This window comes from Butyricicoccus sp. (assembly GCF_977037065.1).
In genome coordinates this window covers 1-44,923 of sequence record NZ_CDRQNY010000021.1, presented here as the reverse complement: position 1 = coordinate 44,923, position 44,923 = coordinate 1, and the positions used below count along the sequence as shown (strand labels likewise).

Here is a 44,923-nt window from a genome sequence, read left to right as displayed (position 1 = left end):
ATCGGTGAATACAAGAAAAGGCGTAGTTGTGAACTACGCCCCCTGTGATGTCGCTATTTAGCAAATAAAAAAATGACGAATGTTCTTTGACAGCTAAATGCTGTAAGAACATTCGTCATGGTCCGAGTGACAGGACTTGAACCTGCGGCCTCTTGACCCCCAGTCAAGCACGCTACCAGCTGCGCTACACCCGGATTTACAACGGTCTATCAAACCTTGCCTAAATAGGATACCAAATCCGGAGGGAAAAGTCAAGTGTTTTGTGAAAATTCTTGCAGTAAATTTGCTTTGCAGCGCTTGCTTTCGATGCAGTCGAAATAACCATCGCATACGCTGCACCGTATGCGATACATCGCACTTTTCCCATCATAGCACCTGCTTTCTCTCGATACAAAAAAGAAGCCCGCAAAAGCAGGCTCCTTTTCTCATATTTGATTACTGAACTTCTGCTGCCTCAACCTCACGCTTTTCCTCCGCGATATGATGCTTATTCGCGTAGCCGGTCAGAATAAGCGTCAGCGCGCCGTCACCGGTGACGTTGCAGGCGGTGCCGAAGCTGTCCTGCAGGGCAAAGATGGTCAGCATAAGCGCGGTGCCGGTGCCGTCAAACAGCAGGATGCCGGTGATCAGACCGAGCGAAGCCATAACCGTACCGCCCGGCACGCCGGGTGCGCCGATGGCAAAAATGCCGAGCAGCACGCAGAACAGGATCATGGTTCCGACAGACGGAATCTTGCCGTACAGAATCTGCGAGACTGTCATGACGAAGAAAACCTCGGTCAGCACCGAGCCGCACAGATGGATGTTGGCGAACAGCGGGATACCGAAATCGACCATGTCCTTACGCAGTACCGATGATTTCTTTGCGCAGCGCAGAGCAACTGCCAATGTCGCCGCGGAGGACATTGTGCCGACTGCGGTGATGTACGCCGGACCGTAGTGCTTCACTACTTCGATCGGGTTCTTGCCCGAGTACGCACCCGCAACCGCATAGAGCAGCGCCATCCAGATATAATGACCGATCATAACGATGATGATGACCTTGATGAACACCGGAAACTGCTTGGTGATCGTGCCCTCATACGCCAGACCGCAGAAGGTGGACGCGATAAAGAACGGCAGAATCGGGATGATGATCTTGGTGACGATGGCGAGGACAATGTTCTGCACCTCGTCAAGCAGGGACTCCATCATCTTGGATTTGGTCCAGGTGATGGCCAGACCGACCATCAGCGACAGCGCCAGTGCGCTCATCACGTTCATGATCGCCGGGATCTCCAGCTGGAACAGTACCTCGGGCAGCTCACGCAGGCCGTCAACCTGCGATACGATCGACAGGTGCGGAATGAGTGCGTAACCGGCTGCCGTGCTCATCAGCGCCGCGCCGACCGACGACACATACGCGATAATGAGCGCAATGCCCAGCATACGGGATGCGTTGTGGCCCAGCTTGGTGATGGACGGCGCAATAAAGCCGATAACGATCAGCGGCACACAGAACGTGATGATCTGACCGAGCACCTGCTTGATCGTCACGACCACGTTCATCACGGCCTCGTTCGCCACCAGACCGAGCACGATGCCCACCGCAACGCCAAGCAGCAGCTTGAACGGCAGGCTGTTTACGATTTTTTTCATACCTACATACTCCCTTTGTTTGCGTTGCATCTGGATGACATCGGCGGATTTCCCCTCAGCCGGTCACGCTGCCGCCAAGTTGCCATGTGGACACAATGATATACCTATATGATACAATTTACAGCGCGTTTCGTCAAGGCAAATACGGGAAATGGCTGCGCCAAATAAAAACAGAGCGGTTTTTTCCTGCAATTTATGGTATACTTAAGGCAATACCACAATCGCTTCTGTTCAATTATGCGGTATTGCCGTAATACAGAAACACCGACAAGGGAGGCAAAACCATGTCACAAACCTTAACCGTAACGGCGGAGCAGGTGCTTGCGTCGGCAGAGCGCATCCGCGAGGATATTGTCCGCGACCGGCGGACGCTGCACGCTGCACCCGAGGTCGGCACCGACCTGCCGAACACCGTAGCCTGCGTCAAAAAACGCCTGCTTGAGATGGGTTATCAGCCGCGCGAGCTGGCAGGCGGCGTCGTCGCGGAGATAACCGGCACCGAGACCGGCCGCTGTCTGCTCCTGCGCGCCGACATGGACGCGCTGCGCGTGACCGAGCAGACCGGACTGGATTTCGCATCCGCGAACGGCTGCATGCACGCCTGCGGCCACGACATGCACGCGGCGATGCTGCTCGGTGCGGCAAAGCTGCTGCGCGAGTACCAAGGTGAGCTGAACGGCACGGTCAAGCTGGTGTTCCAGCCGGACGAGGAAGGCTTTACCGGCGCAAAGGCCATGCTCTCGGCGGGCGTACTGGAGAATCCGGCACCGCAGGCAGGCTTTGCGCTGCACGTCAATTCGGGTACGCCGTCCGGACTGGTTCTGTGCGGACGCGGCACGTTTATGGCGGGCTGCACGCTGTTCCGCATCACGGTAAACGGCATCGGCTGCCACGGCGCAATGCCGGAAAAGGGCGTGGACCCGCTCAATATCGCAAGCCACATTTACCTGTCGCTGCAGGAGATCATCAGCCGCGAGATCGGCGCAAAAACGCCTGCTGTCGTGACCATCGGCCGCATGACCGGCGGTGAGGCGCCCAATATCATCCCGCAGACCGCGGTGCTCGAGGGCACCATCCGCAGCTTTGACCGCGACCTGTCTGCGCAGATCTTCACCCGCATCGGGGAAATCGCGCAGTGTACCGCACAGGCGTTCCGCGGCACAGCCGTCACGGAAGAGATCGCGTCCGCGCCGCCGCTCAGGAATGACGCTGCGCTGACCAATCGTATGGCAGATCTTGCCGGGGCACTGTTCGGCGAAAAGCTGGTCTATCGGCTGGACGAGGGCGGCATGGGCTCGGAGGATTTTGCGTCCTACACCTACGATTTACCGTGCGCGTACCTGCTCATCGGCGCGGGCACAAAGCAGGAAAATCCGGTGTTCGGCGCACCGATGCACAACGAAAGGGTCGTGTTCAACGAGGATATCCTGCCGCGCGGCGCAGCACTGCACACATGGTGCGCGCTGAACTGGCTGGCAGGAGAGGATAACGTATGAAAACCGAACAATTCTTCATCGAAAACACACCGGCGGTGCTGTATGGCGAGCCGTCGGACACGCTGTGGCTGTTCGTTCACGGGCAATTCGGCCGCAAGGAAGAAGCCTTGCCGTTTGCCGAAATCGTGTCTCCGGGCGCACAGGTTTTGTCCATCGATCTGCCGAATCACGGCACACGCCAAAACCGGAATGAGGAATTTGCACCATGGACAGCCGCACCCGAACTCACCCGCGTGATGGCTTACGCAAGCGCACACTGGCGCACGATAAACGTGCGCGCGACCAGCATCGGCGCGTATTTTGCGCGGCTGGCGTTTGCCGCACCGGAAAAAACGCTGTTCGTGTCGCCCATCGTGGATATGGAGCGCTTAATCTGCGACAGGATATGCGCGGCAGGCATTACCGAGCAAATCCTGTGCGAGCGCGGCATGTATCCCGCAAGGGAAGGGGATATGCTCTCGTGGGATTATCTTTGCTGGGTGCGTGCGCATCCGGCAAAGGACTGGCACTGCCCGCAGTACATTCTCTACGGCGAAAATGACAGCATGACCGACTTGACGACTATCCGCACTTACACGGCAAAATCCGGTGCGGAGCTGACCATCGTGCCGCACGGCGAGCACTGGTTCCACACACCGGAGCAGCTGGCCGTCATGGCCGACTGGGAACGCAAACATAAATAAGGAGCACAATATGATTCAGGAAATCTGCAAAGACGAGAAATTTTTAGCGCAGAAGGCCGAGCAGGCCACGCCGGACGATATCCAGACCGCAACCGACCTGCTGGAAACGCTCGAAGCGCACAAGGACGGCTGTGTCGGCATGGCGGCGAACATGATCGGCGTGAACAAGCGCATCATCGCGTTTGATAACGAGGGAGCATACATGGTGATGTTCAACCCGCAAATCGTCAAGCAGTCCGGCGGCTATGAGGCTGAGGAGGGCTGTCTGTCGCTGACCGGCACGCGCAAAACGCGCCGCTGGCAATCCATCAAGGTGCAGTACCAGAACGAAAAGTTCCAGACGAGACTGAAAACCTTCACCGGCTGGACCGCACAGATTATTCAGCATGAGATCGACCATTGCGAGGGCATTATCATCTAAGGAAAAGGGAATAGGCAAAAGAGGAACTCACCCAAGCCACCCATTACATACAGAAAGGCACACCCGATGGGTGTGCCTTTCTGCCGTCCGCAACGCGCAGGCAGCGGCGTACCGCAGTACGCCGATTCAATTCCCTGAAAAAGTCCGGCTCTGCCGGACTTTTTCTCTACTGCCCGTGCTCCGTTGCACGGTCTCGTCTGCCGTGCAGACGAGAGGGGGATATCCCCGGAAGTTTCTCCGGAACTTCCGGGGTATCTAAGGGGGACGGAGTCCCCCTTAGAGTCCGCAAGGGCATCAGCCCGGCGGCCAGGTCATATCCCGTCCGGAAAGGACGTGGAAATGCAGATGGAACACGCTTTGACCCGCCTGCTCTCCGATGTTGGAGACCACGCGGAAGCTGTCCATGCCGCGCTCCTTCGCAATCTTCGCAATGACCTCAAAGCAGTGGGCCACAACCGCGCTGTTGGACGCATCAACGGCGGCAACAGACTGGATGTGCTGCTTCGGGATCACGAGAAAATGCGTGGGAGCCTGCGGGTCAATGTCGTTGAAGGCGTAGCAGAGGTCATCCTCGTACACCTTGCTTGACGGGATATCGCCCGCGATGATTTTACAGAACAGACAATCTTCCATGGAATGATCGCTCCTTTCTGAAAGGGGAGTGCCGCGAGAGCGTTCCCGCGGCTTCCCTCTAAAGTTTATTACAGCATTGCTTCAACGATGTTGTTGACAGCTTCGAGTGCTTCCTCCAGCTTTGCCGGATTCTTGCCGCCTGCGGTTGCGCTGTCCGGACGGCCGCCGCCGCCGCCGCCAACGATCTTGGCAACTTCCTTGATGATCTTGCCGGCGTGTGCGCCCTTCTTGACAGCTTCGGCGCCGCAGACACAAAGCAGGCTTACCTTGTCGCCGTTGACTGCGGAGAGAACAGCAACCATGTTCTCCTTCTTGCTCTTGATGTCATCGCCCATGGTGCGGAGCATGTCGGCAGATGCGTCATCCAGCTTGGTGGCAACCACGTCTACGCCCTTGATGTTGCGGGATACGTTGAACAGGTCAACCATCTGCATTGCAGCGACCTTTGCGCCCATCTTCTCGAGCTTCTTGTTGAGGGCACGCATATCGTTTACCTGCTGCTCAATCTTGGCAGACAGCTCGTTCGGGTTGGTCTTGAGTACGGCAGCAGCCTCGTTCAGAACCGCCTGACGGTCGTTCATCAGCTTGAGGACAGCCTTGCCGGTAACGGCCTCGATACGACGCACGCCTGCTGCAACAGAAGCCTCGCCGATGATCTTGAGCGAACCGGCCTTCGCGGTGTTGTCCAGATGCGTACCGCCGCACAGCTCGATGGAGTCACCGGCCTGTACCACGCGGACGGTCTGACCGTACTTCTCGCCGAACAGCGCCATAGCGCCCTTCTTCTTGGCATCGTCGATGCTCATTTCCTCGGTGATAACCGGGCTGCCTGCCAGAATCGCATCGTTTACCATGTCCTCGACCTTAGCCAGCTCCTCGGCGGTCAGCGCTGCAAAGTGGGTGAAGTCGAAGCGGATATGATCGTTTGCGGTGTAGGAGCCTGCCTGCTCAACGTGGTCGCCCAGTACGGCGCGGAGCGCCTTCTGCAGCAGGTGGGTGGAGGTGTGTGCACGGCAGATAGCCTGGCGGTAAGCCGCATCAACGGAAGCGGTTACCTCGTCCTCAACGGACAGCTCACCCTCGGTGACAACGCCGATGTGCATGTACTTGCCGTCCTTGGTCTTCTGCACGTCGGAAACGGTCATAGTGCCGTTCTTGCCGGTGATAACGCCGTGGTCACCGATCTGGCCGCCCATTTCAGCGTAGAACGGCGTGCGGTCGAGTACAACGGTGATCTTCTCGCCCTTGGCAGCGGCGCCGGAAACCTCGCCCTCGTTTACGATAGCCAGGATCTTTGCAGACTCCTCAAGGGTGGTGTAGCCGTCAAATGCGGTCTTAATGGACTTGTCCAGACCCAGATCCTCGCTCTGCCAGCCGAGGTCACCCATCTTCTTGCGGTCCTCACGGGCACGCTCGCGCTGCTCGTTCATCAGGCGGTCGAACTCCTCACGACTGGTGGTCATGCCCTGCTCCTCGAGTACCTCAAGGGTCAGGTCAATCGGGAAGCCGTAGGTGTCATACAGCTGGAATGCATCCGCAGCGGGCAGCTCCTTGCCGTCGGAAGCGGCGATCTTGTCATTCAGGATAGCCAGACCGCTGTCGATGGTCTTGTTGAAGCTGGCTTCCTCGTTCTCGATAACCTTGTGGATATATTTCTGCTTCTCAACCAGCTCCGGATATGCGCCGCCGGACTCGTTGATAACGGTGGAAGCAACATCGGACATAAACGGCTTGTCAATGCCGAGCAGCTTGCCGTGACGAACAGCGCGGCGCAGCAGGCGGCGCAGAACGTAGCCGCGGCCCTCGTTGGACGGGATAACGCCGTCGCAGATCATCATAACGGTGGAGCGGATGTGGTCGGTGATAACGCGCAGGGAAACATCGGTCTTGTCGCTGTCGCCGTAGTGCTTGCCGGCGATCTCGGAAACCTTGTTGGTGATGTTGCGCACGGTGTCAACGTCGAACAGGGAGCCAACGCCCTGTACCACGCACGCCAGACGCTCCAGACCCATGCCGGTGTCGATGTTCTTCTGCTTCAGCTCAGAGTAGTTGCCGTGGCCGTCGTTGTCGAACTGGGAGAATACGTTGTTCCATACCTCCATGTAGCGGTCACAGTCGCAGCCGACGGTGCAGCCGGGCTTGCCGCAGCCGTACTCGGGGCCGCGGTCGTAGTAGATCTCAGAGCACGGGCCGCACGGACCGGAGCCATGCTCCCAGAAGTTGTCCTCCTTGCTGAAGCGGAAGATACGCTCCGGTGCAATGCCGAGCTCCTTGTTCCAGATCTCGAATGCCTCGTCATCATCCACATAGATGGACGGATACAGGCGATCCGGGTCAATGCCGACCCACTCCGGACTGGTCAGGAATTCCCAGCTCCAGTGAATAGCCTCGCGCTTGAAGTAGTCACCGAAGGAGAAGTTGCCCAGCATCTCGAAGAAGGTGCCGTGACGGGCGGTCTTGCCAACGTTCTCGATATCGCCGGTGCGGATGCACTTCTGGCAGGTGGTAACGCGGTGGCGCGGCGGCTCCTGCTCGCCGGTGAAGAACGGCTTCATCGGCGCCATGCCGGAGTTGATGAGCAGAAGCGACGGGTCGTTCTGCGGGATGAGCGAAAAGCTCGGCAGGCGGAGATGACCCTTGGTTTCAAAGAAACTGAGGTACATCTCGCGCAGCTCGTTGAGTCCTCTGTACTGCATATAAATTGATTCCTCCAAAAAAGAATTTACGGAAATAAAACAGAAAATGAAAAAAGCCTCCGCCCGGACTTCAAGGGCGAAAGCATGCTTCCACGGTACCACCTTGATTTGAATATGGGCATGCCATATCCATCTCGGTAATCCGGTATCGGGGATCAGACGGTCTGTTTCAGTTGCAGACTGCTTGGAAGTGGCTGTTTTCCGCACCGGACAAGGACTTGCAGCGAATGTCCTCTCTCTGAAGAACGGCGGATGGAAAACTCGTTTCCTCATCGCATTTTCTGTGTTGCGTATCTATTATGCCACTTTTGCGGGCAGTTGTCAACTGAAATCGCGGAAAGTTGCGCTCTGCGGGGTAACGCTGTACCCACGGCAGGGGCAAAAAGGAAGGGACACCTGCGGTTTCCCTTCCTCTTTGAACTCCTACCTTTCCCTTATTAGATAGTCTGGCGCAGATTACCGACATGTGACCGCTTCGAAAAGGAGTACGGCAGAGGATTCTTTCGACCGTATCTTTCGCAACCTGTTCGCAGTGTCAGATACCGTTCTGCTACACATGTGATTTCATCTGCGCAGGCGCGACATAACCGTGTCGCGCAACTCGTTTGCACGTTGTTACGCCCGGCCCCTGCGAATGTAGGCGTTCGGCAGCATTTATTCTCGCAGGCCCTATCTATCATAACGCGCTCACGAATTGCGCGGCACGGGTATGCCGCGCTCTGCTGGAAGTAAACCGTCTGTGTAGCAGTACGCTATCTGTGAACTGCGAATAGGTTGCGAAAGACACGCTGCGGTAACCCGACTGCCGTTCCCTTATTTCGCAGCGGTCGCCGCTCTCCGATTTTCGCCATGCTAATAGGGAAAGGGGAGTTTCACAAGAGGGTGGAAACCGCAGGTGTCTACCCTCTTGTGCGCCCGCGCGGCGTCAGCGCAGTTCCGTTCGCTTCGCAAGCGAAAATCCCCCGCCCGGACAGGGCGAACCGCCTGTGCGGTTCGTATCCCCCGGAAGCCCGGTGCAGAAAAAAGGAGCCCGCCTTGCAGCGAGCCCCAAAGAGAGAGGATAAATTCGATTTTAACCTTCTGCGGTATCCGGCCGAGTCACCTTCTTGACCCACTTCCAGCTGTGCAGGCGGATAGCCACAGGAATGATCTTATACAGCTGATCCCACTTGAGCAGGAAGAACACGACAACCGGCGGGAACTTCCACCAGAAAGCCGCCATTGCCGAGAACGGCACGACGATAAGCCACATGCTGATGATATTCATCTTGGCGCTGAACTTGGTGTCGCCGCCGCCGCGGATGATGCCGTTATCGCACGCCATCTGGTACGAAGTGCCGACCGTTGTGATGGCGAGCACCAGCATGAACTGCAGGGAATACTTGTACGCCGTTTCGGTGAGCGTACCGCCGAGCAGCGCAAGAATCGGTACGCGCAGAAGGAAGATCAAAAGACCCGAACACAGTCCGATGGAGACGAACAGGACCTGCAGCGTATGTACGAGCGGACGCAGCCGCTGCTGGTTGCCCTCGCCGATGGTGCGGCCGACCACAATGCCGGATGCGGACGCGGCGCCATAGCAGACAACCGACAGAACCTGATATACCTGCACCGCGATCGCGTTGGCAGCCGTGGCATCGCCGCCGAGATGACCGAGGATACCGGTCTGTACCATCTGCGCGATGCCCCAGAGTGCCTGATTGATGAGCACCGGCAGGGAAACGTGCATGTAATCCTGCACATAGCTGGTGTCGATGTGAACCAGCTTGCGCAGGCTCAGGTTCAGCTTGTGCTCCTTAAACTTCAGGTAGTAGATAACGATGAGCAGCTCCACACAGCGGGAAACCAGCGTTGCGATAGCCGCACCGCGCACGCCCAGCTCCGGACAGCCGAAGTGGCCGTAGATCAGGCAGTAGTTCAGGCACACGTTGATGATGAGCGTCGAACCCGAGATCATGTAACCGATCTTTACTACACCGATCGAGCGGAGGGATGCGACCAGAATATTGGTTATTGTAAAGATAATATAGGTAAAGCAGATGATCTGGAAATACTTTTCACCTTCCGCGATGACCGTTGGCGAGTTGGATAGCAGCGACAGCAGTTGGTGCGGGAAGAACAGCACAATGCCGAACATCAGCACCGCCAGTGAACCGCCGAAGCGCAAAGCCACACCGATGATGTGCGGGATCGGCTCCAGCTTGTTTTTGCCCCAGTACTGCGAGCCCATAACGACCGCGCCCTCGCCTGCACCGACGACCAGCATCTGCAGCAGAAACTGCACCTGATTGCACAGGCTTACGCCGCCCATGGCATCCTGACTGTATCGTCCGAGCATCATGGTGTCCATCAGGTTTACGCCGTAGGTGAGCAGGTTCTGCAGCGCCAGCGACAGTGCCAGCACCATAAAGGATTTATAAAACGTCTTTTCCTTTATCATTACAACAACCCCTTGTCTTCAAAGCTGATCGGACGGAACGAACCGCAATATCTATCGTTCCGGTTCAGCTTTTTATTTTCTTTAAACAGCATACCGAATTTTCTTTGATTTGGCAATAACAAAATACTGCAATCTATTCATATTTTGTGCTATCATAGAAAGCAGAGGAGGGAGTGCCGTGAAGGTTTTCAGTGAGCCGGGTGTGCTGTCGCGCTCGGAACGATTTTTCTCAACGCCGTCTGCGACCGCTCGGCGGCTGTTTTACTATGTCACCCGCGTGGGACATTATTACTACGATGCGCGGTATAATTTTCTCGACAGCTGCGACATTGCCCATCTGGAAAGCCATAAGAATCTCTTTCTGACCTACGTTCGCTCGGGTACGATGTACTTCGAGACCGACCAGCTCTACTGCGCCGAGCGCGGACAGATCGGACTGGTGGACTGCCGCAGACCGCATCATTTTTATACCAAGGGCGACGCGGAAGCGCTCTGGATTCACTTTGACGGCGCAAATGCGGCGGCATTTTTCGAGCAGATACTCGCGTTCCGCGGCGGCAGGCAGGTGCTTACGCCGCCGGCGGATTTACGCATCGAGCAGGAGCTGGCACAGATCATTTCCGGCTTGCGCACCGGCGACATGACCGAGCTGGACCGCTCGCAGCGTATCTACCGAATCCTGTGCGCGCTGCTGTTTCCGGCGCAGGCGGGACCCGACCGGAAAAACGATGCCATTGCACAGGCGGTCAAGTATATCGGAGAACACCTGTTTGAATCGTTGTCCGTGGAGAAGGTGGCGGACGCGGTCAGCCTGAGTCCGTCGCATTTCTCGCGGCTGTTCCGCAGCACGACCGGATTTTCCCCGCACGAGTACATTATGCTGCACCGGATCGACGAGGCCAAGGCCCTGCTGCAGTCCACGTCGCTTTCGGTCAAGGAAATTGCGTTCCGCGTTGGCTACCGCAGTGAGGTCAACTTTATTACAGCCTTCACCGAGAAAACCGGCGCAACACCGACCCAGTTCCGCAGAAGTACGCTGTAAGGCGGTCTGCGGTTGCGGCGCGTTCCGGTCTTTGCTATAATAGTAGAAAAGGCAAGGGAGTGACCCCGTATGCGAGAACGCCCTCTGGTTTATCTGGTGCCGCCGATGGCTGCCGCGCTGTACGCAGCAGTCTGTCTGGAGCTGCCGGTGCAGCTGCATATCATTGCACCGATCGCGCTTCTTCTGGTGCTTGCGGCTGTGTTTCTGCGCCGCCGCAAGTGTCTGCTGAATGTGTTTGCTGTGCTGGCGGCTGCCGCTCTTGCGCTGACCGGCTTTGCCGTGTTCCGGGATTTGCGGGTCGTGCCCATTCGTGCTTTAGCCGGCGAAACGCAGGAGATCACCGCAGCCGCCCTGCGGGATGCCGAGGTGTACGACACCGACCAGCGCGTGCTGCTCTCGGCGGAGACTGCAGACGGCAGGCGGTTTCGCCTGCGGTGCTACTTGCCGGAAACCGAACCGCCATTGCTGGCAGGAGACAGGGTACGCGTCATGGCCACACTTTATGTGCCGGACACGCTCGGCGGCTTTGACCGTGCGGCGTATCAGGCGTCCGAGGGCTGCTATATCGCGGGCGCGTATGCGACCGACGAGGAGCACAACGCGGTGCAGTTCGAGGTCTTGGACTCTAAACGGGACAGCCTGCGCTTTGCGCCGCAGAGGATCGCACGGTTCTGCCGAAATGCGGTGCAGCGTGCCCTTCCGGAACGCGAAGCCGGACTGCTGACCGGACTGCTGGTCGGCGGCAGCAAAAATCTGAGCGACACCGACCAGACCGCGTTCCGCATTGCGGGTCTCAGCCATCTGGTGGCCGTTTCCGGACTGCACATCGGCTTTCTCGTCGGGTTCTGCACGCTGCTGTTCGGCAAACGGTGGGGAACGGTTGTGTCCATCCCACTGGTGCTGCTGTTTGTGCCGGTCGCGGGAGCCACGCCGTCCGTGCTGCGCGCGGCACTGATGTACCTGACGGCCGCAGGCGGATTTCTTCTGCGGCGCCGGTCGGGCGGATTGAACGCGTTGCTGATGGCACTGGCTGTTCTGCTGCTTGTCAATCCGTACGCGATCGCAAGCGTGGGCCTGCAGCTTTCATTCGCGTCCACGCTCGGTCTTATCCTGTTCGCAGGGAAGCTGCAGCATGCACTCGAAAAGCCGTTTGCCGGTGCGCCGAAACTCGTGCGCAAGGCGCTTGCGGTCATCACGAGCGCACTCAGCTGCACGGTTTGCGCTACGATATTTACAGTACCGATTCTGCTGACCTCGTTCGGCGCGGTGTCTGTGCTGTCGCCCATCAGCAACCTGATGACGGTCGGCGTGACCTCGCTCTGCTTTGTGGGCGGGTTCGTGCTGTGTGTTGCAGCAGCCGTCTGTCCGGCGCTTGTGCCGATGCTTGCCGGACTGGTGCGTCCGCTCATAAACTATCTGCTCTGGTCAGCGAATACCATCGCGGACCTCGGCTTCGGCACGCTGCACCCGAACAACACCTTCGGTCTGGCGGCGCTCGGCATCGTGTTCGCGGCGCTGCTCGTGTGGCTGACTGCCGGAAAGCACGTCAAATGGAAAGCCGTGCTGCCGTGTCTGGCAGTGGTGCTGACCGGCCTGTGTATTGCCGAGGTGCAGCACCAGAACGGCTGGTATACGGTGACGTATCTGCCGTGCGGCAGCGGTCAGGCCATTCTGCTGAGCGACACCGAACACGCGATGCTCATAGACTGCGGCAGCTACCGGAACGCTGCGCGTCAGGTGCGCGAGTGGCTGCGCTGGAATGGTCTGAAGCGGCTGGATACGGTCGTGCTGACCGCGGTCGATCAGGGACATGCGCGCAACCTGCCGGAGCTGATGGAAACGGTCGAGGTTGGGAAACTGCTCATGCCCGCAGGCTGTCAGGAGCGCAGGACCAACGCCGATCTGCTTTCCTTCGTACACGAGCGTGAGGCGCAGGAGGTAAGCGAGTCGGTGACGCTCACGAACCCGATCGCGCCGGTGGAGCTTTTCCCGATCACCGAGGGAAAACTGGCCGTAAGCATAGCGGACGAGGTGCTCATCCTGCACAGTCCGACCGAGAAGCAGCTTTCAGCCTATTTGGAACAAAACACGCTGCCTGCCGCAGCGGAGCTGGTGCTCAGCGCGAACCATCTGAGCAGCAGCGAAAGCATGGCACAGTACGCCGAAGCGGCAGGCGCACAGCATATCATCATTGCGGCGAGTTCGGAGAAGGGACTGCGGTCGCACAGGGGACTGGATGTGCAGAGCACCTATAAGGAAGGTGAGATCGCACGGCAGTTCAAAAAGGAGTAACACATGGCGGCAAGAGAAACCAAACCAAACGGAAAATCACAGCTGATCCGCGACCTGAAAAACGGCGAATTTTCCACGCTGTATATCATTTCGGGCGAGGAAAGCTACATGAAGGAATACTATCTGCGGCAGCTGCGGCAGAAGGTGGTGGACGAGACCTTTGCGGATTTCAATCTTATTGAGTTTGAAGGCAAGGGCCTGACACCGGAAATGCTGACCGAAGCCATTGACAGCTATCCCGCGATGGCGGATAAAAAGCTGATCATCGTCAAGGACTTTGACCTGTTCAAGCCGCCTGCCGGCTTCGCAGACGTGCTGCCGGGCGTACTCGGTGACCTGCCGGAGTACGTCTGCCTCGTGTTCTACTACGACGTGCTGGACGGCAAGCCGGACAAGCGCACCAAGCTGTACAAGACACTCGAGAAGCGCGCCTGCTTTGCCGAGTTCGCACACGCGGAGGAGCAGGAGCTGGTGGCGTGGATCGAGCGGCGTGCCAAGGCGCTCGGCTGCATGATCGAACCGGGAGATGCGTCGTACATGATCTTCCTGTGCGGCAATTCCATGACCAACCTCGCCGGTGAGATGGAAAAGGCAGCCGCGCACACCACGACCGGCGTTATCAAGCGCTATAACATCGATGCGGTATGCTCGCCGGTGCTGGATGCCGTCGTGTTCGACCTGACCGACGCGGTAACCGCAGGCAGGTTCGATCGGGCGGTCGCACTCGTCGGGGAGCTGCTCGCGCAGAAGAACAACGAGGTCATGATCTTCACTGCCATCACACGTCACATCCAGCGTCTGTATGGTGCCAAGCTGTGCGTGGAGAACCGCGGCGGCGAAAAACAGCTGATGGAGATGATTGGCTCGAAATCGCCGTACTACGCAAGGCAGATTCAGAATGCAGCACGGCGTGTGCCGCTCAGCTGGCTGCGAAAGGCGGCCTCGCTGTGCGCGGAGACCGATGCCGCGCTCAAGGGCGGCGCGGCAGACCGGCAGAAGCAGATCGAGCTGATGCTGCTCACCATGGCGGCAGAGCTGAAAGGGGAAAAGAAATGACGCGCATCAGGGAAGCGATTCTGGTAGAGGGCCGGTATGATGTGAACACCGTCCGGCAGGTGGTGGACACCGTGGTGCTCGAAAGCGGCGGATTCCGCATTTTTAACAATAAAGACCAGCTCAAGCTGCTGCGCCGTATCGCGGAAACGCGCGGTCTCATCGTGCTGACCGACAGTGACGGTGCGGGCTTTGTCATCCGCAACTACCTCAAGGGCGCACTGCCGAAGGGCTGCGTCAAGCAGGCGTATGTGCCCGATATCGCGGGCAAGGAACGCCGCAAGCGGCATGGCTCCAAGGAGGGCAAGCTGGGCGTGGAGGGCATGCGTCCGCAGGTGATTCTGGACGCGCTCCGCCGAGCGGGTGCAACCTTTGCACAGCAGGACGAAATCGAAACACCTGTGCATCCGGTCATCACCAAGGCGGATTTTTACGAGTGGGGACTGTCCGGCAGATCGGACAGCACGGCGCGCCGCGCTGCCGTTCTGCACGCGCTGGATTTGCCTGCGCACATGACGGCAAATGCGCTGCTGGAGTTTATCAACGCCGTTGGCACGCATGAGCAGGTTGCGGAAATCATTCAGCAGTATGCGGAGAAAATTGAGGAATAATTTCCGCACGAATGATTGAAAAACCTGTCGAAGTATAGTACAATGGTAAAATACCAAGTGCAGCTATTGCAGAGCTGATGAAAATAAAGCAAAAAACAGGGAGTGGCAGCATGAACTTTTTAGAGGAACGAATTGTCAAGGATGGCGTTGTTAAGGAAGGCAATATTCTGAAGGTAGACAGCTTTCTGAACCATCAGATGGATATTAACCTGTTTGATCAGATGGGTGAGGAGTTCAAGCGCCGTTTCGCGGACAAGCCGATCAACAAGATCGTTACCATTGAGGCATCCGGCATCGGCATTGCCTGCATCGTGGCTCGTCATTTCGGCGTTCCGGTCGTGTTTGCGAAGAAGACCCAGAGTGTCAACATCGACGGCGAGGTTTATGTTGCCGAGGTTGAATCTTTTACACATAAGTGTAAGAATCAGGTTATCGTTTCTAAAAAGTTCCTCGGTCCGGACGACCATGTGCTTGTTATCGACGATTTCCTGGCAAACGGCTGTGCGCTGCAGGGCCTGATCTCCATCGTGGCACAGGCCGGCGGTACGGTCGAGGGCATCGGCATTGCCGTGGAGAAGGGTTTCCAGCAGGGCGGCCGTATTATCCGCAATCTGGGCTATCAGCTCGAGTCGCTCGCTATCGTGGACGGCATGGACGCTGAGACCGGCGAAGTGCATTTCCGGGAGCAGTAAAATATATGGAATTAAAAAGAGGGAGACGTGTAGTCTCCCTCTTTTTTGTGGATTGGTTAATTTTTCTGTCAAGTCTTGCAGAGTAATCATGAAGATGGTATACTAAACACAAGGAAAACAGAAAATGCGGCAGTCATAGGGTGCGCCAACACCCTATGACCTATGCAGGTGCTATACCCACCATACACAACGGCAACATTACCGTACCACAATTATGTATTATAGCGGAAGTGCGTGCAAATTACAAGATTTGCATTGCAGTTTCATAATACATTGGCTGATGTTGCTGCGCATTCACATATACTTCTTGTGTGAAGATCCGTGTGTGGACGGCCGTTGCGGCCGCGCTTGCACGGATTTTTTGTTTTCCCAAACCGTGGGCAGGGCGGTTTTACCGCCCTTTGTCCCCCGGTGGGGAAAATTTCACATCAAGAGAGGTAAAATCATGGCAAAGGACAAAATGAAGAACTGCGCAACTTGTGGACAACTGATTGCCGCAAATTGCAAAGCATGTCCGCATTGCGGAGCAAAGAATAAGAAACCGTTTTATAAAAAATGGTGGCTATGGGTGATTGTTGCAATCGTGATTGTGGCGATTGCAGGCGGTTCCGGAGATACAACCGCTGATGCCAATACCAAACAGCCGGAAACCACAGTTCAAAATGAAGAACAGGGTACGGAACAAAAGACAGCAAAGGATACAGAAGAACCGAAAACCGAGGAGCCGAAAACAGAAGAACCCCAAGTGCCGCAGGAATATAAAAACGCTCTGGCAAAAGCTGAGTCGTACAGTTCGATGATGCATATGTCGAAACAAGGGATTTACGATCAATTGACTTCGGAATACGGAGAAAAATTCCCAGCTGATGCGGCACAGTATGCAATTGACCATCTTGATGCTGATTACAAGGAAAATGCATTAGAAAAAGCGAAATCTTATTATGAAGATATGAATATGTCTAAAGATGCCGTTCGAAATCAGCTGATTTCGGAATATGGAGAAAAATTCACAGCAGAAGAAGCAGATTATGCAATTGCAAATCTGAAATAATCGAAAACTGTAACACAGAAGTAACTTTACAAACCTCCTTTACCATGGTATTATATTATATACCACGGTAAGGGAGGTTTCGCCATGGCTGTTGACAAAAAGGGCACAAAGCAGATTGCGGCCAACAAAAAGGCATGGCATGACTACTTTGTCGAGGAAAAGTATGAAGCGGGCATCGAGCTTGCGGGTACCGAGGTAAAGTCTATCCGTTTGGGACAGATCAATCTCAAGGATTCCTACTGTTCGTTCAAGGACGGTGAGATTTTTGTGCGTGGTATGCATATTTCGCCGTACGAAAAGGGCAATATCTTCAATAAGGACCCGTTGCGCGTGCGTAAGCTGCTTATGCACAAACGTGAGATCGTCAACCTGTTCAGCAAGACCAAGCAGGACGGCTATTCGGTCATTCCGCTGGCGGTTTATTTCAAAAGCTCACGCGTGAAGGTTGAAATCGGTTTGTGCAAGGGCAAAAAGCTGCACGATAAGCGTGACAGTATCGCCGCACGCGACGCAAAACGCGAGATGGACCGCGCGATGAAAGAGCGTAATCGTTAATTAAAAAATGGAAAAGCTGAGAGCAGAATATTCTCCATTCTCAATTTTCCATTCTCCATTTCAAAATGGGGCCGTAACGGGTTCGACGGGGGTGTTGAAGCCGGGATAGCGGGCCGCAGTGGGGATCTGCGATAAAAGCTCCAACTGTTTATAAATTAAACAACAACAATTATACTCTTCAGGCTGCCTAATTAGGCTTAGCCCGTCGGCTCAGAGAGGACCACGGCTCAGAGACCCGGCGTCGATTAGTGGTGAACGTGTACGAGGTAAGAGTTGCCCTCGTCATGTAAAATGACTCTACCAAAACGGTAAGCCTGTTTGCCGGCGTGCCGCGGCGGGAATTTTAATCGACAAACTGCGCCCGGAGAAGTCCTTGTGGATGCACTTTCGGACAGGGGTTCAACTCCCCTCGGCTCCACCATAAGTCCACCGTAATTTTGATAGAATTACGGTGGACTTTTTCTATGCTCGAAAACCGCATGAAATCAAGGCTTTTTCCGTTTCAGCTACATAAAAAACAACCGCTGCGGAGCATTTTCACAGCGGTTTTTCTGCATTTTGCGGGCGTTACGGTGTTCTGCAGCTGTGAAAACACAGAAAACAGGAAAATCCCGCTGGTTTTAGGTCAGCGGGATTTTTCTGCGATATCAGGTGCAGTGGCGGAACATCTTATCCATCATAATGCGGGCGAAGATGAGTCCGAGCGGCAGCGCAGGAATGATGCCGCTCGAGACCCGACCGCATATCCGACTTGACCATGGCGATGCCGCAGGTCATTTCGGCAATCTTGAGAGAGCCTGCGTACACCGGACAGGCCGCCGCGACCGAAACGGTTGTGCAGAGCACAAGAGTCCGGTAGTGCTTGGACCGCTTACAGTGCACGGCGTTGCCGATACCTGCACCGAAGAACGCGAGTATCATCTCGACCCAGGCGCCGCCGAGTAGAAATGTAAAGGCACAGCAGGCGAGTGCGGCAGCCAGACCGAGCATCAGCAACGAATTGCTCAAGTCGGTTGAGTTTTTAGGTGCTGACACCTGTACTGGTCAGCGTAAGCATCTGCGAAAACGCCTGCTCCGATGTTCCATCTGATCACACTGGGGCAGGCGATTAAAAGGGGGAGTCAGCGGGTAGCCTTCAGGCGTGCCATAGCACGGGCCAGAGCTGCTTTGGAGAGATGATATTCACGAATACTCTGCTTCTGGCGCAGCCGTTCTTCCGCACGCTCTTTGGCGCGTTCGGCACGCGCGCGGTCGATCTCGTCAGGCCGTTCGGCGCTGGATACCAGAAGAATGCAGTAGTCCGGCATAATTTCCGCGAAGCCGTCACTGACAACGACCTTGTGCGGTGTGCCGTCCGCCTGAAACCGCACCGTACCCGGACGGAGTGCGGTAACGACCGGCTCATGTCCCGGCTGCACGCCGTATTCACCGTCGAGTGCAGGCATAGTCAAATTGGTTGCCGGTCCGGTGTAAAACTGCCGGTCCGGCGTGATGATCTCCAGATAGAAGGTGTTCTCCATCAGAGTGCCCCCATATCCTTGGCCTTTTTATGGACCTCGTCTACCGTGCCGACCATGGAGAAGGCAGCCTCCGGATACTGGTCGAGTTCACCGCCGAGCAGCGCTTCAAAGCCGCTGATGGTGTCCTCAAGCGTTACATAGCGCCCTTCCAGACCGGTAAACTGCTCGGCAACCGAGAACGGCTGCGAGAAATACTGCTGCATGCGGCGGGCACGATCGACAATGCGGCGGTCATCCGCGCCAAGCTCCTCCATACCGAGGATGGCGATGATGTCCTGCAGTTCGCGGTAACGCTGCAGCAGCTCCTGTGCGCCGCGTGCAACCTTGTAATGCCGCTCACCGACAATATCCGGCTCGAGGATACGCGAGGTGGAATCCAGCGGGTCAACGGCAGGGTAGATGCCCTGCTCGACAATCTTACGGGAGAGGACGGTCTTGGCGTCCAGGTGGGTAAACGTGGTCGCCGGAGCCGGGTCGGTCAGGTCATCCGCCGGAACATAGACCGCCTGCACGGACGTGATTGCGCCGTCCTTGGTGGAAGCGATACGCTCCTGCAGTGCACCGACCTCATCAGCCAGCGTCGGCTGGTAGCCAACCGCCGATGGCATACGGCCCATCAGCGCGGAAATCTCCGAGCCTGCCTGCACATAACGGAAAATATTGTCGATAAAAAGCAGCACGTTCTGCTTTTTCACATCGCGGAAGTATTCCGCCATGGTCAGACCGGTCAGCGCAACGCGCATACGCGCTCCGGGCGGTTCGTTCATCTGTCCGAACACGAGCGCGGTCTTGCTCAGTACGCCGGATTCCGCCATCTCGCGCCACAGGTCGTTGCCTTCTCGCGTGCGTTCGCCGACACCGGTGAAGATGGAGTAGCCGCCGTGCTCGGTGGCGATGTTGTGAATCAGCTCCTGAATGAGCACGGTCTTGCCGACACCGGCGCCGCCGAACAGACCGATCTTGCCGCCCTTGGCATACGGCGCGAGCAGGTCGATGACCTTGATGCCGGTCTCGAGAATCTCGGTCGTCGGGTTCTGCTGTGCAAAATCCGGCGGCGCACGGTGGATGGACCACTTTTCCGGTGCGTTTACATCGCCCTTTTCGTCGATCGGCTGACCGAGCACGTTGAACATGCGTCCAAGGGTCGCTTCACCGACCGGCGCCTCAATGGTGTGGCCGGTGGACAGCACCTCGTCGCCGCGGCCGATGCCCTCACTCGGGGAGAGCATGATGCAGCGCACGGTGTCGCCGCCGACGTGCTGTGCGACCTCCATCATGCGCGGCTGTCCGTCCGGTGCAACGGTAAGCGCTTCATTTATCTCAGGCAGGCTGCCGCCGTCAAAAGCAACGTCCACAACCGGACCTGTTACCTGTACCACGGTACCTTTGCGTTTCATAGTAATTTCCTCACTTTCTATGCGCGTCTGCCGTCTGCGAGAAAGCGGACGGTCCGCGTTGGAATCGGACGGCGGGGCTGCGGTGTTTCCGCGGCGCTGCCCTGTGTGCCGCCGACGATCTCGGTGATCTCCTGCGTGATGGCGGACTGCCGTGCGCGGTTGTAGTGCAGTGACAGCGATTTGAGCATATCGCGTGCGTTGTCGGTCGCGGAGTCCATTGCCGTCATGCGGGCATTCTGCTCGGCACAGAAGGACTCGACCAGCGCACCGAACAGCTCACCCTTGACATAGCCGGGTACCAGATGCTCGAGTACACGGTCTGCCGAGGGCACATACTGCACCATTTGATGATAGGGGCCGTGTTCACTCGGGCGCGGCTCCCATGGGAATGCATCAAGGTCGAGCGGCAGCAGCTTCTGCACGCGCGGCTCAAGCCGCATAGGCGTTACCATTTCGGTGTAAACAACGTACACGTCGTCCAGCTGACCTTCGCGGAACAGACGGATGAAAATATCCGCAATGTCCCGCGCACGGGCAATCGTCGGGTCCTGCACGGTGAACATGAACTCGCCGTCTACGCGAATGTCGCGTTCGGCGAAGTACGCGCGGCCCATCTGACCGATGAGGAACAGCGTTGGATCGTCCTCCTGCGCAAGATGCTTTTCGGCCAGACGCAGCACGTTGTGATTGTACGCACCGGCCAGTCCCTTGTCGCCCGTGATAACGATGTAGCCGGACTTGCGGCGCTTGACCTCGGGCCGCTTGTCGAAATAAATATGCTCGATTTCAGGGGAATGGTGCAGAATATCGGCAATCGTGGAGCTGATCTTGAGAAAATACGGCTGTACATTGTTCAGCTGCTGCCTTGCCTTGCGCAGCTTGGAGGACGAGATCAGGTACATCGCGTTTGTGATTTTGAGCGTTTGCTGTACACTGTCAATGCGGGTGCGGATCTCCTTTATGCCTGCCATGCTGCACTCACCTGATCTTTATAGGTTTTCAGGGCTTCACGGATCTGCTCGGCAGCCGTGCCGGTCAGGGTGCCGGTGGACTGAATCTCTGTCAGCAGGGAATCGGGCAGACTGTCGGCAAATTTCTGCACAAAATCGCGTACCCGGTCGAGCGGAACATCGCTCAGCAGACCGTTGGTCGCAGCATACAGGATAACCGCCTGCCGCCATACCGGCATCGGGTGACACAGCGGCTGCTTGAGGATTTCCATCAGGCGTTTGCCGTGCTCGAGGGCCTGCTGAGTGTCCTTGTCCAGATCCGAGCTGAACTGGGTGAATACCTCCAGCTCGCGGAAGCGGGCAAGATCGATACGCAGCGTACCGGCGGTTTTCTTGATGGCCTTGGTCTGTGCCGCACCGCCGACACGCGATACCGACAGGCCAACGTTGATCGCCGGACGCTGACCGGCAAAGAACAGGTCGTTTTCCAGATAAATTTGACCGTCCGTGATGGAAATGACGTTGGTCGGAATGTAGGCGGAAACATCGCCTGCCAGCGTTTCGATAATGGGAAGAGCGGTCATCGAGCCGCCGCCGTACTCCGGCGTCAGGCGGCAGGCACGCTCGAGCAGACGGGAATGCAGGTAGAATACGTCGCCCGGATACGCCTCACGGCCGGGCGAGCGGCGCAGCAGCAGCGACAGCGTGCGGTAAGCGACTGCGTGCTTGGACAGATCGTCGTAGACGATGAGCACATCGCGGCCCTGACTCATGAAATACTCGCCGATAGCGGCGCCGGCATACGGCGCGATATACTGCTGCGGCGCACCGTCTGCTGCGGTGGCGGAAACAATGATGCTGTAATCGAGTGCGCCGTATTTCTCGAGCGTGCCGCGCAGGCGCGCCACTGTGGATGCCTTCTGGCCGATGGCAACGTAAATGCAGATCATATCCTGCCCCTTCTGGTTCAGGATGGTGTCGATGGCGATGGAGGTCTTGCCGGTCTGGCGGTCGCCGATGATCAGCTCGCGCTGACCGCGTCCGATCGGCACCATTGCGTCAATGGCAAGAATGCCGGTCTGCATTGGTTGGTTTACCGGCTCACGCGATACCACACCCGAAGCCTCTCGCTCGATCGGACGGCGCTCGGTCGTTTCAATCGGTCCAAGGCCGTCAATCGGTTCACCGAGGGCGTTGACCGTGCGGCCAATCATCGCATCGCCGACCGGAACGTCAGCCGCGCGTCCGGTGCGGCTGACCGCCGAGCCTTCGTGCAGGCCGTCCTCGCTGCCGAGCAGTACCACGCCGACGCTGTCGCGTTTGAGGTCAAGCACGATGCCGTGCACACCGGTGTCAAACTGCACCAGTTCGCCGTATACAGCGCGGTTTAGACCGTAAACGGTGGCGATACCGTCGCCGACCTCGATGACCGTGCCGGTTTCGTCGCAGCGCGTGCGGTTGTCATATTGTTCAATCTCCTCGCGGAGAATAGATAAAATCTCATCTGAATGATTCAATGGTTTTCACCCCTTTACAGGTCATGCGCCAGTGCGCGAAGCTGTCCGCGCACGCTTTTATCGTAGGTTACGCCGTCAATTTCGGCAGTAAAGCCGCCGAGCAGCGTGTCGTCCTGCACGATTTCAAACGTAACCGCACAATAACTGTGTCGTGCGCACAGCAGTTTGGCAAGCGAACGCAGCGATTCATCATCCGGTTCGCGGGCACAGCGGAATACGCACAGGCCCTCACCGCGGTCGCGCAGCTCAAGCAGGCGGAACTGCCGGACGATCTCCGGCAGGAGCGCAAAGCGGTTTTTGTCCGCCAGCAGCAGATAGAAGTGCTTCAGCTCGCCCATCGCGTCAAAATCGGGCAGGCGGGACAGCACAGCCTTTTTCTCCCGCGCGGAAACGGCAGGAGAGCACAGTGCATCCCATAACGGCGCACAATCGGTCAGATAATCGGCGGCGTGCTGCAGATCGCTCAGCGTGCAGCCGGTATGGCGCAGTGCACCGGCATACTGTACGGCGGTCGAGCTCATCGTGCGGCCTCCGTTTCTTCACGCAGAAAATCGTCGATCATAGCGCGGTCGGTGTCGCTGTTCAGCTTCTGCTGGGATACCTTGGCGGTGGTCAGCAGAACGAGAGCGGCAATCTCCTTTTTCGCCTCACGGAGCATCTGCGTCCGCTCGGACTCCCGACGGCGGGCAGCCTGCTCGTCCAGCCGCTGCACAGCGGTCTGCGCTTCTGCAACCAGCCGGTCGTACTCCTGCTGACCGCGCGTGCGGGCCTCCTCGATGATTTGCGCGGCCTCCTGCTTTGCGGAAGCAAGCTGTGCGGCGTGCGCGTTCTGCTGCTGCTCAGCCTCGGCGAGACGCTTGTCCGCCTGATCGAGCGTGTCCGACACCTGCTGCGCACGGTCATCGAGCATTTTTGTGATGGGTCCGAACAGGAATTTCTTCATCAGCACGAACAGGATGAGCAGATCAACAAACACCCAGATAATCTGCGAATTTAGATTGAGGATCATTCGATCTCACCCCGATCAATTCATGAAGATAAGCAAGATACCGATCAGAAAACCGTAGATGGCGGTTGCCTCGGCCAGTGCACAGCCGAGGATCAGGTTTTTGCTGATCTGGCCGGAGGCCTCCGGCTGACGTGCAATGGCTTCCGAGGATTTCGCGGTTGCATAGCCGATACCGAGACCGGCGCCGATGCCGGTCATAACTGCGATAGCTGCACCAATAGCAATACTCATTTTTGTGGTCCTTTCTCAGATAAAACAGTGGTTACTCAAGCGATTCCGACAGAAAAAGTGTTGTCAGGAATACAAATACGATTGCCTGTATCATACCGTCGAATACATCGAAATACAGGCTCAGCGGGATGGGCACAACGACCGGAACGGCCATTTTGACCAGCTCCATGATGACGAATCCGGCGAAAATGTTGCCGAACAGTCGCATGCAGAGCGACAAAGGCCGAATGCCGATCTCCATAATGTTGAGCGGCGTGACGACCGAAACCGGTTCGCTGAACTTTTTCAGTCCGCCGCGCAGACCGTGGAAACGGAACTGCGCGCCGTAGATCAGCAGTGCGCTCATGATCGCCAGACCGGCGGTGACGTTCAGGTCTTTGGTCGGCGGCGTTACGCCGAACAGACCGGCCATGTTCGCCAGCGCAAGATACAGACCTACCGTGCCGAGGTACGGGGCGAAGGTGCGCCAGTATCGGTCGCCCAGTGTGTCGCGGCAGAAGCTGTTGATGAAGCCCACCAGCATTTCTGCGGCGATCTGCCGCCGCCCGGGGCGCTTGCGCAGTCCGTGCGTCAGCCAGATGGCAAGCAGGGTCAGCACAACTATGATTGCCCAGCTTACCACAGCGGATTCCGGAACCGGTATTCCGCCGAACAGCGGAATCTCGAACGCAATATGGGTTTGCAGTTCGGCATTCAATTCCGCTTTGATTTCACCCAAAGGGCATCACCTCGAGTTTCGTTTTTGTTTTGCGGTGCCTATTGTAAAAAACTGTCGAGGTTTGCGCAAGCTTACGAAACTAAAAAAAATAAACCCGCGCAAATTGACGGGTTTGCAGAAAAATTGCCGATGGGATTTGATGAATGTTGACCAGTGTGCTATGATATAAAGTATCTTCTTAAAAGGAGTGGATGAATTTGACAAATGCGCGTTCCTCCGGCTCGCTGCACCGGCAGGTGCGTCGGATGCTGGTGCAGTGCATCACGATTGTGCTGCTGCTTGCAATGTCGGTCTGTCTGGGGATTGAGCTGTATCAGGAGGTCCGGACGCGTGACCAGCTGCTGTCCAATGCGGCGCAGATGGCGGCAGACGCGCCGCTGCTGACCGATGACATTCAGGCGGACGGCGTACAGCAATATCTGGCGCGTACGGTGCAGCACGTATCCGAGGTGGATATGCTCGGTGTGTATGATATGGAGGGCAAGCCGACCGCATTTTACGACCTTGCCTCCGGTGCGGGAGACGTATCCGTGCTGCCGGCCTTGCGGGCAGATACCGTCAGCCGACTGTGCAGCGAGGAAAAAACGGTGTTCACGAGCGACGAGATGCCGAACGGTGCCGACCGCTGTGCGTATGCCGTCGTGCGCGATGAAAACGGACAGGCAGTCGGCATCGTCATGGCAGGGCTGTATCTGCGCTCCTACCATCGGACGGTGCTGCGCGTGCTGCTGTCCTATCTGCTCATCACGCTGTTTGCGCTCGGCATCGGCAGCCTGCTCAGCGTGCGGTTTTCTGAGCGGGTCAAGCGGGAGCTTCTCGGCTATGAGCCGGACGCGTTCCGTCAGCTGTTCCTACAGCGCATGGATATTCTGGATGCATTGGATGAGGGTCTGATGGCGATTGACGAACACAGCATGATTACTTATATGAACCGTGCTGCAGCGGATATTCTCAAGATCAAGGTGAAAGATGCACTCGGTCAGCCGTTACAGACGGTCTATCCGCGCTCGACGATGGCGCGCGTGCTGCAGACCGGAAAAAGCGAGTACAACATTAGTCTGGAGTCCATCAAGCACGTTTCGGTCATTTCCGACCGTATGCCGCTCTGGCGGGACGGCAAGGTGGAGGGTGTTATCGCTATTTTCCGCAACCGGACCGAGGTCACGCGGCTGGCGCAGGATTTGACCGGCGTGCAGCACATAGTCGGTGCGCTGCGGGCGTATACGCATGAGTTTACCAACAAGCTGCATGTGATCCTCGGTCTGCTGCAGCTGGGCGAGGACAAGCAGGCGGAGGAGTATGTGCTGCATTTGACGCAGACGCGTGCGCACTCGATCAGCTATATTTCCGAGCGTATTCGGGAGCCGTCGGTTGCGGCGCTGCTGATCGGCAAGGCATATCGTGCGGCGGAGCTGGGTATCCGGTTTGTGCTCGACCCGGCGAGTGAGCTGCATGGAGACGGACAGTATCTTCCGGCGAGCAGTCTGATCACCATTCTTGGAAACCTGACTGAGAATGCGTTTGACGCACTGCGGGATGCACCGGAAAACGCACAGAAGGAAGTGACGGTCAGCATTCGCGAGGGAGAGCACGGCATGCTCATCAGCGTGGACGACAGCGGTGCAGGCATTGCCGCCGATAAGCTGGACCGCATTTTCGAGCGCGGCTTTTCCACCAAGGGCGAGGGCAGAGGCACCGGTCTGTCACTCGTCAAGGAAACCGTGAACGCGTTCCACGGAACGATTCGCGTCGAATCCGAGCCGGGAATCGGCAGCTCGTTCATCATTACGGTTGCGGAATCCGCAAACGGACAGCAGTAAGGAGGAAATCCGATGTACACAACGGTTATTATTGAGGACGATCCGATGATTACACGGCTCAACCGCCGGTGTATCGAGCAGGACAGCCGGTTTGCCGTCGTGCAGACGTTTTCAGCGGCGCATCCGGCGCTGTTTTGGCTGCAGCGCAACCCGATCGACCTGATTATTTTAGACGTTTACATGCCGCAGATGAGCGGCACCGAGCTGCTGCTGCAGCTTCGCGCGGAAGGTGTGGACGCGGATGTCATCATGGTCACTTCGGCGAATGACGCAAAAACGGTCAACGATGCCGCGCGACTGGGTGCAGTGGATTATCTGGTCAAACCATTCGCATATGAGCGGTTCCGGCAGGCGCTGGACGTGTTCTGCCGCCGGAGAGAGAGCGTGCAGCGCGACAGCTTCAGTCAGGAGGCGCTCGATCATACGCTGTTTCAGGCTGCGGTGCCGACACAGCCTGTCACACCGCCAAAAGGTTTGCAGAGTCAGACGCTTTCGCGCATTGAGGCATATCTGCGGGCTGCGCCGGATACACGGCATACCAGTGATGAGATCGCATCGCATGTCGGTCTGTCGGTCGTGACCGTGCGCCGGTATATGAATTACCTGACTGAACAGCAGGTTATTGGCAGTGAGATGGATTACCGCACCGGCGGACGACCGTGTCTGGTGTATTTTCTGCGGAAATAAATCCTATATCATTCTATATAAGATGAGTGTTGTAAAAATCCTCCGTTTTACGGAGGATTTTTTACTTTACATTTCCTGACCTCACTTTACAGGATTTTGATAAGAACTTGATGCGCAAGCGATAGAAGCGGCACCGATTATCCGGTCACAATGGAAACCGTTGAAAACAAGCAGGGAGTACAACAGTTTATGTTAGAACTGGAGCATATTCGCAAAGCATTCGACGGCACAGAGGTGCTGAAAGATATTTCGCTGCGTATTGAGGACGGTGAAATTGTCTCCATCCTCGGTCCGTCCGGATGCGGAAAAACCACGCTGCTCAACCTGATCCTCAGCATTATCGACGCGGACAGTGGCTCCATCCGCTATAACGGACAGGATATCACATATACGCCGATAGAGAAACGCGGATTTAACATTGTATTTCAGGATTATGCGCTGTCTCCCAATCTGGATGTGCTGCTGAACATCGAGCAGTTGCCCGCGTGGATTCAGGTAAATGATTAAAGCATACTGAAATACAAAACCCGAAGTGCAGGTTTTGCGCCTGTACTTCGGGTTTGTTTGTGCTGTTTTTTAATGCTCCGCCCAATCGAGCGACCGTCCAACCGCCTTATCCCAGCCGGAGAGCAGCTTGCGGCGCTTATTCTCGTCCATCGAGGGCGCGTACAGCGTATCGCACCGCCAGAGCTGCTTCAGCTCCTCGCGGCTGTGCCACACACCGGTTGCGAGTCCGGCGAGATAGCATGCGCCGAGCGCGGTCGTTTCGCGGATGACCGGACGGCGAATCGTGCAGTCCGAAATATCGCTCTGGAACTGCATCAGGAAGCTGTCGCGGCTGGCACCGCCGTCCACCGAGAGGGAGGAAAGGGAAACGCCTGTATCTCGCTTCATGGCGGTCAGCAGGTCGTTCACCTGATAGGCGATAGACTCCTGTGCGGCGCGAATAATGTGCTCGCGGGTTGTGCCGCGTGTCAGACCGATGAGGCAGCCGCGTGCGTACATATCCCAGTGCGGCGCACCCAGACCGGTGAATGCGGGCACGAGGTACACGCCGCCGGTGTCCTTCACCTTGTCCGCGTAGTATTCCGCATCGCGACTCTCGGAGAAAAAGCGCATCTCATCCCGCAGCCACTGAATGACGGCACCGCCGACGAACACGCTGCCCTCGAGCGCGTACTGCGTCTCTCCGCGGATTTGAATGCCGATGGTGGTCAGCAGACCGTTTTCGCTCTCGCAGGCCGCGGTTCCGGTGTTCATCAGCAGAAAACAGCCCGTGCCGTAGGTGTTTTTCGCGTCGCCCGCCGCAAAGCAGGTCTGACCGAACAGCGCCGCCTGCTGGTCGCCTGCAATGCCTGCAATCGGAATATCGCCGCCCGGCAGGGAAACGTAACCGTACACTTCGCTCGAGGAGCACACGCGCGGCAGCATCGCCCGGGGAATATCGAGCGCGTGGAGCAGGGTATCGTCCCAGTCCAGACGGTGAATGTCAAAGATCATTGTGCGTGCGGCATTGGTCGCGTCCGTGATGTGCACCTTGCCGCCGGTCAGCTTCCACACCAGCCAGGAATCCACCGTGCCGAACAGGATTTCCCCGCGCTCGGCCTTCTCTCGTGCGCCCTCCACATGGTCGAGCAGCCACTTGATCTTGGTGCCCGAAAAATACGCATCCGGCACCAGACCGGTCGTGCGGCGGATGTGGTCGGACAGACCGTCCTGCACCAGCCTGTCCACAATATCCGCTGTGCGGCGGCACTGCCAGACGATAGCGTTGTGAATCGGCCGTCCGGTATTTTTATCCCACAGGATGGTCGTCTCGCGCTGGTTGGTGATGCCGATGCCCGCCACATCGGACGGAGAAACATCGGCTGCCGACAGCACCTCGAGCATAGCCGCATACTGCGTGGACCAGATTTCCATCGGGTCCTGCTCGACCCAGCCCTCGTGCGGATAGTGCTGGGTCAGCTCATGCTGCCGGATGGCGAGAATATTCTGTTCGCTGTCAAATAAGATCGCTCGTGAGCTTGTCGTGCCCTGATCGAGCGCCAGTATATATTTTCCCATAGCGGAAACTCCTTTTACTCTTTGCATCTATCATACCGTTGCGGACGCGGATTGTCAATCGCTGCAAATTTGACGGTGCGGTGCATTTTGTGGTAAAATCAGTGCGAAAATGCATAGAAGAAGGGGATTGCATGAGAATTTATGAATACGGAGAGTCGAATGCGAAAAACGTGCTGCTGCAGCCGGTTGGGGACCACGACCTGCCGGCCATCGAGAACGAAATCCGTGAGATCAAGCGGCTGACTGCACAGCCGTTCCGTTTGATTGCTGTCAAGGTTGAAAGCTGGAACGATGACCTGTCTCCGTGGTGCGCACCGGCGGTTTTCGGTCATGAGGACTTCGGAGATGGTGCTGCGGCACTGCTCCGCGAAATCATGCCGCTGTGTGAGGACGCAGACCGACGATATATCATCGGCGGGTACTCAATGGCAGGGCTGTTTGCCCTGTGGAGCGCATATCGAACCGACCGTTTTTCCGGCATCGCGGCAGCCTCGCCGTCTCTGTGGTTTCCGAAATTTCTGGAGTACATGCAGGCGCATGATCTGCACAGTGCTGCCGTCTATCTCAGCCTGGGCAACCGCGAGGAAAAAACGCGCAATCCGGTGATGTCCACCGTCGGCGACCGCATGCGGGCGGCGTATGCGCTCCTGCAGGAGAAAAACGTAAGCTGCACACTGGAATGGAACAGCGGCGGGCACTTTCAGCAGCCGGACCGCCGCACGGCAAAGGCGTTTGCGTGGGTGCTGGAACACTTATTTTGTTAAGGTATAACTTGTACTTGAGAAGTTTGTCGGATTCCTGTATAATAATAAATAAATGTTACCGGTTGACTACAACCGGTAACGGAAGTACTTTGGAAAGGGAATAGAAATTATGTTGGAAACGATCAACTCCGTTATCGCAGCGATATCGGGCGTGCTGTATCAGCCATGGTTTGTGCCGTTGTTTCTGGTAGTCAGCGGCATTTACTTCACGTTCCGATGCAAGTTCATCCAGATTCGTCTGTTCAGGGATGCGTGCAGGGTCATCATGGAGAAGCCGGAAAGCGAGGGAAGCATTTCCTCGTTCGGCGCACTCATGATCTCCACCGCGTCGCGTGTCGGCACGGGCAACATCATCGGTGTATCCACGGCAATCTGCCTCGGCGGACCGGGCGCCATCTTCTGGATGTGGGTAACCGCACTGCTCGGCGGTGCAACCGCCTTCATCGAGTCTACGCTCGCGCAGATTTACAAAAAGCGTGCGCCGGACGGCAGCTGCTACGGCGGTCCTGCGTACTACATGCGCGATGCACTCGGCAAGCGCTGGTTGGGTGTCATCTTCTCGGTGCTCATCATCCTGATCTACGCAGTCGGCTATAACATGCTGGCGGCGTACAATCTGCAGTCTACGTTCTCTGTGTTCAAGTTCTACCATCCGGTTATCACGCCGGCGTTCATCGGTGTCATTCTGGCGTTCCTGTTCGGCGTAATGGTACTCGGCGGCGCAAAGCGTCTGGCAAGCATCACCGAAATCCTTGTTCCGTTCATGGGTATCCTGTATGTACTGGTTTCGCTGCTCATTATCTGCCTGAACATCAGGAATGTACCGGGCATGTTTGCGTCCATCTTCCACAACGCATTTGACCTCCAGTCTGTGATGGGCGGCTTCTCCGGCAGCTGCATCATGTACGGCGTGAAGCGCGGTCTGTACTCGAACGAAGCAGGTATGGGCTCTGCACCGAATGCAGCCGCAACCGCATCTGTTTCCCATCCGGCCAAGCAGGGTCTGGTGCAGATGCTGTCCGTATTCATCGACACGCTGCTCATCTGTACGGCAACGGCGTTCATGTGTCTGTCCACCAGCGTTGTTCCGACCGAGGAAATCGCCGGTGCGGTTTATGTGCAGAACGCTATCGCATCCACGCTCGGCACGGCAGGTCCGGTGTTCCTGGCAGTGGCGATGATGCTGTTCGCGTTCACCACGCTGCTCGGCAACTACTCGTACTGCGAGGGCTGTCTGGAGTTCATCCTGCATCGCAGCATCAAAAAGCATGAGCTGCTCCTCTTCCGCCTGTTTGCTACGGCCATCGTGTTCATCGGTGCGATTGCAAACGCCGGTCTGGTCTGGGATACTGCGGATATGCTGCAGGGTATGATCGTCGTAGTCAACGTGCCGACCATCCTGATTCTTGGCGGCACGGCCATCAGGTGCCTGAACGATTACGTCGCAAGCCGCAAGCGCGGTGAGAATCCGGTATTTCACGCGAAGAACATTGGCATCAAGGAAGAAACTGATTTCTGGAAATAAGCGCATAAGAAAAGGACTGCTGCACAAGGATAAAACCTGTGCAGCAGTCTTTTTTTGTTATGCGTTTGTGTTCTCCTGCGGCGGATTTGCCGTTAAATCGCGGAAATGCTGCAGGCGTGCCGTCCACAGCGTGGTATCCTGCGGTTCATCCGGCGAGATCGAGAGATTGTTCTTCGTCCAGTCCGCGAGAAACGCACTGAATTTCTCCGCACCGACACAGTTGTAATGCAGTGAGTCGTAGAAGTCGTTTTCCGGATCTGCGGCAATCTGCGCGGTGTAGTCGCTGCAATTCAGTGTTGATACGCCGTCGCGTCCGTCAAACTGCGCGGTCAGCCTGTCCCAGTCAGCGTCGTGCAGACGCTTTGTCGGAGCACGGTACAGCACCAGCTGAATATTGTTGCTGTGGCAGAGCGCGTAAATGTCCTCGAGGGCGTCCATGTTGCGCGCCCAGTCCTCGGGGGCAATATCAACCGTTTCGCAGTCGTCCGGACCCTTGTCCGTGCCGCCGGACAGAAAGGTGTAGCCGGCCAGCATATCCTCGGTGTACGGCTGCACATCCTCGCTCTTGAGGGTCGTCCAGCGGTCGTGATAGAAGTACAGCGGAAACAGCAGTCCCTTGCGGACCTCGGGTTCGGCATTAAAAAAGGTCGCGTGCAGACGATTGATGCCCCACGGCATCTGACCGATGTTGGTCTTGGTGAAGCCCATGTATTTATGGAACGCTATACCGGTGCACTCCACGAAAACCGCCTTGGGTGACTGTGTACGCAGGCTTTCCTTTAAGTAATCCAGTGTCAGCGGAAGCGGCTGCTCGGGTCCGGCCTGCACAAAGGCGGTCAGACCGGAATTTTCCCAGTATACGGCAGGTACTACATCACAGTAGGCGACGGACGAGCCGAAGAACAGCACGTCGATCGAATCCGTCTGCTCCTGCTCGTACATGCCCCAGACCGAGCCGTAATCATGCTGCTGCGGTGTGAGATAATGGGTCGCACCGGCGAGGATACCGCCGAGCACTGCCACAGCGGCAAGGAAGGCCGCCGGTTCTCTCTTGAAAATGTGTTTCACGGCGATTCCTCCTTAAAACTGGAAATAGACGAATTCCTGCGGGTTGAATCCGGTGCCGTACGCGCCGCACACGGCCGTCACTGCCAGCAGGATAACCCAGACCGCATACCGGAGCCAGACCGTCTCCAGCAGCTTTTCCCGCAGCGGGAACCGGTCACCGATGATGTCGGTCAGCACCAGTCCGATGAGACTTACGGCAAGCACATGCAGCGCACGCTCGGTCAGACCGAGATGCGTCAGGTCAAGCGGGAAGCATGCGCCTGCTGCCGTCACGATGCGTTTGATGATAGCGCACGCCTGCAAAGCAGAATCCGCGCGGAAGAATATCCACGCAAACGTGGAAAGGCCGAAGGTGATAATCACGCGGATGATCTGCAGCCAGCCTGCGTCCCACGGAATGTGCAGTGCGGCGCACAGGCGCTGCTTTGCCGGTGTCAGCAGGCCGCCGATGACCTGAAAAACGCCGAACAGCAGTCCCCAGAGCACATATTTCATGGCGGCACCGTGCCACAGACCGCTCAGTGCGAACACGATCAGCACGTTGATGTAGGTGCGCGCTTTGCCCTTGCGGCTGCCGCCGAGCGGGAAATATAAGTAGTCGCGGAACCAGGTGGACAGCGAAATATGCCATCTGTGCCAGAATTCCTTGGAGCTTTGCGCCATGTACGGTGCGTGGAAGTTTTCCATCAGCGTAATGCCGAACAGCCGCGCGGAGCCGATCGCCATGTCGGAGTAGGCGGAAAAGTCGCAGTAGATCTGCAGGGCATACGCCACCGCGGCAAACGCCAGCTCCAGACCGGAAAACTGCGCCGGATCGGCGTACGCGGTGTTGACCAGAACCGCCAGATTATCCGCGAGCAGCACCTTCTTGACCGTGCCTTCGATCAGCCGTTCGGCGGCAAAACGCACATCGTCCGCAGTTGCGCGGCGCGGCTGCTTGAACTGCGGGAGCAGGCTCTTCGAGCGCTCGATCGGGCCGGACAGGATCGCCGGGAAAAAGGTGGTAAACAGCGCAAAATCGAGGAAATTGCGCTCGGCTTCACGACCGCGGTACACGTCGATCATATAGCCGCAGATGACGAACGTGTAGAACGAAATGCCGATCGGCAGGGCCAGCTGCGGCAGACTGAGCCGCACACCGGTGCAGCCGAGCAGCTCTCCGAAAAAGCCGAGGTATTTGAATAACCCGAGTGCGCCGAGGTTGAGCACAAGCACCAGCGTGAGCAGACCGCGCTTACGCTCGGTGCGTTCCAGCTTTTGCGCCGCAAAGAAGTTGAAGGCAACGGTCAGCGCCAGCAGCGGCAGAAATTTTACACCGCCGATGGCGTAAAAACAGATGCTCAGCAGCAGAAGAAACGGTTTCTTGGCCTTCTGTGACAGTGGGTGGTAAATGAGTGCGCCTATCACCAGAAAGACGATATAAGCGAATGAATTTGGTGTCACGTTTATTTCTCTCCGTCCCCAAAATTATTTGTTGTAGCCGGTCACGCCGTTTTTATTCATCCAGGTCAGCTTGACCTGCAGCAAACGGGCGATCGCCGGATTTTCCTGACCGTGCCGGGCTGCATACAGCCGCTGCAGCTCAAGCAGGTCGTTGTAGGTCAAATACGGATAATCCTGACCGGAACAGGTGCCGTCCGGCTTGTAGGAGTAGTTCAGATCACCGTCCGGCTTGTACCACAGCAGTTCGCTCTGCTCAATGCCGCGCACCATGCGGTCAGCGAGAACGGCGTAGCTGTCCTCATGAACTGCGTCTGCCATCCGGTACAGGAATTCGGCTTCGGCGGCATGATGATTGAGTGAAGCGTGTGTCGGCGAGGACTCTCCGTTCGGGTGCCAGTAATCCTGCACGAGCCATCCCTCGTCATCGCCGGCCCCGAAGGTGAAGTGATGCTGCTCGGCAAAGCTGACGAGAAAATCCGCATACTTGCGGGTCTTGTCCAGCCAGCCGGTCACGCCGAAGTTTTCGGCTGCGTTGATGTTCGCCAGCCAGAAATCCGTGTTGAAGCGGGTGTCGTAGTAGCCGGGTTCGATGCCGTAATCCGTCTTGAGCCAGGTGCTGCCTGCCTGAGAGGGGATAAAGCCGTACTCGTTCTGCTGCTCGCGCATCAGGTCGATCATCGCCAGACCGATCGCGCGGGAGGCTGGCTGATCGGTGTCGTTTGCCATCTTGCCGGCAATATGTGCCGCCGGAAGCGAGTAGAAATAGTTCTCATCGAACGGATAGTAGGTCGAAGGTGCGGTATAGTAGTAGCCGTTGTAGCACCAGCGGTTGGTGCCGATCAGGCTGTAGTTCGCCCAGCGGCTGAGCATGGACGGGTCGCTCCAGTCGATCAGCGTCTGCTGAGAAGTCAGCAGCAGATAGTCACTGTAGGTGCCCTGCGTAAGAGCCGCAACCTGTACGGAGAACCGGAAGCCGGAAGCTGTCCGCTCGATCTTCAGAGAGCCGTTTTTGCCCGGAAAATACTCGATCATGCCGTTGTCTCGCGCGGCATAGGTCATCGGCGTGACGAGAATGCTGTCCACGCCGTCCACCCGCAGGAAGTACATGCCGCTCGGCAGCGTGCCCGCAGTGAGCGGCTGCTGTTTCCACGAGGACGCTGCGGTGTCGTACCAGCGAACCGTGCCGGACGTGCCCTTCATCTCAAACTGCGCGGCTGTGTGTGCGGGTGCGTCCAGTACGGCGGCAGAGTGTCCCATCTCGACCGAGCAGCCCTGACCGTCCGTGTAACGGCGGGTCGCTCGATGAACTTCGGTCAGTTCCTGTTCGGTCTCGCTGCGCGTCACGTCACCCAGTTTGGTAGTGAAGGCTGTGTGGGAATGGGTCTGCGGCGGCTTCGGCGCATCGGTTTCCCGCTGCTGGTAGGAGACCATCGGTGCAAAACGCTGCAAAATAGTCGCCAGCTGTGCGCGGGAGACTGTGCGCTGCGGAGACAGCGTAGTCGCGGTCGTGCCGGTGATCAGTCCCTCGGCGTTGGCCCACTGCATGGCGGCCTGCGCATACGGATGAATCGAAGAAGCATCCGTGTAGCCGGAGAGCGTGTTTTGTGCCGTCACATCCAGCTTTTTGTATTCAGCAAAGCGGTACAGCATAACGGCGAACTGCTCGCGCGTAAGTGAGGTGCCGGGGCGAAATACCGTGTCGCTGTAACCGGTGATGATGCCGTTGGACACACCCCACTGAACCGCGGTCAGGAAGGACGCATCCTCCGCGACATCCTGAAAGGTAAGCACTGTGTCAGCCGCAGGCGCATGCTCCATGCGGTACAGCGCCTGCACCAGACAGGCGCGGGTCGCAGGTGCATCTGCAGCAAAGGTATATTCCGAAATGCCGTCCATCAGGTTGGACTGTACGGCGAATTCCATGGCCTGCTCGGCCCAGTGCGGCTTTAGATCGGAATAATCGGCGGCAGCGGCGCCGGTCAGCATCGAAAGACTGAGCATTACGGCCGCCGCGGTATAGCGATGTTTTTTCAAAAGAGTAAACCTCCGTGATTGTTTTCGCGCAGAAAATCATGCGCGTGGTTTATACACTTTCACAATTTATCATTATAACACCGCGGAAGGGCAGGCCGCAATAGCAATTCTTTGCAATATCAGCAGCCGAGCGCGAAAAGGCCGAAAAGCTGCGCGAGCACCTCGCAAAGCTGGAAGAGTCCATTGCAGCGCTGAACTAAAATAAGAAAGAGTGGAGAGTGAAGTGCTTTCCACTCTTTTCCTATCTTGTGCAGGTATCCCGCAGAGGGCGGCAGGGTGCTCCGGTGTGTTCCCGCCCTGCGGTAGAGAGATAACAAACAGATTAGTGTATGTCAGCGTATGTTAGTGTGGGTAACAGGCTGTATATAGGAGATAATCTGTATAGCAACCTACACTATCATACACTAACATACAGTAAGTTTTTTATAGAGTGCATGCACACGGCGGCTGTTGCCGGAGTAGCTTGCGGGTTGGTAAATAATATCATCATATTTGCTGAATGCATCTCGGAGATTGCGCATTTGATGGGATATAGCAATTCTTTGCAATATCAGCAGAGAATCACTGCAGATTCTCGATGAGTTTACGGCAGGTATCGGCGGACAAGCTGCTGTACAGGTGATAGACGATGTCATCGTGCGTCCAGAGGAGCGTGACCGTACCGTTTTTCTCGATCATCGTAACCGGACTGCCGTGCAGAGCGAATTCGGTAACAGATGCGTTTTCCGTGTCTACAAACTTGTGTGCCTCTGAAGTATCTGTAATCCGGGTGCAGGTCAGGTCAAGAAAATCGGTAGTGCTTTCGTAGGTGACGGTATAGCCGTTGGGCGTGCTGCGCTCATCGGTTTTGTGCATGGCATCCGGCAGGCCGGACAGAACCGGCGGCGTGAACGCCTTGCTGCCGGTTTCGGACGGCAGGGCAGACGAAAAACGATAGTCGGTCAGGTCGTTAAACACGCGTACGACAGTACTGATAAACGATACGCGATATGCTTCTACGCTCATCGCGCAGCCGAACGAAACCGCAGCGGAAAGCAGCAGAACAGCGGCCGTGCGGCGCGCAAGACGGAGGCTCCGGTTAAACGCCGCAGAGTGCTTTTGCGCGCGCATCAGACAGCGCATTTCGCGCCGGAATTTCCGGGAGAAACGGTGCTCAGGCAGCGCATCCGGCGTACAGGCTTGCAGCCACAGCTCGCGCGCTTCGGCGGTCTGCGCGGACAGCATATCGTCAGTGATCTTCATTTACGGTTCCTCCATCCCACTCAGCGCTGCGCTGAGTTTTTCCTTGGCACGCTGGATGAGCTTGCGTACGTTCGGCTCGGTTGTATCCAGAATATTCGCGATCTCCGCGTTAGAATAGCCGCAGTCGTACCGCAGAAGCAGTACCGAGCGGTAACGCGGCGGCAGTGCAGCGATAGCGGCCGCCAGAGTGTCGCGCTCGGCGAGACGCTCAATCTCAGCAGCAGGCGCGGCTCCGACATATTCTTCGGCAAGCGGCAGGACATTGCGGCGCTGCTTTTCGCGGTACAGGTCGATCGCTTTGTGCTCGGTAATAGTGACGAGCAGCGCGCGCGTTTTGTGACACCTCGGTGAAGAAATGGTGTCCAGAATTTCGATGACTTTGAGAAAAGCCTGATGCACCACGTCCTCCGCATCTCTGCTGTTGCGCAGAATGCGGTTTGCGGTGTAGTACATCAGATTTTTGTATTCGCTGTAAAGAATCTCGAACTTGGACTTGTCTGCGTCCGAGTCGATCATTGCCAGATAGAGAAACATTTTTACGCCTTCCTGCCTGTTATTTTAGCAGATTATAGCATATTGTGTCCGGCTGTGCAATCCAAAGAGCGGATTTGCAGGCCGGTTTTTCTCATGCCGAAAAAATTCAAAAATTTTTGCGGGAGCGTGTCACAAAACCGGAAGGACATTCGTCTATATAGTATGAGCAGGACAGGAGAGCTGGAAAGGAGGGAGTGCATGAACAATCGCAGGATATGGTTTCGATTGGGTGGCGTACTGGCTGCGGCAGCTGTCTGCACAGGCGGTGCGGCCGTTGTCTCCGACCGTGCGCAGGAAGCGAAAAATGTACAGAGGGCGTTCCTCGGCGCGATGGAAACGCAGATGCAGATAGGGTGCTATCCGTCGGAGACCGACTCACCGGCCGACCTGACCGAGCGGGAACGCACGGAACTGCAGACGGCATACACTTCACGGGTGGAGCAGTACTACACCGAGGAAAATCCCTGCAGGAAACGATACATTGCGCTGAACGAGGGGATTTTGACGGCTGCCGACCCAAATGTAGAATACAGCGAGTCCTGCGGTGCAGCTGACTGCCGATTTGACAGCGTGAGACTGTCCGCAGACCGAATGACGGCAGTGGTGCAAGCGCAGATCATTGTCTGGGATAAACGAATCTCCGGCAATCCGGAGCAGGGATTTTCGGTGGAGCTGCCGGTCAATCGGGATACCATCACTGCGATCATGAAGAAGGAGAACAGCGCATGGAAACTGGGCTCGATTGATTCACAGACCAGCGTGTTGGCTGCCGTGCCGGCCAATGACGAGATTTGCAGAGAACGCTATCCGACATTTCAAATGGCAAGGCAGGCGGCAGACAGTATAAATGACCAGACATACATAAAGGAGGCGCGTTTCAGTTGAACTATTTTGGGCTGCACCGTGTGGCTGCTCCCGCATGAAAAGGATAGAGCGGCGGACTTGTTGTGGGGACAAATCCGCCGTAAAACGGAAGAGAAAAGTGATACAGTCGCAGACTGAGCTTCTGTGACTGTTTTCGCCTGCTTGCAGAATATACAAAAAATTTTGAAAAAAGTTGTTGACATTTCCAAGGGAATATAATATACTAAACAAGCGCTGTAAAAACGCCTCTGTAGCTCAGTCGGTAGAGCAGGGGACTGAAAATCCCCGTGTCGGTGGTTCGATTCCGCCCGGAGGCACCATTTTTATAATGAGTGCCACAAGCACTCATTATAAAAATAATCCCTTTCGAGTAAGGAATCGAGGCCGTAGCCCTCTAACCTCTGAATTGTCGCTTTGCGACATTGAAATGAGAGCAGGCGGCTCTTAGAAACAATCCGGTGGATTGTTTCAACCGCCGTGGCTTTTTCCGCAGAAAAAGCGATTCCGCCCGGAGATGTAGCGTCGGAGCGGCAAGTAGCCCATCTTCGAGTCAAAAAATCGCGTTAGCGCGAAAATAAACTAAATATGCGGCTGTAGCTCATCTGGTAGAGCGCCACCTTGCCAAGGTGGAGGTAGCGAGTTCGAGCCTCGTCAGCCGCTCCAAATCAAAGGGCACCGATGTAATTCGGTGTTTTTCTTTTATCCGCAGCACACTCGCTTCCTCCACCTTCATAAAATCAGAGGTCGGGGTGTGGATGCGATTCGAGCCTCGTCAGCCGCGCTAAATCAAAAAAGCACCGATGTATTCGGTGCTTTTTGTTTTACCCAAACCGCCAGCCGCTGTTAATTCTTTGCTGGTTTACCGCTTCACCATGATAGTGCAATAACCGCTTTGCATGAAATTCCCCTTATCAGAAAATGAAATTTATGAAAAAATACAAAATTCACGTTTGCAGCAGAGAAACAAACGCAAACTGCGAAAGAACGCTTGTGACACCCTGTCAAATATGCTATAATGAGCCTATATTTGAGGTAACACCGCACAATGAAAGCTGCGGTGCTTTGCGGAAATTTTGCGCCCTGACTTCGTTCCGGTTTCACGGTAATACAGCAAGTATTACCGCAAAACTGCGTATAGTCAGTACGCAAAATTTACTCGCAAATCACACTTGTTCAATTATGCGGTATTACCTTGTTCGCTTTACAGTTTACAGATAAGGAGCTTTCGACGTGAAAAATCGCGAGCAAATTCGCAATTTCTCCATCATTGCGCATATTGACCACGGCAAATCTACGCTGGCAGACCGTCTGCTGGAGCAGTGCAAGGCCGTTTCCGTGCGTGAAATGGAGGAGCAGCTACTCGACAATATGGAGCTTGAGCGCGAGCGCGGCATTACCATCAAGGCGCGCGCTGTCCGCATGGAATATACCGCGGACAACGGCAAGACCTACGAAATGAACCTGATCGACACCCCGGGACATGTGGACTTCAACTATGAGGTTTCGCGTTCTCTGGCGGCGTGTGAGGGTGCGCTTCTGGTTGTTGATGCGGCACAGGGTATTGAGGCGCAGACGCTCGGCAATACCTATCTTGCCATTGACGCCGGTCTGGAGGTCGTGCCGGTCATCAACAAGATCGACCTGCCGGCGGCAGACGCACCGCGCGTCAAGAAGGAGATCGAGGATATCATCGGCATTCCGGCAGAGGACTCGCCCGAAATTTCCGCAAAAATGAATATCAACATTCACGAGGTGCTCGAGCGTATCGTCACTGATATTCCGGCGCCGGAGGGCGATGCGGATGCGCCTCTGCGTGCGCTCGTGTTCGACAGCCAGTACGACCCGTACAAGGGCGTTGTCGTTTACATGCGCCTGCTTGACGGCAAGATCTGCCCGGGCATGAAGGTCAAAATGATGGCCACCGGTGCCGAATTTCAGGTGCTTGAGTGCGGCTACATGCTGCCGCTCGGTCTGTCTCCGCAGCAGGAGCTGTGTGCCGGTGAGGTAGGCTACTTTACCGCCTCTATTAAAAAGGTATCCGACACTCGTGTCGGCGATACCGTTACCGGTGTGGAAAATCCGACGCCGGAGGCGCTGCCCGGCTATCGCCCGGCACGTCCGATGGTATTCTGCGGTATTTACACCGAGGACGGCTCTAAGTACCCTGACCTGCGCGACGCACTTGAAAAGCTGCAGCTCAATGACGCAGCGCTGTCGTTTGAGCCGGAAAGCTCGGTCGCACTCGGCTTCGGCTTCCGCTGCGGCTTCCTTGGTATGCTGCACATGGAGATCATTCAGGAGCGGCTCGAACGCGAGTTCGACCTTGACCTCGTCACCACGCTGCCGAGCGTTATCTATGAGGTCAGCAAGACCGACGGCACCGTGCAGCGCTGCGATAATCCGCACGATTATCCGAGCCCGGATGTCATCGAGGAGGCCCGCGAGCCGTATGTCAAGGCGTCCATCATGACGCCGCAGGAGTTTGTCGGCAACATCATGCCGATGTGTCAGGACCGACGCGGCATCTTCAAGGATATGCAGTATCTGGACTCCAATCTGGTCGAGCTGCACTATGAAATGCCGACCGGTGAGATCATTTATGACTTTTTCGACGCGCTCAAGGCTCGTACCAAGGGTTATGCGTCGCTCGACTATGAATTTATCGACTACCGCAAGAGCGATCTCGTCAAGGTCGATATGCTGCTCAACGGCGATCAGGTGGATGCGCTGTCCTTTATCGCGCACCGCGACAAGGCCTACGGCCGTGCCCGCCGTATCTGCGAAAAGCTGAAGGAAAATATTCCGCGCCAGCTGTTCGAGGTGCCGATCCAGGCAGCCATCGGCGGCAAGGTCATCGCTCGTGAAACCGTCAAGGCGCTTCGCAAGGACGTACTGGCTAAGTGCTACGGCGGCGATATCACCCGAAAGAAGAAGCTGCTTGAAAAGCAGAAGGAAGGCAAGAAGAAGATGCGTGCGCTCGGCACGGTTCAGCTGCCGACCGAGGCTTTTATGGCTGTGCTTAAACTCGATGAGGAAAACTAACGCTGCAACAGGCGGCAAGCCGCTCGGCCTCTACCTGCACATCCCGTTCTGCGTGAAAAAGTGCGCGTACTGCGATTTTTATTCGATCACGGATGCGTCACTCAAAGCCGATTACACGGCGGCGCTGATTCGTGATATAAAGGCGTACGGCGAACGCTGTTCCGGTTACACGGTCGATACCGTGTACATCGGCGGCGGCACGCCGACCTGCCTTGGCGCAGGCTATCTCAGCGAGATTTTACAGGCGGTCGGGGCATGCTTTGCAATTGCGGAAAACGCCGAAATCACGGTGGAATGCAATCCGGAGAGCACGGATCAAGCGGTGCTGGAGGCCATGCATAAGCACGGCGTCAACCGGCTCTCGTTTGGCGTGCAGGCGGCGCACGACACCGAGCTTAAACGCATCGGCCGTATCCACGACTTTGCACAGGCGCAGACAGCAGTGCAGCTTGCGCGGCGGTGTGGCTTTACCAACATCAGCCTTGACTTGATGTACGGCCTGCCGAATCAGACGCAAGCGCAGTTTCTCGATTCGGTGGAGCAGTGCCTGACACTTGCGCCGCAGCATTTATCGTGCTACGGGCTCAAACTGGAGCCTGCAACACCGATGGGACGTGAAAATCCGGTTCTGCCGGATGACGACACGCAGGCAGATACCTATCTTGCCATGTGCAGACTGCTCGGCAGGAACGGCTTCGAGCACTATGAAATATCAAATTTCGCAAAACCGGGTTTTCGTTCCCGGCATAATTTCAAATACTGGGATCTTTCCGACTATCTCGGCCTGGGACCGGGCGCCCATTCCTTCCTGAATGGCCGCCGGTTCGCGTTTGCCCGGGATATCAGGGCTTATATCAGCGGTGAGAGCATCCCGCAGGACGAGGAGGAGGTCTCGGACTTCCGGCGGCAGGGCGAATACCTGATGGTGCGTCTGCGTACCTCGGACGGTGCGGATATGCACGATCTCGAAAACCGATACCATGTCAGTGCGGCTCCTTACGAGCAGGTATTCCGCATGCTGGAAAAGCACGGCCTTGCCGCTCACGAGGGTACACGGTGGTATCTCACCGAACAGGGCTTTCTGGTTTCCAACAGCATTATCAATGCTGTGGTGGAAGCCGGAGAATAATTGAGAACGACGGATTCTCAATTTTCCATTATTCATTTGTTTGTGATAAATTAACATATACGCAAAAATGGAGGAATCAACATGCGCGCAGTAATCACAGTAACAGGCAAGGATCGTACCGGTATCATCGCCAAGATCTCGAACACGCTCTATGAGCATCAGGTCAACATCATCGACATTTCGCAGAACGTAATGGAAGATGTGTTTGCAATGGTCATGCTGGTAAACATTGATAAGTGCACCGTGGACTTCAACACGCTCATCGACCTGCTGGATAAGGACGGCGAGGAGCTCGGCATGAAGATCCACACCATGCACGAGGACATCTTCGACGCAATGCACAAAATCTGACAAATTGACGGAATCGAGAGCAGGTAACCGATTCTCAACTCTCAATTTCTCAGGAGGTTTAGTTAAATGTCTATGATCAACACGAAAGATATTCTGGAAACCATTAAGATGATCGAGGAGGAGCACCTCGACATCCGTACCATCACGATGGGCATTTCGCTGCGCGACCTTGCGGCGGATGATGTAAATGTGCTGGCGGACAAGGTATACGACAAGGTAACGCGCCGTGCGGAAAAGCTGGTTGCCACCGGTGAGCAGATTGAGCGCGAGCTTGGTATCCCGATCATCAACAAGCGTATTTCGGTTACGCCGATCGCCATGGTCGGTGCGACCTCCTCGGCGAACAGCTATGTGCCGCTGGCCAAGGCGCTTGACCGTGCCGCTGCGACCACCGGCGTTAACTTTGTCGGCGGCTTCTCGGCTCTGGTGCAGAAGGGCTTCGCCAAGGGCGATGAGATCCTGATCAACTCCATTCCGGAGGCGATGGCAGAGACCAATCTGGTCTGCTCGTCCGTCAATGTTGCATCCACCAAGGCAGGCGTTAATCTGGATGCCATTGCACTGATGGGCCGTATCATCAAGCAGACCGCAGAGCTGACCAAGGATAACGATTCCATGGGTTGCTCCAAGCTGGTCGTTTTTGCCAATGCGGTAGACGATAACCCGTTCATGGCCGGTGCGTTCCACGGTATCGGTGAGCCGGAGACCGTTATCAATGTCGGCGTGTCCGGTCCGGGCGTTGTGCAGTCCGCAATTCGCCGTGCAGGCGACTGCTCCATCGGCGAGGTTGCCGACGTGATCAAGAAAACTGCGTTCAAGATCACCCGTATGGGTCAGCTGGTTGGCACACTGGCAAGCCAGCGCCTGGGCGTGCCGTTCGGCATCGTTGACCTGTCTCTCGCACCGACGCCGGCTATCGGTGACTCGGTTGCGCGTATTCTGGAGGAAGTCGGTCTGGAGGTCTGCGGCGGCTGCGGCACGACCGCAATCCTCGCTATGCTGAACGATGCCGTTAAGAAGGGCGGCGTTATGGCATCCTCGAGTGTCGGCGGTCTGTCCGGCGCATTCATTCCGGTTTCCGAGGACGAGGGCATGATTGCGGCGGCTCAGGCAGGCGCACTGACCCTTGAGAAGCTCGAAGCAATGACTGCGGTATGCTCGGTTGGTATCGACATGGTTGCTGTTCCGGGTGACACCACTGCTGAGGTCATCTCCGGCCTGATTGCGGACGAAATCGCAATCGGCGTTGTCAACACCAAGACCACCGCTGTCCGCGTTATCCCGGCCATCGGCAAGGGAGTCGGCGATATGGTTGAGTTCGGCGGTCTGCTTGGCTCTGCACCGATCATGCCGATCAAGACCGGTTCTCCCGCGAAGTTCATTAACCGCGGCGGCCGTATTCCGGCTCCGATTCAGAGTCTCAAGAACTAACTGCATAAAGTGCATAAAACAGCTCAGCAATGCCTGAGCTGTTTTTATGCTATGCCTGTGAGACGAAAAAACGCCCGCTCAAAAATGAGCGGGCGTGAGACTGTCGAAAAACTTCGTTTTTCGAGCAGCCTCTCGCTCGAAACCACGCTTTCGAGCGAATACTGAAGAAAAACCGCGCCCTGCGGGCACATTTTTTCTTCCCTTGTATAAAAAGTCAGGTACACGCCCCGACTTTTTATGAATTTGCTCCGCAAATTCTATTTTATGCGTGCTGCCGCAC

General features: G+C 56.4%; 39 protein-coding genes, 3 tRNA genes, 1 other RNA gene and 1 pseudogene. 23 read left to right on the top strand and 21 right to left on the bottom strand.

The window, feature by feature from the left end:
* Window positions 1-118: 118 nt before the first annotated feature.
* Both ACWVX6_RS08315 and ACWVX6_RS08310 read right to left on the bottom strand, forming a co-directional pair.
* Window positions 119-194: transfer RNA gene (locus tag ACWVX6_RS08315), tRNA-Pro, on the bottom strand.
* Window positions 195-435: 241 nt separating this feature from the next.
* Window positions 436-1,638, bottom strand: coding sequence for a dicarboxylate/amino acid:cation symporter (locus ACWVX6_RS08310; protein ID WP_455152880.1), 1,203 nt, complete (start codon window positions 1,636-1,638; stop codon window positions 436-438).
* A gap of 284 nt (window positions 1,639-1,922) precedes the next feature.
* Between ACWVX6_RS08310 and ACWVX6_RS08305 the strand changes: the two genes are divergently transcribed.
* From ACWVX6_RS08305 to ACWVX6_RS08295, 3 genes are read left to right on the top strand one after another with little or no spacing between them, the layout of a single operon-like run.
* The gene (locus tag ACWVX6_RS08305) at window positions 1,923-3,134 is read left to right on the top strand and encodes a M20 metallopeptidase family protein (protein ID WP_455152879.1); all 1,212 of its coding nucleotides are present in this window, start codon (window positions 1,923-1,925) and stop codon (window positions 3,132-3,134) included.
* A complete protein-coding gene (locus ACWVX6_RS08300) occupies window positions 3,131-3,817 on the top strand; it encodes an alpha/beta hydrolase (RefSeq protein WP_455152878.1) in 687 nt (228 codons plus the stop codon). The genes ACWVX6_RS08305 and ACWVX6_RS08300 overlap by 4 nt, the downstream gene beginning before the upstream one ends.
* A 10-nt stretch (window positions 3,818-3,827) precedes the next feature.
* Window positions 3,828-4,238, top strand: a complete 411-nt coding sequence (locus ACWVX6_RS08295) for a peptide deformylase (RefSeq protein ID WP_455152877.1) — start codon at window positions 3,828-3,830, stop codon at window positions 4,236-4,238.
* 294 nt (window positions 4,239-4,532) lie between these two features.
* Here ACWVX6_RS08295 and ACWVX6_RS08290 read toward each other — a convergent pair whose 3' ends face one another.
* From ACWVX6_RS08290 to ACWVX6_RS08280, 3 genes are all read right to left on the bottom strand, one after another.
* Window positions 4,533-4,871 carry a histidine triad nucleotide-binding protein gene (locus ACWVX6_RS08290; RefSeq protein WP_117490384.1) on the bottom strand — a complete coding sequence of 113 codons (339 nt, stop codon included), beginning with the start codon at window positions 4,869-4,871 and terminating at the stop codon, window positions 4,533-4,535.
* 68 nt (window positions 4,872-4,939) lie between these two features.
* Complete coding sequence (alaS, locus tag ACWVX6_RS08285; RefSeq protein WP_455152876.1) at window positions 4,940-7,567, bottom strand: alanine--tRNA ligase; 2,628 nt, start codon at window positions 7,565-7,567, stop codon at window positions 4,940-4,942.
* Window positions 7,568-8,639: 1,072 nt separating this feature from the next.
* Window positions 8,640-10,007: an MATE family efflux transporter gene (locus ACWVX6_RS08280; RefSeq protein WP_118285242.1), complete on the bottom strand. Its 1,368-nt coding sequence runs from the start codon at window positions 10,005-10,007 to the stop codon at window positions 8,640-8,642.
* Window positions 10,008-10,185: 178 nt separating this feature from the next.
* Here ACWVX6_RS08280 and ACWVX6_RS08275 point away from each other — a divergent pair, with 178 nt between their 5' ends.
* From ACWVX6_RS08275 to ssrA, 8 genes are all read left to right on the top strand, one after another.
* The gene (locus ACWVX6_RS08275; RefSeq protein ID WP_227600563.1) at window positions 10,186-11,049 is read left to right on the top strand and encodes an AraC family transcriptional regulator; all 864 of its coding nucleotides are present in this window, start codon (window positions 10,186-10,188) and stop codon (window positions 11,047-11,049) included.
* A gap of 69 nt (window positions 11,050-11,118) precedes the next feature.
* A complete protein-coding gene (locus ACWVX6_RS08270) occupies window positions 11,119-13,341 on the top strand; it encodes a ComEC/Rec2 family competence protein (RefSeq protein WP_455152875.1) in 2,223 nt (740 codons plus the stop codon).
* Window positions 13,342-13,344: 3 nt separating this feature from the next.
* Complete coding sequence (gene holA, locus ACWVX6_RS08265; RefSeq protein ID WP_455152874.1) at window positions 13,345-14,397, top strand: DNA polymerase III subunit delta; 1,053 nt, start codon at window positions 13,345-13,347, stop codon at window positions 14,395-14,397.
* Window positions 14,394-15,005: a toprim domain-containing protein gene (locus ACWVX6_RS08260; protein WP_118729598.1), complete on the top strand. Its 612-nt coding sequence runs from the start codon at window positions 14,394-14,396 to the stop codon at window positions 15,003-15,005. Before holA ends, ACWVX6_RS08260 begins: the two co-directional genes overlap by 4 nt.
* A gap of 110 nt (window positions 15,006-15,115) precedes the next feature.
* The gene (locus ACWVX6_RS08255; RefSeq protein WP_118753351.1) at window positions 15,116-15,697 is read left to right on the top strand and encodes a xanthine phosphoribosyltransferase; all 582 of its coding nucleotides are present in this window, start codon (window positions 15,116-15,118) and stop codon (window positions 15,695-15,697) included.
* 445 nt (window positions 15,698-16,142) lie between these two features.
* Complete coding sequence (locus ACWVX6_RS08250) at window positions 16,143-16,748, top strand: Ltp family lipoprotein (RefSeq protein WP_188886336.1); 606 nt, start codon at window positions 16,143-16,145, stop codon at window positions 16,746-16,748.
* An 84-nt stretch (window positions 16,749-16,832) separates the two neighbouring features.
* Complete coding sequence (gene smpB / locus ACWVX6_RS08245; RefSeq protein ID WP_117490323.1) at window positions 16,833-17,303, top strand: SsrA-binding protein SmpB; 471 nt, start codon at window positions 16,833-16,835, stop codon at window positions 17,301-17,303.
* Between the two features lie 67 nt (window positions 17,304-17,370).
* Window positions 17,371-17,724: a transfer-messenger RNA gene (gene ssrA / locus ACWVX6_RS08240) on the top strand.
* 248 nt (window positions 17,725-17,972) lie between these two features.
* Here the strand turns inward: ssrA and ACWVX6_RS08235 are convergent.
* From ACWVX6_RS08235 to ACWVX6_RS08195, 9 genes are all read right to left on the bottom strand, one after another.
* On the bottom strand, window positions 17,973-18,311 hold the full coding sequence (locus ACWVX6_RS08235) for a threonine/serine exporter family protein (RefSeq protein WP_455152873.1): 339 nt from the start codon (window positions 18,309-18,311) through the stop codon (window positions 17,973-17,975).
* Window positions 18,312-18,424: 113 nt separating this feature from the next.
* On the bottom strand, window positions 18,425-18,823 hold the full coding sequence (atpC, locus tag ACWVX6_RS08230) for an ATP synthase F1 subunit epsilon (RefSeq protein ID WP_119190017.1): 399 nt from the start codon (window positions 18,821-18,823) through the stop codon (window positions 18,425-18,427).
* Window positions 18,823-20,220, bottom strand: coding sequence for a F0F1 ATP synthase subunit beta (gene atpD, locus ACWVX6_RS08225; RefSeq protein ID WP_118646168.1), 1,398 nt, complete (start codon window positions 20,218-20,220; stop codon window positions 18,823-18,825). Before atpD ends, atpC begins: the two co-directional genes overlap by 1 nt.
* Before the next feature lie 17 nt (window positions 20,221-20,237).
* Window positions 20,238-21,191 carry an ATP synthase F1 subunit gamma gene (atpG, locus tag ACWVX6_RS08220; RefSeq protein WP_455152872.1) on the bottom strand — a complete coding sequence of 318 codons (954 nt, stop codon included), beginning with the start codon at window positions 21,189-21,191 and terminating at the stop codon, window positions 20,238-20,240.
* Window positions 21,179-22,687, bottom strand: a complete 1,509-nt coding sequence (gene atpA, locus ACWVX6_RS08215) for a F0F1 ATP synthase subunit alpha (RefSeq protein ID WP_117489330.1) — start codon at window positions 22,685-22,687, stop codon at window positions 21,179-21,181. The genes atpG and atpA overlap by 13 nt, the downstream gene beginning before the upstream one ends.
* A 14-nt stretch (window positions 22,688-22,701) precedes the next feature.
* Window positions 22,702-23,208 (bottom strand): ATP synthase F1 subunit delta, encoded by a 507-nt coding sequence (gene atpH / locus ACWVX6_RS08210; protein WP_455152871.1) that lies wholly within the window; start codon window positions 23,206-23,208, stop codon window positions 22,702-22,704.
* Window positions 23,205-23,696 (bottom strand): F0F1 ATP synthase subunit B, encoded by a 492-nt coding sequence (gene atpF, locus ACWVX6_RS08205; protein ID WP_455152870.1) that lies wholly within the window; start codon window positions 23,694-23,696, stop codon window positions 23,205-23,207. The genes atpH and atpF overlap by 4 nt, the downstream gene beginning before the upstream one ends.
* A 15-nt stretch (window positions 23,697-23,711) precedes the next feature.
* Entirely contained in the window at window positions 23,712-23,927 is a 216-nt protein-coding gene (gene atpE, locus ACWVX6_RS08200) for an ATP synthase F0 subunit C (protein ID WP_110436420.1), read from the bottom strand.
* Window positions 23,928-23,958: 31 nt separating this feature from the next.
* Window positions 23,959-24,645 carry a F0F1 ATP synthase subunit A gene (locus ACWVX6_RS08195; RefSeq protein ID WP_455152869.1) on the bottom strand — a complete coding sequence of 229 codons (687 nt, stop codon included), beginning with the start codon at window positions 24,643-24,645 and terminating at the stop codon, window positions 23,959-23,961.
* A 197-nt stretch (window positions 24,646-24,842) separates the two neighbouring features.
* On the opposite strand from ACWVX6_RS08195, the gene ACWVX6_RS08190 reads away from it, so the two are divergent.
* From ACWVX6_RS08190 to ACWVX6_RS08180, 3 genes and pseudogenes are all read left to right on the top strand, one after another.
* Window positions 24,843-26,465 (top strand): ATP-binding protein, encoded by a 1,623-nt coding sequence (locus tag ACWVX6_RS08190; RefSeq protein WP_455152868.1) that lies wholly within the window; start codon window positions 24,843-24,845, stop codon window positions 26,463-26,465.
* 12 nt (window positions 26,466-26,477) lie between these two features.
* Complete coding sequence (locus ACWVX6_RS08185) at window positions 26,478-27,152, top strand: response regulator (protein WP_455152867.1); 675 nt, start codon at window positions 26,478-26,480, stop codon at window positions 27,150-27,152.
* Window positions 27,153-27,341: 189 nt separating this feature from the next.
* Window positions 27,342-27,623, top strand: a pseudogene (locus tag ACWVX6_RS08180) (ATP-binding cassette domain-containing protein); the annotation flags it as partial.
* Window positions 27,624-27,728: 105 nt separating this feature from the next.
* Here ACWVX6_RS08180 and glpK read toward each other — a convergent pair.
* The gene (gene glpK, locus ACWVX6_RS08175) at window positions 27,729-29,216 is read right to left on the bottom strand and encodes a glycerol kinase GlpK (protein WP_455152866.1); all 1,488 of its coding nucleotides are present in this window, start codon (window positions 29,214-29,216) and stop codon (window positions 27,729-27,731) included.
* Between the two features lie 131 nt (window positions 29,217-29,347).
* On the opposite strand from glpK, the gene ACWVX6_RS08170 reads away from it, so the two are divergent.
* Both ACWVX6_RS08170 and ACWVX6_RS08165 read left to right on the top strand, forming a co-directional pair.
* Entirely contained in the window at window positions 29,348-29,980 is a 633-nt protein-coding gene (locus ACWVX6_RS08170; protein WP_455152865.1) for an esterase, read from the top strand.
* Between the two features lie 109 nt (window positions 29,981-30,089).
* Window positions 30,090-31,505: an alanine/glycine:cation symporter family protein gene (locus ACWVX6_RS08165; protein ID WP_455152864.1), complete on the top strand. Its 1,416-nt coding sequence runs from the start codon at window positions 30,090-30,092 to the stop codon at window positions 31,503-31,505.
* Window positions 31,506-31,562: 57 nt separating this feature from the next.
* On the opposite strand, the gene ACWVX6_RS08160 is transcribed toward ACWVX6_RS08165, so the two are convergent.
* From ACWVX6_RS08160 to ACWVX6_RS08140, 5 genes are all read right to left on the bottom strand, one after another.
* On the bottom strand, window positions 31,563-32,573 hold the full coding sequence (locus tag ACWVX6_RS08160) for a hypothetical protein (RefSeq protein WP_455152863.1): 1,011 nt from the start codon (window positions 32,571-32,573) through the stop codon (window positions 31,563-31,565).
* A 12-nt stretch (window positions 32,574-32,585) separates the two neighbouring features.
* A complete protein-coding gene (locus ACWVX6_RS08155; RefSeq protein WP_455152862.1) occupies window positions 32,586-34,016 on the bottom strand; it encodes an MBOAT family O-acyltransferase in 1,431 nt (476 codons plus the stop codon).
* Between the two features lie 24 nt (window positions 34,017-34,040).
* Entirely contained in the window at window positions 34,041-36,050 is a 2,010-nt protein-coding gene (locus ACWVX6_RS08150) for an S-layer homology domain-containing protein (protein ID WP_455152861.1), read from the bottom strand.
* A gap of 561 nt (window positions 36,051-36,611) precedes the next feature.
* Complete coding sequence (locus ACWVX6_RS08145; RefSeq protein WP_118760561.1) at window positions 36,612-37,292, bottom strand: DUF4367 domain-containing protein; 681 nt, start codon at window positions 37,290-37,292, stop codon at window positions 36,612-36,614.
* Window positions 37,293-37,826: an RNA polymerase sigma factor gene (locus tag ACWVX6_RS08140; RefSeq protein WP_118760562.1), complete on the bottom strand. Its 534-nt coding sequence runs from the start codon at window positions 37,824-37,826 to the stop codon at window positions 37,293-37,295.
* 198 nt (window positions 37,827-38,024) lie between these two features.
* Here ACWVX6_RS08140 and ACWVX6_RS08135 point away from each other — a divergent pair, with 198 nt between their 5' ends.
* The 7 genes from ACWVX6_RS08135 to ACWVX6_RS08105 all read left to right on the top strand — a co-directional run bounded on the left by ACWVX6_RS08135 (window position 38,025) and on the right by ACWVX6_RS08105 (window position 44,643).
* A complete protein-coding gene (locus tag ACWVX6_RS08135; protein ID WP_455152860.1) occupies window positions 38,025-38,711 on the top strand; it encodes a hypothetical protein in 687 nt (228 codons plus the stop codon).
* A gap of 223 nt (window positions 38,712-38,934) precedes the next feature.
* Window positions 38,935-39,010: transfer RNA gene (locus tag ACWVX6_RS08130), tRNA-Phe, on the top strand.
* 267 nt (window positions 39,011-39,277) lie between these two features.
* A tRNA-Gly gene (locus ACWVX6_RS08125) sits at window positions 39,278-39,353 on the top strand.
* Window positions 39,354-39,920: 567 nt separating this feature from the next.
* Window positions 39,921-41,732, top strand: a complete 1,812-nt coding sequence (gene lepA / locus ACWVX6_RS08120) for a translation elongation factor 4 (protein ID WP_110436966.1) — start codon at window positions 39,921-39,923, stop codon at window positions 41,730-41,732.
* Window positions 41,719-42,861, top strand: coding sequence for a radical SAM family heme chaperone HemW (hemW, locus tag ACWVX6_RS08115; protein WP_455152859.1), 1,143 nt, complete (start codon window positions 41,719-41,721; stop codon window positions 42,859-42,861). The genes lepA and hemW overlap by 14 nt, the downstream gene beginning before the upstream one ends.
* A gap of 81 nt (window positions 42,862-42,942) precedes the next feature.
* A complete protein-coding gene (locus ACWVX6_RS08110) occupies window positions 42,943-43,212 on the top strand; it encodes an ACT domain-containing protein (protein WP_119189756.1) in 270 nt (89 codons plus the stop codon).
* Between the two features lie 72 nt (window positions 43,213-43,284).
* Entirely contained in the window at window positions 43,285-44,643 is a 1,359-nt protein-coding gene (locus ACWVX6_RS08105; protein ID WP_455152881.1) for a DUF711 family protein, read from the top strand.
* 78 nt (window positions 44,644-44,721) lie between these two features.
* On the opposite strand, the gene ACWVX6_RS08100 is transcribed toward ACWVX6_RS08105, so the two are convergent.
* Window positions 44,722-44,923, bottom strand: a 202-nt coding sequence (locus ACWVX6_RS08100) for a hypothetical protein (protein ID WP_455152858.1), incomplete at its 5' end; no start/stop codon positions are given.

What these genes read in the sequence shown, in the direction of transcription:
- ACWVX6_RS08140 (WP_118760562.1), bottom strand. Translation starts at nt 37,826, where the DNA reads ATGTTTCTCTATCTGGCAATGATCGACTCGGACGCAGACAAGTCCAAG.
- atpC (WP_119190017.1), bottom strand. Translation starts at nt 18,823, where the DNA reads ATGGAGAACACCTTCTATCTGGAGATCATCACGCCGGACCGGCAGTTT.
- ACWVX6_RS08185 (WP_455152867.1), top strand. Translation starts at nt 26,478, where the DNA reads ATGTACACAACGGTTATTATTGAGGACGATCCGATGATTACACGGCTC.
- atpH (WP_455152871.1), bottom strand. Translation starts at nt 23,208, where the DNA reads ATGAGCTCGACCGCCGTACAGTATGCCGGTGCACTGCGCCATACCGGC.
- ACWVX6_RS08280 (WP_118285242.1), bottom strand. Translation starts at nt 10,007, where the DNA reads ATGATAAAGGAAAAGACGTTTTATAAATCCTTTATGGTGCTGGCACTG.
- atpE (WP_110436420.1), bottom strand. Translation starts at nt 23,927, where the DNA reads ATGAGTATTGCTATTGGTGCAGCTATCGCAGTTATGACCGGCATCGGC.
- glpK (WP_455152866.1), bottom strand. Translation starts at nt 29,216, where the DNA reads ATGGGAAAATATATACTGGCGCTCGATCAGGGCACGACAAGCTCACGA.
- ACWVX6_RS08260 (WP_118729598.1), top strand. Translation starts at nt 14,394, where the DNA reads ATGACGCGCATCAGGGAAGCGATTCTGGTAGAGGGCCGGTATGATGTG.
- holA (WP_455152874.1), top strand. Translation starts at nt 13,345, where the DNA reads ATGGCGGCAAGAGAAACCAAACCAAACGGAAAATCACAGCTGATCCGC.
- ACWVX6_RS08250 (WP_188886336.1), top strand. Translation starts at nt 16,143, where the DNA reads ATGGCAAAGGACAAAATGAAGAACTGCGCAACTTGTGGACAACTGATT.
- alaS (WP_455152876.1), bottom strand. Translation starts at nt 7,567, where the DNA reads ATGCAGTACAGAGGACTCAACGAGCTGCGCGAGATGTACCTCAGTTTC.
- ACWVX6_RS08145 (WP_118760561.1), bottom strand. Translation starts at nt 37,292, where the DNA reads ATGAAGATCACTGACGATATGCTGTCCGCGCAGACCGCCGAAGCGCGC.
- atpG (WP_455152872.1), bottom strand. Translation starts at nt 21,191, where the DNA reads ATGGCAGGCATAAAGGAGATCCGCACCCGCATTGACAGTGTACAGCAA.
- atpF (WP_455152870.1), bottom strand. Translation starts at nt 23,696, where the DNA reads ATGATCCTCAATCTAAATTCGCAGATTATCTGGGTGTTTGTTGATCTG.
- ACWVX6_RS08300 (WP_455152878.1), top strand. Translation starts at nt 3,131, where the DNA reads ATGAAAACCGAACAATTCTTCATCGAAAACACACCGGCGGTGCTGTAT.
- atpD (WP_118646168.1), bottom strand. Translation starts at nt 20,220, where the DNA reads ATGAAACGCAAAGGTACCGTGGTACAGGTAACAGGTCCGGTTGTGGAC.
- ACWVX6_RS08135 (WP_455152860.1), top strand. Translation starts at nt 38,025, where the DNA reads ATGAACAATCGCAGGATATGGTTTCGATTGGGTGGCGTACTGGCTGCG.
- ACWVX6_RS08170 (WP_455152865.1), top strand. Translation starts at nt 29,348, where the DNA reads ATGAGAATTTATGAATACGGAGAGTCGAATGCGAAAAACGTGCTGCTG.
- ACWVX6_RS08165 (WP_455152864.1), top strand. Translation starts at nt 30,090, where the DNA reads ATGTTGGAAACGATCAACTCCGTTATCGCAGCGATATCGGGCGTGCTG.
- ACWVX6_RS08290 (WP_117490384.1), bottom strand. Translation starts at nt 4,871, where the DNA reads ATGGAAGATTGTCTGTTCTGTAAAATCATCGCGGGCGATATCCCGTCA.
- ACWVX6_RS08310 (WP_455152880.1), bottom strand. Translation starts at nt 1,638, where the DNA reads ATGAAAAAAATCGTAAACAGCCTGCCGTTCAAGCTGCTGCTTGGCGTT.
- ACWVX6_RS08110 (WP_119189756.1), top strand. Translation starts at nt 42,943, where the DNA reads ATGCGCGCAGTAATCACAGTAACAGGCAAGGATCGTACCGGTATCATC.
- hemW (WP_455152859.1), top strand. Translation starts at nt 41,719, where the DNA reads ATGAGGAAAACTAACGCTGCAACAGGCGGCAAGCCGCTCGGCCTCTAC.
- ACWVX6_RS08270 (WP_455152875.1), top strand. Translation starts at nt 11,119, where the DNA reads ATGCGAGAACGCCCTCTGGTTTATCTGGTGCCGCCGATGGCTGCCGCG.
- smpB (WP_117490323.1), top strand. Translation starts at nt 16,833, where the DNA reads ATGGCTGTTGACAAAAAGGGCACAAAGCAGATTGCGGCCAACAAAAAG.
- ACWVX6_RS08305 (WP_455152879.1), top strand. Translation starts at nt 1,923, where the DNA reads ATGTCACAAACCTTAACCGTAACGGCGGAGCAGGTGCTTGCGTCGGCA.
- ACWVX6_RS08255 (WP_118753351.1), top strand. Translation starts at nt 15,116, where the DNA reads ATGAACTTTTTAGAGGAACGAATTGTCAAGGATGGCGTTGTTAAGGAA.
- ACWVX6_RS08105 (WP_455152881.1), top strand. Translation starts at nt 43,285, where the DNA reads ATGATCAACACGAAAGATATTCTGGAAACCATTAAGATGATCGAGGAG.
- ACWVX6_RS08295 (WP_455152877.1), top strand. Translation starts at nt 3,828, where the DNA reads ATGATTCAGGAAATCTGCAAAGACGAGAAATTTTTAGCGCAGAAGGCC.